This is a genomic window from Phyllobacterium sp. 0TCS1.6A (assembly GCF_026420825.1).
Taxonomy (GTDB): domain Bacteria; phylum Pseudomonadota; class Alphaproteobacteria; order Rhizobiales; family Rhizobiaceae; genus Phyllobacterium.
Genome location: NZ_JAPMAB010000005.1, coordinates 234,912 through 288,530, shown reverse-complemented (window position 1 = coordinate 288,530; position 53,619 = coordinate 234,912). Strand labels below are relative to the sequence as shown.

The 53,619-nt window shown below is 63.1% G+C and carries 51 protein-coding genes, 1 riboswitch and 1 other annotated feature; of the genes, 12 read left to right on the top strand and 39 right to left on the bottom strand.

Annotation, left to right across the window (positions count from 1 at the left end; translation table 11 throughout):
- Positions 1-92: 92 nt before the first annotated feature.
- The 10 genes from OSJ75_RS13710 to OSJ75_RS13665 all read right to left on the bottom strand — a co-directional run bounded on the left by OSJ75_RS13710 (position 93) and on the right by OSJ75_RS13665 (position 9,118).
- Positions 93-578 carry a F0F1 ATP synthase subunit B gene (locus tag OSJ75_RS13710; RefSeq protein ID WP_267228462.1) on the bottom strand — a complete coding sequence of 162 codons (486 nt, stop codon included), beginning with the start codon at positions 576-578 and terminating at the stop codon, positions 93-95.
- A gap of 10 nt (positions 579-588) precedes the next feature.
- Positions 589-1,251, bottom strand: coding sequence for a F0F1 ATP synthase subunit B (locus OSJ75_RS13705; RefSeq protein ID WP_267228461.1), 663 nt, complete (start codon positions 1,249-1,251; stop codon positions 589-591).
- A gap of 168 nt (positions 1,252-1,419) precedes the next feature.
- The gene (locus OSJ75_RS13700; RefSeq protein ID WP_008125314.1) at positions 1,420-1,647 is read right to left on the bottom strand and encodes a F0F1 ATP synthase subunit C; all 228 of its coding nucleotides are present in this window, start codon (positions 1,645-1,647) and stop codon (positions 1,420-1,422) included.
- Positions 1,648-1,762: 115 nt separating this feature from the next.
- On the bottom strand, positions 1,763-2,515 hold the full coding sequence (locus tag OSJ75_RS13695; RefSeq protein WP_250014921.1) for a F0F1 ATP synthase subunit A: 753 nt from the start codon (positions 2,513-2,515) through the stop codon (positions 1,763-1,765).
- Between the two features lie 51 nt (positions 2,516-2,566).
- Positions 2,567-2,977, bottom strand: a complete 411-nt coding sequence (locus OSJ75_RS13690; protein WP_250015443.1) for an AtpZ/AtpI family protein — start codon at positions 2,975-2,977, stop codon at positions 2,567-2,569.
- Between the two features lie 293 nt (positions 2,978-3,270).
- Complete coding sequence (locus tag OSJ75_RS13685; protein ID WP_267228460.1) at positions 3,271-4,755, bottom strand: SulP family inorganic anion transporter; 1,485 nt, start codon at positions 4,753-4,755, stop codon at positions 3,271-3,273.
- 68 nt (positions 4,756-4,823) lie between these two features.
- Positions 4,824-4,879, bottom strand: a sequence feature (sul1 is cis-regulatory element that is thought to sense ions involved in sulfur or methionine metabolism; They are found in Alphaproteobacteria).
- Positions 4,880-4,970: 91 nt separating this feature from the next.
- On the bottom strand, positions 4,971-6,137 hold the full coding sequence (locus OSJ75_RS13680; RefSeq protein WP_416362564.1) for a cell wall hydrolase: 1,167 nt from the start codon (positions 6,135-6,137) through the stop codon (positions 4,971-4,973).
- Positions 6,138-6,259: 122 nt separating this feature from the next.
- Positions 6,260-7,729 carry a ribosome biogenesis GTPase Der gene (gene der / locus OSJ75_RS13675; protein ID WP_250014924.1) on the bottom strand — a complete coding sequence of 490 codons (1,470 nt, stop codon included), beginning with the start codon at positions 7,727-7,729 and terminating at the stop codon, positions 6,260-6,262.
- Positions 7,730-7,746: 17 nt separating this feature from the next.
- Complete coding sequence (locus tag OSJ75_RS13670; protein WP_250014925.1) at positions 7,747-8,427, bottom strand: tetratricopeptide repeat protein; 681 nt, start codon at positions 8,425-8,427, stop codon at positions 7,747-7,749.
- A gap of 109 nt (positions 8,428-8,536) precedes the next feature.
- Entirely contained in the window at positions 8,537-9,118 is a 582-nt protein-coding gene (locus OSJ75_RS13665) for an NnrU family protein (protein WP_267228459.1), read from the bottom strand.
- Positions 9,119-9,319: 201 nt separating this feature from the next.
- On the opposite strand from OSJ75_RS13665, the gene OSJ75_RS13660 reads away from it, so the two are divergent.
- Positions 9,320-10,339 carry a polysaccharide deacetylase gene (locus tag OSJ75_RS13660; RefSeq protein ID WP_267228458.1) on the top strand — a complete coding sequence of 340 codons (1,020 nt, stop codon included), beginning with the start codon at positions 9,320-9,322 and terminating at the stop codon, positions 10,337-10,339.
- Positions 10,340-10,385: 46 nt separating this feature from the next.
- Here OSJ75_RS13660 and dhaL read toward each other — a convergent pair whose 3' ends face one another.
- From dhaL to OSJ75_RS13645, 3 genes are all read right to left on the bottom strand, one after another.
- A complete protein-coding gene (dhaL, locus tag OSJ75_RS13655; RefSeq protein WP_267228457.1) occupies positions 10,386-11,024 on the bottom strand; it encodes a dihydroxyacetone kinase subunit DhaL in 639 nt (212 codons plus the stop codon).
- Positions 11,025-11,033: 9 nt separating this feature from the next.
- Positions 11,034-12,041 carry a dihydroxyacetone kinase subunit DhaK gene (locus OSJ75_RS13650; RefSeq protein ID WP_323748400.1) on the bottom strand — a complete coding sequence of 336 codons (1,008 nt, stop codon included), beginning with the start codon at positions 12,039-12,041 and terminating at the stop codon, positions 11,034-11,036.
- 141 nt (positions 12,042-12,182) lie between these two features.
- Positions 12,183-12,659, bottom strand: a complete 477-nt coding sequence (locus OSJ75_RS13645; protein ID WP_267228456.1) for a 6,7-dimethyl-8-ribityllumazine synthase — start codon at positions 12,657-12,659, stop codon at positions 12,183-12,185.
- A gap of 88 nt (positions 12,660-12,747) precedes the next feature.
- Positions 12,748-12,909, bottom strand: a riboswitch (FMN riboswitch).
- A 188-nt stretch (positions 12,910-13,097) separates the two neighbouring features.
- Between OSJ75_RS13645 and OSJ75_RS13640 the strand changes: the two genes are divergently transcribed.
- Together OSJ75_RS13640 and sbmA are read left to right on the top strand one after the other, a co-directional pair.
- A complete protein-coding gene (locus OSJ75_RS13640) occupies positions 13,098-14,261 on the top strand; it encodes a YbfB/YjiJ family MFS transporter (RefSeq protein ID WP_250014932.1) in 1,164 nt (387 codons plus the stop codon).
- A gap of 103 nt (positions 14,262-14,364) precedes the next feature.
- Entirely contained in the window at positions 14,365-15,618 is a 1,254-nt protein-coding gene (sbmA, locus tag OSJ75_RS13635) for a peptide antibiotic transporter SbmA (RefSeq protein WP_250014935.1), read from the top strand.
- A gap of 797 nt (positions 15,619-16,415) precedes the next feature.
- Here the strand turns inward: sbmA and OSJ75_RS13630 are convergent.
- The 17 genes from OSJ75_RS13630 to OSJ75_RS13550 form a co-directional block, all read right to left on the bottom strand.
- Complete coding sequence (locus OSJ75_RS13630) at positions 16,416-16,853, bottom strand: RpiB/LacA/LacB family sugar-phosphate isomerase (RefSeq protein WP_267228455.1); 438 nt, start codon at positions 16,851-16,853, stop codon at positions 16,416-16,418.
- Between the two features lie 43 nt (positions 16,854-16,896).
- Complete coding sequence (locus tag OSJ75_RS13625; protein WP_267228454.1) at positions 16,897-17,658, bottom strand: triose-phosphate isomerase; 762 nt, start codon at positions 17,656-17,658, stop codon at positions 16,897-16,899.
- 23 nt (positions 17,659-17,681) lie between these two features.
- Positions 17,682-18,605 carry a sugar phosphate isomerase/epimerase family protein gene (locus OSJ75_RS13620; protein WP_267228453.1) on the bottom strand — a complete coding sequence of 308 codons (924 nt, stop codon included), beginning with the start codon at positions 18,603-18,605 and terminating at the stop codon, positions 17,682-17,684.
- A gap of 16 nt (positions 18,606-18,621) precedes the next feature.
- Positions 18,622-19,455, bottom strand: coding sequence for a TIGR01459 family HAD-type hydrolase (locus tag OSJ75_RS13615; RefSeq protein ID WP_267228452.1), 834 nt, complete (start codon positions 19,453-19,455; stop codon positions 18,622-18,624).
- On the bottom strand, positions 19,452-20,729 hold the full coding sequence (locus tag OSJ75_RS13610; RefSeq protein WP_267228451.1) for an FGGY-family carbohydrate kinase: 1,278 nt from the start codon (positions 20,727-20,729) through the stop codon (positions 19,452-19,454). Before OSJ75_RS13610 ends, OSJ75_RS13615 begins: the two co-directional genes overlap by 4 nt.
- A complete protein-coding gene (locus OSJ75_RS13605) occupies positions 20,726-21,769 on the bottom strand; it encodes a class II aldolase/adducin family protein (protein WP_267228450.1) in 1,044 nt (347 codons plus the stop codon). The genes OSJ75_RS13610 and OSJ75_RS13605 overlap by 4 nt, the downstream gene beginning before the upstream one ends.
- On the bottom strand, positions 21,766-23,307 hold the full coding sequence (locus OSJ75_RS13600) for a glycerol-3-phosphate dehydrogenase (RefSeq protein ID WP_267228449.1): 1,542 nt from the start codon (positions 23,305-23,307) through the stop codon (positions 21,766-21,768). Before OSJ75_RS13600 ends, OSJ75_RS13605 begins: the two co-directional genes overlap by 4 nt.
- Before the next feature lie 26 nt (positions 23,308-23,333).
- A complete protein-coding gene (locus tag OSJ75_RS13595; RefSeq protein ID WP_267228448.1) occupies positions 23,334-24,005 on the bottom strand; it encodes a class II aldolase/adducin family protein in 672 nt (223 codons plus the stop codon).
- A 13-nt stretch (positions 24,006-24,018) separates the two neighbouring features.
- Positions 24,019-25,059: a 2-hydroxyacid dehydrogenase gene (locus OSJ75_RS13590; RefSeq protein WP_267228447.1), complete on the bottom strand. Its 1,041-nt coding sequence runs from the start codon at positions 25,057-25,059 to the stop codon at positions 24,019-24,021.
- 8 nt (positions 25,060-25,067) lie between these two features.
- On the bottom strand, positions 25,068-26,633 hold the full coding sequence (locus OSJ75_RS13585; RefSeq protein ID WP_267228469.1) for an FGGY-family carbohydrate kinase: 1,566 nt from the start codon (positions 26,631-26,633) through the stop codon (positions 25,068-25,070).
- Positions 26,633-27,757 (bottom strand): ABC transporter ATP-binding protein, encoded by a 1,125-nt coding sequence (locus OSJ75_RS13580; protein ID WP_250014952.1) that lies wholly within the window; start codon positions 27,755-27,757, stop codon positions 26,633-26,635. Before OSJ75_RS13580 ends, OSJ75_RS13585 begins: the two co-directional genes overlap by 1 nt.
- Entirely contained in the window at positions 27,754-28,866 is a 1,113-nt protein-coding gene (locus tag OSJ75_RS13575; RefSeq protein ID WP_250014953.1) for an ABC transporter ATP-binding protein, read from the bottom strand. The genes OSJ75_RS13580 and OSJ75_RS13575 overlap by 4 nt, the downstream gene beginning before the upstream one ends.
- A gap of 3 nt (positions 28,867-28,869) precedes the next feature.
- Positions 28,870-29,727: a carbohydrate ABC transporter permease gene (locus tag OSJ75_RS13570; protein ID WP_250014954.1), complete on the bottom strand. Its 858-nt coding sequence runs from the start codon at positions 29,725-29,727 to the stop codon at positions 28,870-28,872.
- 10 nt (positions 29,728-29,737) lie between these two features.
- Positions 29,738-30,664, bottom strand: a complete 927-nt coding sequence (locus tag OSJ75_RS13565; RefSeq protein WP_267228446.1) for a carbohydrate ABC transporter permease — start codon at positions 30,662-30,664, stop codon at positions 29,738-29,740.
- A gap of 114 nt (positions 30,665-30,778) precedes the next feature.
- Complete coding sequence (locus OSJ75_RS13560) at positions 30,779-32,221, bottom strand: extracellular solute-binding protein (RefSeq protein WP_267228445.1); 1,443 nt, start codon at positions 32,219-32,221, stop codon at positions 30,779-30,781.
- Positions 32,222-32,344: 123 nt separating this feature from the next.
- Entirely contained in the window at positions 32,345-33,313 is a 969-nt protein-coding gene (locus OSJ75_RS13555; RefSeq protein WP_250014959.1) for a sugar-binding transcriptional regulator, read from the bottom strand.
- Between the two features lie 161 nt (positions 33,314-33,474).
- Positions 33,475-34,536 (bottom strand): alkene reductase, encoded by a 1,062-nt coding sequence (locus tag OSJ75_RS13550; protein WP_267228444.1) that lies wholly within the window; start codon positions 34,534-34,536, stop codon positions 33,475-33,477.
- 99 nt (positions 34,537-34,635) lie between these two features.
- On the opposite strand from OSJ75_RS13550, the gene OSJ75_RS13545 reads away from it, so the two are divergent.
- A complete protein-coding gene (locus tag OSJ75_RS13545) occupies positions 34,636-35,511 on the top strand; it encodes a LysR family transcriptional regulator (protein ID WP_267228443.1) in 876 nt (291 codons plus the stop codon).
- 158 nt (positions 35,512-35,669) lie between these two features.
- On the top strand, positions 35,670-35,975 hold the full coding sequence (locus tag OSJ75_RS13540) for an alkylphosphonate utilization protein (RefSeq protein WP_267228442.1): 306 nt from the start codon (positions 35,670-35,672) through the stop codon (positions 35,973-35,975).
- Between the two features lie 8 nt (positions 35,976-35,983).
- Here the strand turns inward: OSJ75_RS13540 and OSJ75_RS13535 are convergent, their stop codons facing one another.
- From OSJ75_RS13535 to OSJ75_RS13525, 3 genes are all read right to left on the bottom strand, one after another.
- Positions 35,984-36,544, bottom strand: coding sequence for a DUF6097 family protein (locus OSJ75_RS13535; protein ID WP_267228441.1), 561 nt, complete (start codon positions 36,542-36,544; stop codon positions 35,984-35,986).
- 16 nt (positions 36,545-36,560) lie between these two features.
- Positions 36,561-37,499, bottom strand: coding sequence for a DUF3829 domain-containing protein (locus OSJ75_RS13530; RefSeq protein WP_267228440.1), 939 nt, complete (start codon positions 37,497-37,499; stop codon positions 36,561-36,563).
- Positions 37,500-37,819: 320 nt separating this feature from the next.
- Positions 37,820-38,740 (bottom strand): LysR family transcriptional regulator, encoded by a 921-nt coding sequence (locus tag OSJ75_RS13525; protein ID WP_267228439.1) that lies wholly within the window; start codon positions 38,738-38,740, stop codon positions 37,820-37,822.
- 116 nt (positions 38,741-38,856) lie between these two features.
- Here OSJ75_RS13525 and OSJ75_RS13520 point away from each other — a divergent pair, with 116 nt between their 5' ends.
- The gene (locus OSJ75_RS13520; RefSeq protein WP_267228438.1) at positions 38,857-40,038 is read left to right on the top strand and encodes an MFS transporter; all 1,182 of its coding nucleotides are present in this window, start codon (positions 38,857-38,859) and stop codon (positions 40,036-40,038) included.
- A gap of 79 nt (positions 40,039-40,117) precedes the next feature.
- On the opposite strand, the gene OSJ75_RS13515 is transcribed toward OSJ75_RS13520, so the two are convergent.
- Together OSJ75_RS13515 and OSJ75_RS13510 are read right to left on the bottom strand one after the other, a co-directional pair.
- The gene (locus tag OSJ75_RS13515) at positions 40,118-41,038 is read right to left on the bottom strand and encodes an NADP-dependent oxidoreductase (protein WP_267228437.1); all 921 of its coding nucleotides are present in this window, start codon (positions 41,036-41,038) and stop codon (positions 40,118-40,120) included.
- A 10-nt stretch (positions 41,039-41,048) separates the two neighbouring features.
- Complete coding sequence (locus OSJ75_RS13510; RefSeq protein ID WP_267228436.1) at positions 41,049-41,492, bottom strand: ester cyclase; 444 nt, start codon at positions 41,490-41,492, stop codon at positions 41,049-41,051.
- An 87-nt stretch (positions 41,493-41,579) separates the two neighbouring features.
- Here OSJ75_RS13510 and OSJ75_RS13505 point away from each other — a divergent pair, with 87 nt between their 5' ends.
- Positions 41,580-42,518 carry a LysR family transcriptional regulator gene (locus tag OSJ75_RS13505; RefSeq protein ID WP_267228435.1) on the top strand — a complete coding sequence of 313 codons (939 nt, stop codon included), beginning with the start codon at positions 41,580-41,582 and terminating at the stop codon, positions 42,516-42,518.
- A gap of 56 nt (positions 42,519-42,574) precedes the next feature.
- Here the strand turns inward: OSJ75_RS13505 and OSJ75_RS13500 are convergent, their stop codons facing one another.
- From OSJ75_RS13500 to OSJ75_RS13485, 4 genes are all read right to left on the bottom strand, one after another.
- Complete coding sequence (locus OSJ75_RS13500; protein WP_267228434.1) at positions 42,575-45,934, bottom strand: type III effector HrpK domain-containing protein; 3,360 nt, start codon at positions 45,932-45,934, stop codon at positions 42,575-42,577.
- A 175-nt stretch (positions 45,935-46,109) separates the two neighbouring features.
- Positions 46,110-47,078 carry a Gfo/Idh/MocA family protein gene (locus OSJ75_RS13495; protein WP_267228433.1) on the bottom strand — a complete coding sequence of 323 codons (969 nt, stop codon included), beginning with the start codon at positions 47,076-47,078 and terminating at the stop codon, positions 46,110-46,112.
- 11 nt (positions 47,079-47,089) lie between these two features.
- A complete protein-coding gene (locus OSJ75_RS13490) occupies positions 47,090-48,286 on the bottom strand; it encodes a mandelate racemase/muconate lactonizing enzyme family protein (RefSeq protein ID WP_267228432.1) in 1,197 nt (398 codons plus the stop codon).
- Positions 48,287-48,310: 24 nt separating this feature from the next.
- Positions 48,311-49,093 carry an IclR family transcriptional regulator gene (locus tag OSJ75_RS13485; RefSeq protein WP_267228431.1) on the bottom strand — a complete coding sequence of 261 codons (783 nt, stop codon included), beginning with the start codon at positions 49,091-49,093 and terminating at the stop codon, positions 48,311-48,313.
- 212 nt (positions 49,094-49,305) lie between these two features.
- Between OSJ75_RS13485 and OSJ75_RS13480 the strand changes: the two genes are divergently transcribed.
- The 5 genes from OSJ75_RS13480 to OSJ75_RS13460 all read left to right on the top strand — a co-directional run bounded on the left by OSJ75_RS13480 (position 49,306) and on the right by OSJ75_RS13460 (position 53,548).
- A complete protein-coding gene (locus OSJ75_RS13480) occupies positions 49,306-49,737 on the top strand; it encodes a VOC family protein (RefSeq protein WP_267228430.1) in 432 nt (143 codons plus the stop codon).
- Positions 49,738-49,739: 2 nt separating this feature from the next.
- Positions 49,740-49,862: a hypothetical protein gene (locus OSJ75_RS13475; RefSeq protein ID WP_267228429.1), complete on the top strand. Its 123-nt coding sequence runs from the start codon at positions 49,740-49,742 to the stop codon at positions 49,860-49,862.
- Positions 49,859-51,037, top strand: a complete 1,179-nt coding sequence (locus OSJ75_RS13470) for a mandelate racemase/muconate lactonizing enzyme family protein (RefSeq protein WP_267228428.1) — start codon at positions 49,859-49,861, stop codon at positions 51,035-51,037. The genes OSJ75_RS13475 and OSJ75_RS13470 overlap by 4 nt, the downstream gene beginning before the upstream one ends.
- Positions 51,038-51,147: 110 nt before the next feature.
- Positions 51,148-52,281: a mannonate dehydratase gene (locus OSJ75_RS13465; RefSeq protein WP_267228427.1), complete on the top strand. Its 1,134-nt coding sequence runs from the start codon at positions 51,148-51,150 to the stop codon at positions 52,279-52,281.
- 55 nt (positions 52,282-52,336) lie between these two features.
- Entirely contained in the window at positions 52,337-53,548 is a 1,212-nt protein-coding gene (locus OSJ75_RS13460; RefSeq protein WP_250014984.1) for an ABC transporter substrate-binding protein, read from the top strand.
- Positions 53,549-53,619: the final 71 nt, after the last annotated feature.

Sequence of the window (53,619 nt, the reverse complement as noted above, 5' to 3'; positions counted from 1 at the left end):
CCATTGCCCCTCAGCCCCGGCCCCACCCCAAATGCAAAGAGCCGCCCTGCGGCGGCTCTCGATGAGATGCGAATGACGGTGTGGCGCGAGGCTCAGTTGAGCCGGGATTTCACTTCCGTCAGCGATGATTTGAACAGTTCGGCCGAGGTCTTGGCATCGACCTTGTCGGCTAGGACCTTGCCGGCGGCGGCGATGGCGACATCGACGGCCGTGGCGCGGACCTCGTTGACCGCCTCGAGCTCGGCCTGGGCGATCTTCTGCTCGGCAAGCTTGGTGCGGCGCGCGACATATTCCTCGGTCTTCTGCTTCGCCTCGTCGAGCAGGCCGTGAGCCTCGCGCTGGGCGATGGCGACGATCTCGCCCGCTTCCTTCTCGGCTTCCTTGCGCTTGCGCTGGTATTCGGCGAGCAGCGACTGGGCCTCCTCGCGCAGGCGGCGGGCCTCTTCAAGCTCGTCGCGGATCTTGTCGGCGCGCGCATCGAGCGACTTGCCGACAGTGCCCGGCACTTTCAGGTAGACGATGAGGGCCAGAAAGATGATCAGGCCGACCAGCGCATAGAATGTTGCATCGAAGTGCATGATGGTCTCCTCAGCCCCGTACCGATTTCACGGCGGCGGCAATGCTCGGCCTGTCGACCGTCCCGCCCAGGATCTTGCGCACGACTTCCGTCGCGGTGTCCTCGGCGATGGTGCCGACTTCCTGCATGGCCTTGTCCTTGATGGCGGCAATGCTGGCTTCGGCGTCGCTCAGCTTCTTTTCCAGCGCGGCGGAAATCTCCGCCTGCTCGGCTTCCGCCTTGGCCTTGGCCTCGTCGCGAGCCGTCTGCGCAATGGAATTCGCCTTGGCCTTGGCGTCGGCAAGTTCCTGTTCATAGGCAGCGAGCGCCTCGTCCGACTCCTGCTTCATCCGCGCGGCCTGGTCGAGATCCGTGGCGATACGATCGCGGCGGGTCTCGATCGTCCCGCCGATGCGCGGCAGGACCACGCGCGACAGGAAGAGGTAGAAGACGGCGAATGTCAGGGCCAGCCAGAGCAGCTGCGATGCGAAATGCGTTGAATCGAAGGGCGGGAACACGGCCTTCTCATGGCCGGCGCCAGTCTCGGTATGCGCCGTGGTGGCTCCATGCGCGTCAGCGCCGGGTGTACCATGCGCGTCAGCGCCGGGTGTACCATGGGCGTCAGCGCCGGGCGTTTCAGCCTGAGCGACTGTTGTTTCCGTTGTGGATGCGGCGTGAGCCGATGACACAAACATGCGTCGTCCCCTTGGGTTGATCCTCGAGCCGTTCGCCGCCCCGTGAGGGCAGGCCCGGCCTCGTCATTGTTGCGAATGTACCAGAGAACGCCGCTACGGCCCCGCTGAATTCGCCTCGATAGATGCTACTGGCTGCGCCTGGACGCAGCCAGTATGGCAGGCTGTCTGTTAAACAGCGAAGAGAAGCAGAAGAGCGATGAGCAGCGAGAAGATGCCCAGAGCTTCGGTAACGGCGAAGCCGAATACCAGGCGGCCGAACTGGCCGTCAGCTGCCGAAGGATTGCGCAGCGCACCGGAGAGATAGCTGCCGAAGATATTGCCGAGGCCGAGGGCCGTGCCAGCCATACCAAAACAAGCCAGACCTGCGCCGATGTACTTTGCTGCTACCGGATCCATATTAAACTCCTTTAGATCGAATGGTCATTGATAGATTTGCGTTTGGCGGAACCCGCCGGCGAAGTATTCCAGGACGGACCGGACCTCGAAGTCCGGGACCCGCCCCGATTTGGTGTCAGTGGCCGCCCGGATGGACCGCATCATTGAGATACATGCAGGTCAGCACCGTGAAGACATAGGCCTGCAGGAAAGCCACCAGGAATTCGAGGCCCGTCAGGGCGACCGTCATGGCCAGCGGCAGGATGGCGCCGCCGATGCCGACTGCGCCGAAAGCGCTGAGCGAGGCAACGAAGCCGGCAAAGACCTTGAGCGTGATGTGCCCTGCCAGCATGTTGGCGAAGAGACGAACCGAGAGGCTGATCGGACGCGACAGGAACGAGATGATCTCGATCGGCACGACGAGCAGCAGGAGCGGCGCCGGCACGCCCGAAGGCACGAAGACGCCGAGGAACTTGAAACCGTGCTTGGCAAAGCCGTAGACGAGCACCGTGCCGATGACCAGCACCGCCAGCGCGAAGGTGACGATGATCTGGCTGGTGACGGTGAAGAAATAGGGGAACATGCCGAGCATGTTGGCGACGAGCACGAACATGAAGAGCGAGAAGACGAAGGGGAAGAACTTCATCCCCGCGCTGCCCGCCGATTCGCGCAAGGTCGACGCCACGAATTCATAGGCCATTTCCGAGACCGACTGGAGCCGGGTCGGGATCAGGCCGCGATTGGAAGAGGTCAGATAGAGGAATGCGGAGGCGACGGCCACCGTCGCCACCATGAAGGCCGAGGAATTGGTGAAGGAAAGATCAACGCCGCCCACATGCAAGGGGATCCATTGCGAAATGTGGAACTGATGAATCGGATCGTTGGCCACTATTACCTCGTCTCTAATTTGTTCCTGCAGCCGGTTTTACTGGCTGAAGCCCTATTCCGTCTTGTCGCGGCCGGTGTCCTTGCCGGACTCCAATCCGCGATTTTCCGCCACACGGCCCGCCGCGCGCAGAACGTTCAGCGTGCCGGCACAAAAGCCAAGGAGAAGCAGAATGATCAGCCCCCATGGCGACGTGCCCAAAAACCGGTCGGCCAACCAGCCGAGGCCCGCACCCACCAGAACACCGGCGATGAACTCGCTCGACAACTTCATGGCCTGTGCGACACCGGAGGCGGTATCCGTCCCCTTGTCGTCCGAACCTTCGCCCGGCGCGACGCGTCTCGAACCGAGTTTCGATTCCAGCGCCCGGCGCCTCAGCTCCAGCTCTTCCGAAGTCGGTCCCCCACCCGCACCCTTCGCGGCTCCGACAGGACCAGACTTATCGGGATCGTTACCCGTGGCCAATGGCATGTCCTTTGCGCGCAGAATGCGGGTTTCACCCCGCTTCGAAGTCGCGCGCAACATATTGTTACGTTCCGCGCTAGTCAAGGCGCAACGGCAGGAGTCCCAAGGCTAATTTTCAGGCAGGATATCAATATGTTAGCCGAATATGACTATATGCCTCACCTCTCGCGCGCGTTTTTGCCGCCGATCGCGGCCTCTCGCGGCGGCAAATGGCATCCCGGGAAGCGCCGGGCGGCCGGGCCCGAACGCAAAGGGACGCCGAGACCGAGCTGCCGGGATCGGGCCGCCAGCCCCTAATGCCCGAATGCGCGTTCGAGCGCTGCCGGATCATTGTGCACCGCGAGCTTGTCCATGATCGTCGCGCTCGCCTCGTTCATGCCGACCACCTCGGCCTCGATGCCCTGCTTGCGGAATTTTAGCACGGCACGGTCGATCGCGCCGACGCCGGTGAGATCCCAGACATGGGCATGCGAAACATCGATGCGGACGAGACCCGGCCTTTCGTCGAAATCGACGGCATCGAGGAAATTGTCGGCGGTGGCGAAGAACAATTGCCCGTAGACGGTGTAGCTGCGGGTGCGCCCATCGGCGGAAAGCTCCGAGGCCACCCGGAATATCTGCGCCACCTTCCAGGCGAAGAAGATGCCCGACAGCAAGACGCCGACACCGACGCCGAGCGCGAGATTATGCGTGCCGACCACCGTGAACACCGTTGCCAGCATGACGATGCTGGAGCGGCGCGGATGGGTGCGCAGATCGTTCAGCGACGACCATGAGAAGGTGCCGATCGACACCATGATCATGATGGCGACGAGCGCCGGCATCGGGATGATGCGGACCCAGTCATCGAGCACGAGAAGCAGGACCAGCAGGAACGAGCCGGCGACGAAAGTCGAAAGCCGGCCGCGCCCGCCCGATTTCACATTGATGACCGACTGGCCGATCATGGCGCAGCCGGCCATGCCGCCGAGGAAGCCGGTGACGAAATTGGCGATGCCCTGGCCGACGCATTCGCGGTTCTTGTCGCTCTTGGTATCGGTCATCTGGTCGACGATGGATGCGGTGAGCAGGCTTTCCAGCAGCCCAACCGCCGCAACGCCGATGGAATAGGGCAGGATGATCCACAATGTCTCGAGATTGAACGGCACGTCGGGGATGAGGAAATGCGGCAGGCTGGAGGGAAGCTCGCCAAGATCGCCGACGGTGCGCACGTCCAATCCCAGCGCCAGCGTCGCAAGGGTCAGGACGATGATGCAGACCAGCGGCGACGGCACGGCCGTGGTGATGCGGGGGAAGAGGTAGATGATCACAAGGCCGGCCGCAATCATGCCGTAGGTGCCGACGGGCACGCCGACAAGCTCCGGCAATTGCGCCATGAAGATCAGGATCGCCAGCGCATTGACGAATCCCGTCAGCACCGAGCGCGAGACGAAGCGCATGACGCGGCCAAGCCGGGCGAAACCGGCGAGGACCTGCAGGATACCCGCAAGGATTGTGGCCGCCAGCAGGTATTGCAACCCGTAATCGCGGACGAGCGAGACCATGAGCACGGCCGTGGCGGCGGTGGCAGCCGAGATCATGCCGGGCCGCCCGCCGGTGATGGAGATGATCACGGCGATGGAAAACGAGGCATAGAGCCCGATTTTGGGATCGACGCCGGCAATGATCGAAAAGCCGATCGCCTCGGGAATGAGCGCCAGCGCCACGACGATGCCGGCGAGGACATCGCCGCGAATGTTGGAAAGCCAGTCGCGGCGCAATTGAGCGGGAAAAGACATGAATATCCCTGAATGGACAGCAAGACCTTCCGCGCGGCGTGGCGGTGTCGGAACGACGGGTCTTGCGGGATTGTCCGGCGGGTTGGCGGCCGGAAGAGCCACCCGGGGTTGCACCGGGTCCTTGTCACTACCGGTTCTATAGCGAACCGGGCCCGGCCTTGCAACAGCGGCCCGCCGCGTGGCCCGAACTTCCGTGTCTGGTGGAACTGCCGTGCCTAGATCCAGCCGCCACCATAGGTGCGGTAGAAGATGTGCGTGCCGATCTTGTCGACCCGCTTCATCGTGCGCGCCCAGTTGGGACGGACATAGGTGGCGTGGTAATGGGTGGCCGAGCCGACTTCGGGCAGGAATATGCGGCCGGAGGTTACCGCCATTGCCACTTCCTGCGCCATTTTCCAGTATTTCGGCTCAGTCACGTTGAGCTTGCGGCCTTCGCAGGCGAAGGAGAACTGGCAGCGGTTGATCCAGTCATTGTTCTGGTAGACGACATTGCAGATCGACTTCGGATAGGCGGGATTGCGGACACGGTTGAGGATGACCTGTGCCACCGCCGCCTGGCCCTTGACGCTCTCGCTGCGGGCTTCGAAATAGATGCCGGTGGCCAGGCATTTCTGCTCGGCCTTGCTGAAGACGGAAGGCGGCAATGGCGTTGCCAGCCATTCATGGTCGCCCTTGCCGAGCGGCGGAATGAACCGGCCACCCTGCTTCGGCTCCGTCAGGATGTTGTCGAAGGGCGAGGTCTTGTAATAATCCGGCGTCGACGGCGCATAGCCGAGGGCGAGCACGTCGGGCTGGTCATTGTTGACGAGCTCCGCCAGCATGGGCGAAAGATTGGAAGCGGGCTTCTCCGGCGCCCTGTCGTGGAACGCGCGCGCGATCTGGATTTCCTTGCCGGCGATCTTCGGCCTGGCAAAGGCCATCTCGACCTCGACGCCATGCGTGGGGCGGATGATCATGCTCGAACGTTGCAGGATCGAACCGGCGCTGAAGGCCTTGGGCGGCGTCTGCCGCTGGATCGAGACCACCCGGCCGCGCTTTTCCTTGCGGTTGATGCGCTCTTCGTCCGGCGTGATGTTCCCGCCCTTCAGCGCGCCCTTGATGGCGACGCGGCCGACGCCCGGCGCGTTGATGCCGCTGGCCGGCAGCGAGCCGGTGATCGCCTTGTCGTCGGTAAAAGCCATGTTGGCCTTCTGGATCGAGCCGGCGGGAGATTTCTCGAGATAGGCGGTCCAGCGCCCGCGCCCCGATTCGCTGCCCGAGATCAGGCTGGCCATGTCCTGGTAGCCGACCATGGTGGGCGAAAGGAGGTAGATGACGGCGCCGAGAACGAGTGGAGCGTAATTCCGATCTGCCTGATGCTTGCGAAGCCGGCCGCACGCCAGCAAGAACCCCGAGAAACGCACGCCGATACCCCACTCACGACCGAATAATCCTGTCGCCGAAAATGAAGCATTAACCTTGATGGAGAGTTAACGCCGGAGCTGTTGTCGCCTCCGGCGATGGCCTATCGCTTCTTGCGGGCGCGATTGGCGAAGGGATTGTCCGAGGTGCGCAGCACGACGCGGATCGGCACGCCGAGAATATCGAAGGTCTCGCGCAGGCCGTTGGTCAGGTAGCGGACATAGGAGGTCGGAAAGGCTTCCGGCCGCGAGCAGGAAATGACGAAGCCAGGCGGGCGCGTCTTCACCTGCGTGATATATTTTATCTTGAGCCGGCGTCCCGCCACGGCGGGGGGCGGATGATGGGCGATCACGCCTTCGAGCCAGCGGTTGAGCCGCCCGGTCGAGATGCGGCGGTTCCACATTTCATCGGTCGCGGCCACCGCCGCCATCAGCTTGTCGATGCCCTGGTTGCGCTCGCCGGAGATCGGCACCGCGCGGATGCCGCGCACCTGCGGCAGCAGCCTGTCGGTCTTCTCGCGCAGGTCGGCAAGGACCATCTGGCGGTTTTCCACCAGGTCCCATTTGTTGAAGGCGATGACCGGCGCGCGTCCCTCGCGGATGATGAGATCGGCGATCTGCAGATCCTGCTTCTCGAAGGGGATGGTGGCATCGAGGACGATGATGACGACTTCGGCAAAGCGGATCGCACGCAGCGCGTCGCCGACCGAAAGCTTCTCGAGCTTCTCCTGCACGCGCGCCTTGCGGCGCAGGCCGGCCGTATCGAACAGCCGGATCTTGCGGCCGTTCCATTCCCAGTCGGCCGAGATCGAATCGCGGGTGATGCCGGCTTCCGGCCCGGTCAGCAGGCGTTCCTCGCCAAGCATCGAATTGATGAGCGTCGACTTGCCCGCATTGGGGCGGCCGACAATGGCGATGCGCAGCGGCTTGGACGGATCGTAGGAGGGAATGTCCTCCGCATCCGGATCGTCGATATCGTCGCCGATCAGCTCGTCATGCGGGCGCGGCACCGCCGGTATGGTGACATTGGCGGCATCGCCCTCCTGCTGCGGCGCATGTTCGTCCGGAAACACCGTCTCCTCGCCCAGCGCCTCGACAATGGCGTCGCGCAGGTCGGGAAAGCCCTGGCCATGCTCGGCCGAAATGGGGCAAGGCTCGCCGAGGCCGAGCTGGTAGCTGTCATACATGCCGGATTCGGCGCCGCGCGCCTCCGCCTTGTTGGCGACGAGAATCACCTTCTTGCCGGAGCGGCGCACCAGATCGGCAAAGGTGACGTCGGCGGGGTTGATCCCGGCCTTGGCATCGACGACGAAGAGCACGAGATCCGCCTCGTCGATGGCGAGCTCGGTCTGCGCCCGCATCCGCCCTTCCAGCGACTGGCTCGCCACTTCCTCGAGGCCCGCCGTATCGATGACCTGGAAAGTCAGGTCGTAGAGCTTGGCGTCATGGATGCGCCGGTCGCGGGTAACGCCCGGCAGATCGTCGACGAGCGCGATCTTCTTGCCAACGAGGCGATTGAACAGCGTCGATTTTCCGACGTTCGGACGGCCGACAATGGCAAGGGTGAAGCTCATCGGCTCTCGTTCCTATCTCAGCCGGCAGCAGCGGCGGGCGAAGCGCCCGTGCTCTTGAGGAGATCGAGCATCTGGTCCGCGAACTGGCGGGCATTGCCCGGCGCGGCCTGATCGTCGGAAATCTGCTGGAACAGCTTGGTTGCGTCCTCGCCCCGGCCGGCCTTCCAGGCGGCAAGGCCGAGCGCCTCGCGCGCCGAATGCCGCATCGGGTTGTTGTCGGCGGCCAGCGCCTGCACGCGGTTGGCTACGTCGTCATAGGAGCCCGTGTCGATGAGGATGAAGGCAGCGCGCAGCTTCGCCAGGTCGCGGAGGGACTGCGGGATGGAACCGTCGGCGGCCACCTTGTCGAAGGCGGCGACGGCGCCCGCAAGGTCGCCCTTCTGCGCCAGCACGCCGGCGGAGCGCATCCGCGCCAGCACCGGATAGGCGCCATAGCCATCCTTTTCGAGTTCGGCGAGCGCCGCCACGGCCTCGTCATTCTTGCCCTCGCGCACGAGATTGAGCGCGGCCAGGAACTTGTCGCCCGATTGGGAAGCCTGCCTTTCGGTGTAATATTCGTAGAAGGCGAAGATGCCGGTGCCGATGACGACGGCGATCACGGCGCCGATCAGCACGGTGCCGTAGCGCTCCCAGAACGCCCGCATCTTGTCGGTGCGCAGTTCTTCATTCACCTCGCGGAAAAAGCCGTCGTCAGTCATGGTGCCTCTTGGCCGTATCGATTGTCATGGCGCGCGCATCAACGCGCAAAGTTCAGGGGCTTTTAGTCGTAAACGCCGCCGGATGTAAGGGCCTTGCACAAAATTGGCGTCAGATAGGCGAAATGCCGATCAAAAGCGCGTGCAGCTTCCACAGGAACAGGCCATAGAGCAGCACGCCGATGCCGATGGCCATGAGGTCGTTGGCCACCGGCCCCGGCGCGATATAGGGCGTGGTGAAGCCGGCCTCCGCCTGGCGCCTGATCGCAACGCGGTCGAAGATGGCCCAGACGAGAAACGACAGGAACAGGATCAGCGAGGCGAGGTCGCCATTGGCGAGGAGATGCGCCAGCGCCCAGATCTTGATGGCGACGAGCATCGGATGCTTGATCGCCGGCTTCAGCCGGCCCGGCCTCGCGATGAAGACGCCGAGAGAAATGAACGCCAGAAGCATCAGCAGCAGCGCGATATGCTTCATCCAGACGGGCGGCTCGTAGAGCACCGGCGCGACGAGCCTCGCCTGGCCGAAACCCCAGACGAGAAGCACGAGGCCGACGACCGAAACCAGCGAATAGAAGCCTTTCCACCGCCCCTCGCCCCATTGCTCCATCTTGGCCAGCCGCCATCGCGGCGCAACGATCCGGACCGAATGAATGCCGAGAAATATGATGATGCCAAGGATCAGTAACAACATGCAGGCGCCCTCCCCGCCACCATCTTAAAACCTTTCACCGGTGAAAGAAAAGAGCGCTGGTGGGGATGACCCTGCAATCAAACCGCCATGCTCATGGATATTCATGCAACCTCCACGATGACCCGATCATCGCCACAATTGCCAACTAGCGACAATATCCGTCCACCCCCATTTGAGCATCCGGGGAATATCTGGAGTATCATGCCGTCAGCGTCCCGCCTTGCCGCCACACTCATCATCCTTGCGTCCAGCACGGCGGCCCCGGCGGAAGAGGCGCAGCTGCGCGGCACCATCGGCACGCAGCCGCAATATGTGCTGATCTCGTTCGACAATGCCGGCAACAACGATCTGTGGGACCGCAGCCGGGCGCTCGCCCAGCGCTCCAATGCCAAATTCACCTATTTCCTGTCCTGCGTCTTCCTGATCGACCGCAAGGACCGCAAATCCTACCAGCCGCCGAGCATGGGCGCCGGCCGCTCCAATATCGGCTTTGCCGCCTCGCGCGAGGATATCGCCCTGCGGCTGGACAATATCTGGCGGGCGCGCAACGAGGGCAATGAGATCGCCAGCCATGCCTGCGGCCATTTCGACGGCAAGGACTGGTCGACGGCGCAATGGGAGACCGAGCTCGTCACCTACAAGTCGGTGCTGCGCGATGCCTGGGCCAGATATGGCCACGGCGCCGAACCTGCCGGGTGGAAAGGCTTCGTCGACGGGGAAATCCGCGGCTTCCGCGCGCCCTATCTGTCGGAGAGCCCGGCGCTGATCGCGGCGCTGAAGGCGCAGGACTATCTCTATGACGGCAGTGGCGTTTCGAGGGGGCCGGCCCTGCCGCAACGGTCGGGCGGGCTCTATCGCTTCGGGCTGCCGACCATCCCCGAAGGGCCGAAGGACCGGCCCGTCATCGCCATGGACTATAATCTCTTCGTGCGCCATTCCGGCGGCTTCGAGCGCAAGGACCATCTCGGCGAATTCGAGAACCGCGCATATGCGGCGTTCAAGGGCGCGTTCGAACGGCAATATGACGGCAAGCGCATCCCCTTCCAGATCGGGCTGCACTTCACGCTGATGAACGGCGATGCCTATTGGCGGGCGCTGGAGCGCTTCACGCAGGAAGTCTGCGTCAAACCCGATGTGCGCTGCGTCACCTACAGCGATTATATCCGGGAAACCGGCGGCATCGCCTCCGCCGCCGCTCACCACAGCCGGAGCGGCATCTAGGCTTCCGGGTGGCGGGCAAGCCAACCACCCTCACGCCGAGCTTGCCCTACCCCAGCGCCCGGGCCATCGAGCGGATCATGATTACGGCGGATGCGGCGCCGGGGTCCATGTGGCCGAGGGAGCGTTCGCCGAGCCGGGCGGAGCGGCCCTTGGTCGCCACCATCGCCCGGGTGGCCTCGGCCCCTGCAACGGCGGCCGCGACGGCGCGGTCCAGCGCATCCGGCAACGAGGCGCCGGCGGCGCGCGCCTCCTCCATGGCACGGGCGGCGGGCGCCCAGGCGTCGATCATGGTCTTCTCGCCCGGTTCCGCCTTGCCGCGGTCCTGGATGCCTTTGGCCATGGCGATGAAGCAGGCGCAGACATCGTCGTCGCCGAGCACCGGCTTGCCCTTGGCCGCCGCGCCCGCACGCATGAACGCCGTGGCATAGAGCGGCCCCGAGGATGCGCCGACGGCGTTGAGGAAGGATTTGGCGGCGGTATTGAAGATCGCCGACGGATCGCTCGCCGCCGGGTCGATGCCGTCCAGCGCCCTGGCGACGGCGGCAAAGCCGAGATCCATGGCAATACCGTGATCGGCATCGCCGATGACGCCGTCGAGTTCGCAGAGTTCGCCCTTGGCGGCGGCCATCGCAGCGGCAATGTCGCGGAACATTTGCGCAAGGATCGCAGGTGTGATCTCGCTCATTGCAGCCTCCTATCCGGCGCGGAACATGATGCAATCGCAGGGATGGTCGATCAACTCCTGCAACTCGTCATCGAGGTGCATGAGCGTGATGGAAGCGCCCGCCATTTCCAGCGAGGTGCAATAATTGCCGACGAGGCTGGTGTGCAGCGCGAGGCCGGCCGCGTCGAGCCGCTTCCGCACCTGGCGCATCAGGATGTAGAGCTCCATCAGCGGCGTCGAACCCAGCGAATTGACCAGCACGGCCACCCGGTCGCCGCTATCGGCGCCCATCTCGGCGAGTATCCGGTCCATCAGCGCATCGGCGATGGCATCGGCGGGCTGGAGCTCGCTGCGCGCTATGCCGGGCTCGCCGTGGATGCCCATGCCGACTTCCATTTCCGTTTCGCCGAGCGTGAAGTTCGGCTTCAGCGTCTGCGGCAGCGAACAGGGCGAAAGCGCGACGCCCATGGTGAAGGTGCGGTCATTGGCCTTGCGCGCGATACGCTCGCATTCGTCGATATCGAGGCCCTTGTCGGCGGCCGCACCCGCCGCCTTGAACACGAAGACATTGCCGGCGACGCCGCGGCGCTTGTCGCGCTGGTCCCGCGGCGCGGAGGCGACGTCGTCGGTGGTGAGGACCGTGCGTACCTCGATATCCTCCATCGCCGCCATCTCCGCGGCCATGTCGAAATTCATGACGTCGCCGGCGTAATTGCCATAGAGATAAAGGACGCCGGCGCCATTGCTGACCGCCCTGGTGCATTCGACGATCGGGTCCGGCGGCGGCGAGGCGAAGACATTGCCGATGGCCGCCGCGTCGGCGAGGCCCTTGCCGACAAAGCCGAGGAAGGAGGGTTCATGGCCCGAGCCGCCGCCAATGACCAGCCCGACCTTGCCGGGGCGCGGGCCATGGCGCGAAACGATGGAGCGGGGAGAGCCGTCGATGGCGAAAACCTTGTGCGAATGGGCGGCGAGCACCCCTTCGAGCATCTCGTCCACGGCATTGGCGCCGTCATTGATGATCTTCTTCGTCTTCACGGATTTTCCTCCCCGCCTGTTGCTGCCTGCCTACGCCGTGGCAAGCGCCAGCCTGGTGACCCGAATCTGAAGTTCGTCTGACGCTGCTGCAACAATGTAGTGAACTTCAGATTCGAAAGGCTCCGGCCCCTGCCGCCGTAGTCAGGCGTATTCCGATACCGCCACACTAGCGCGGGCCTGCAATATCTGCGAGCAGGCATTGGCCGCTTCCACACCCTTGACGACGAAATGTTCCTTGAAGAAGGCGATATGGGCTGGCGATTCCTGGAAATTATGCGGCGTCAGCACCGCCGAGAGCACCGGAATGTTCTGGTCGAGCTGGACGCGCATCATCGCATCGAGCACCGTGCCCGCGACGAAATCATGCCGGTAGATGCCGCCATCGACGACGAAGGCCGTTCCGAGGATCGCCGAAAAGCGGCCCGTGGCGGCAAGCGTCTGGGCATGGAGCGGGATTTCGAGTGCGCCCGGAACGTCGAAGATCTCGACGTCGGAAGCCTCGCCGCCGAGCGCGGTCCATTGCGTCACGAAGGAATTGACGCATTGATCGACGATATCGGCGTGCCAGCGGGCACGGATGAGGGCTATTCTGGTCTGGGGATGGGAAATTGCAGTCATTTATCTGGCCTTTCAAGGGTTTTGCCATTTTTCAATGATCCCTTGGGCGAACGCGCGAATCGGCGGCTCTCGTCGAAAGCTCCTATCCGCTTGTCCTCTTTCATCCGGACTATGACCGTCGGCTCCGGAATTCGACCGGATCTGCTGACCTTCCGGCACGCCGGAAGCGCTCGCGGGCTTCAGTGTCCGGGCTTGCACCCGGGCATCCGCTACCGCCGGTGGGGAATTTCGCCCCGCCCTGAGAACTACGCGGATGAATATATCCATGGCGGGAACGAGGTCAATCCCACCTTTCTCTGGATGAGCCGCCTGCATTTCTCCAACGGGCATTCCCCGACTGGCCCCAATTGGCACCAAGGCGGGATTCATAACCGGGACTGCACCAGCCATCAATTTTATTGGCTTGTCCGCCGGTTGGGCGGGGGTAATGTCCCGGCCATGAATCAAAGCTCCGCCACTCCCCTGCGCTATTCGCTCGGCGGTCTCGTCGCCATGGCGGTCGGCATGGGCATCGGCCGCTTCATCTATACGCCGATCCTGCCGGGCATGATGAGCGATCTCGGGCTCAGCCCCAGCGATGCGGGCATCATCGCCTCCGCCAATTTCCTCGGCTATCTCGTCGGCGCCGTCGTCGCCGGCTATGGCTGGGCCGCGGGCCGCGAGCGCGGCGTGATGCTGGCATCGCTCGGGCTGAGCGCCGCCCTCTGCCTGGCGATGGGCATCAGCAGCGACGTCTTGCTGCTGTCGCTGATCAGGTTCCTTGCCGGCGTCGCCAGCGCCCTCATGCTGGTTTTCGCCGCCACCATCGTCTTCAGCCATCTCGGCGCCGCCCGGCGTCTCGACCTGCAGGCGGTGCATTTCGGCGGCGTCGGCACCGGCATCGCGCTATCGGCACTGCTGGTGGCCGCCGGCACCAGCGCCGGCTATGGCTGGCGCGCCGACTGGATGGCCGCCGGGCTGGTTTCCTTCGCCGGCCTGCTGGCGGTCGCCCTGCTCATCCGCGACGGCCCCGTGCGCGACGGCTCCGGCAGCAAGGAACCGGCGATCCGCTGGACCGCAGCCTTCGTCAAGCTGAACATCGCCTATGCGCTGTTCGGCATCGGCTATGTCATCACCGCCACCTTCATCATCGCCATCGTGCGCGACAGCAATGGCGGGCCGTTCACGGAAGCGCTGGTCTGGCTGTGCACCGGCCTTGCCGGCATCGTCTCCGTCTGGGCATGGAACCCGGTCCTGCGCCGCGTCGGGCCGTTCCGCTCGCTGGCGCTCAGCCTGATCGCGCTCGCGGCGGGCGTCTCGGCCAGCGTCATCGTTCCCTCGCCCATCGGCCCGCTCATCGGCGGGCTGCTGCTCGGCTTCACCATCATGGTCATCACCGCCTTCGCGTTCCAGGCCGGGCGCGAACTCGTGCCGCTGGCGCCGCGGCGCATGATGGCCATCACCACGGCGGCTTTCGGCATCGGCCAGATCGTCGGCCCGCTCATCGGCGGCTACCTTGCGGATGTCAGCGGCAGCTTCACCTCCGCCACGCTGCTCGCCGCCGCCGGCCTCGTCATCGGCGCCTATTTTGCCTATTCGGCCGAGCCGGAAGCCCGATCCTAACATTAATTTAATACTTGCCCTTTGCACTTCGCCCAATTCTCGCTGATAAGCTGGCATCAGGTCTTGCGACTAAAGCAGCAGGAGCCAGAAAGGGCAGATCGACGTGTTCGTTTCATTTTTCCCCAAGCCGACGGCTTTCTTCATTTCCGCAGCGCTATGGTCATTGGCGGCCGTCCTGTTCTGGATGTTCGCCGGAGAACAGCTCGGCGCGGTGTTCGGCCTGCCGCCGGCAGACCCCGCCGCTCCGCCGGTCGTCGGCATCGGCATCTTCGTCACCCCGCCCTATCTCTGGCTCTATATCTATTTCGCCTTCTGCGTCGCGCTCTTCGCCGGGTTCTGGATGTGGTATGCGCCGCATAAATGGCAGGCATGGTCCGTCTGGGGATCGGCCTTCATCCTGTTCAGCACCTATTTCGACGTCCAGCTCAACATTGCCCTCAACACCTGGCGCGGCCCGTTCTTCGACCTGTTCCAGAAGGCGATTACCACGCCGAACTCCGTCCAGCCCTCCGAGCTCTATTATCTGCAATGGCTGTTTGCCGGGATCGGTTTCGTCAACATCATCCTCTTCGTCGGCACCAGCTTCTTCATCAGCCATTACGTCTTCCGCTGGCGCACGGCCATGAACGAATATTACATGGCGCACTGGCAGCAGCTGCGGCACATCGAGGGCGCCTCGCAGCGCGTGCAGGAAGATACGATGCGCTTCTCCTCGACGGTCGAGGGCCTGGGCGTCAGCCTGATCCAGGCGCTGATGACGCTGATCGCCTTCCTGCCGCTGCTGGCGCAGCTTTCGCACCACATCACCGAACTGCCGCTGATCGGGCAGATCCCCTATTCGCTGGTGGTCCTCGCCATCGTATGGTCATTGTTCGGCACCGGCATACTGGCGCTGGTCGGCATCAAGCTGCCCGGCCTGCAATTCCGCAACCAGCGCGTTGAGGCCGCCTACCGCAAGGAGCTCGTCCTCGGCGAGGACGACGCCGCGCGGGCGCAGCCGCCGACGGTCGCCGAACTCTTCGGCAATGTCCGCCGCAACTATTTCCGGCTCTATTTCCACTACACATATTTCAACGTGGTGCGCAGCCTCTACGGGCAGGCCGACGCCATCTTCCTCAACCTCATCCTGGTGCCGACCGTCGTCGCCGGCAAGATCACCATGGGCCTGTGGCAGCAGATCGCCACGGCGTTCGGGCAGGTGACGAATTCGTTCCAGTACCTGGTGACGTCGTGGACGACCATCGTCGAGCTGATGTCGATCTACAAGCGCCTCCGCGCCTTCGAGGCGGTCATCCATGACGAGCCGCTGCCGGAAATCGACCAGCACTATCTGGCAACCCAGAGCGAGGATGTGTAGGGGGCGGCCCTTCGGAGATCGGACCCGGCAACACTTATCCCCCTTTTTCGGATTAACCGGCTGTTTGGGGATGAATTTGGGGCCTCGGAAAAATATTTCTGAGGCCCGACGCCCTGCAAGCCCTTGTTTTCGCTTGCGGTCAGCGCGGAACGGTCCGCCAAAATGCGGTGGGATAAATGGAAACTTATCCCACCTCTCAGAAACCCGATTATTCTGTGCAGGTCCTTTCCAGTGGGGGAGCAGCTTCCGGAGCTGTTCGCAAGCTGGGAAAGGGTGGCGTTGCCGGATGGTCGGAAGTGACAACCCCGATCAACCAGCAAACTGCAGAAGGAAACGGAGGTAGCGCTTCGGTTTCCGGGTTGTTGCGTCTGACAAACGCAGCAACAGCAGGCAAAGACGTCGCGGGCGGTCTTCGGACCTCGACCCTGATACCTACTGACGCGCTGAAGACCGCCCGTCTCCCCCCATTTCAATGACCAGACGCGATTTTCGCGGGCGTGGTGCGGATTTTGCTTTTCAGCATCTCGAAAAGGGATTGCACCCCACCTCCCTCATGCTGAGCTTGTCGAAGCACGCACTATCTTGATGCAGCTCTAAAGAGACTGCACAAACGTTGCTGCGCCCTTCGACAAGCTCAGGATGAGGGAAATTGGATTGATTGCAAAAAGGGAGGGCGCTGAAATTTGAAACCTCGCAGAACTACCACCCGGCCAAACACCCAACCCCCTCAGAATGAGGGAGGTAGGTTCATTTGCAAGACGGTGGGGGCCAAGGTTTGAACCCCCACAGAACTCCCGCTACTTCCCGGCGTCGAGGCGGTCGATGGCATCGACATTGCCGGCGGAGGGGCCTGCGGGATCGAATTCCGATTTCAGCCAGGTATCGACGATGGCCTTTGCCAGCTCCGGGCCGATGACGCGCGCGCCCATGGTGATGATCTGCGCATTGTTGGATTTCGCCGCGCGCTCGGCCGAATAGGTGTCATGGGTCAGCGCGGCGCGGATGCCCGGCACCTTGTTGGCCGAGATGCAGACGCCGATGCCGGTGCCGCAGATGAGAATGCCGCGCTCGTTGCTGCCATCGATAATGGTTTGGGCAAGGTCGCGCGAAATATCGGCGTAGAAGCCCGGCTGGCTCATATCCGTCACCACCAGTTCGGCCTTGCCGGCCAGATGGGCGGCGATGACTTCCAGAAGCGGCTTGCCGGCGCTGTCGGCTCCAATTGCTACTTTCATGCTAGTTCCTTTCTTCAATTCAGCCTTTTCCCGGTAGCGCCGGTCAGATCGCCGCCGACACTTTCTGCAATATGCCCAGATAACCCTGCGAGGCCCAGGCGGAACGGCCGATGAAAAGCCCGTCAATATGTGGGCAGGCGATGAGCTCGGCGCAATTGTCCGGATTGACGCTGCCGCCATAAAGAACGGGCGGCGCCTTGCCAAGTATCGCGCCGGCGATATCGGCGATGCGCGCCTGCCTTTCGTCCGCATAGGCGGACGTTGCCGGAATGCCGTTGACGCCGATGGCCCAGACCGGCTCATAGGCAAAGAGGATCGGCACGTCGCGCGGCGCCTCGCCGGCAAGGGCAAGCGCGCCCTCCACCTGCCGCTTCAACACGGCGTCTGCCTCCCCCGCCTCGCGCTCGGCCAGCGTCTCGCCGATGCAGATCAGCGGAACGAGCCCGTGGCGCAGCGCCGCCGCGACCTTCAGGCCGACGGTCCGGTCGGTCTCGCCGAAATGTTCGCGGCGCTCCGAATGGCCGAGTTCCACCAGGTCGAGATTGCAATCCTTCAGCATCAGCGGCGAAATCTCGCCCGTCCAGGCGCCCGAATCGTCCCAATGCATGTTCTGCGCCCCGACCTTGACGCTGGTGTCCTTCAATATCTCCTTCACCTGCCGCACCGCCGTGAATGGCGGAATGACGAAGCGCTGCACCCGCCCGTCCCGCCCGCCATCGGCTTTGGCGAGATCGACCGCGAAGGCCGCAGCCTCCGGCAGCGTCTTGTTCATCTTGAAGCTGGTGCCTACCCAAAACATGCTCATTTCTCTTTCCCGTATCGTCAGAATCAGCGGTTGAAGCCGGTATCGATGTAAGGCTCCCAGAATTCAACCGATTCCCGGATCATGTCGACGACAAGATGATCCGTCGGCTCCCTTTCGCGGAACGACAGTTCCAGGCATATCTCGTTATCGGTGCCGCCACCCTGCCTGACGGTGGCGAGGAACTTCTCCGGCGTGATGCGGCCATCGGCATTATGGGTGGCGGTGAACGGCCAGTGGCCGCCCTTGTTCATCGACGACTGCTTGATGTGGATGATGGGCGATTCCTTCGGAAAGGCCGCCGCCCAGGCATAGGGATCGATGTCGGCGGGATTGCTGGAGGTGACGTCGCCATGGTCGATATCGACCATCATCAGCAGCGGAATGGCGAGATCGGAGGCCTGCAGCCGGTCATGCAGCTCGCGGCAGGCGGCGATCGTATGGCCGAATTCGCGGCCGACCGACATCGGCTCCCAGAACAGATAGGACAGGCCCGCCTCGCGCCCATGCTCGGCCACCTCGCGCCAGCAATCGATGGCGATCTTCATCATCGCCTCGCGCCGCGCCGGGTCGTCATAATCCCTGTGGGTGAAGATGGCGAACTGCGTGCCGATGGCCGGTGCGCCGAGCTCGGCCGAAATATCGGCGAAGGTCTTGAACCAATCGACATAGTAGCGCCGCACATCGGCGTCGGGATGGCCGAAATGGTTGAGCCTGCCATAGGGCCCGGTCATGCCCGAGGTGATCCTGACGCCGGTACGCGCCAGCGCCCGCCGGAACAGGCGCACATGGCGGGCGATGGTCGCGGCCGGCCATGACGGGTTGATGAACTCATGGGTAAGCTGCACGTTGCCGATCCTGATCCTGCCGGCAATCGTGTCGATCAGGTCGTCCGCCTCGGCGAAGCGGTTTACCAGCGGATTGGTGTTGAGCGAAAGTTTGAAACCCATGAAGTCAGATCCTGTTCTACCAGCTGAAACGTTCGGCGACGTAATCCGGCCTGGCATCATGGCGCCGGAACAACCGGTCGAGTTCGGCCTCGTCCGCATCGGCAAGGATGCCGGTCTTGACCAGCATCGAGCTCAGCCCTGCCCGCGCCGCGCCCGCTATGTCATGCTCGATGCTGTCGCCGATGCAGCAGATGCGCTGCGGATGGCCGAGAAACTCCAGCGCCCAATCATAGATATCGGGGAAGGGCTTGCCGATCCAGCGCACGGTGCCGCCGAGTTCGCCATAGAGTTCGGCGATGCGGCCGGCGCCGAACGAGGTGCCGTCGCGGGTCAGCATGATCTTGTCGGGGTTGGTGCAGAGGCAGGGCACGCCGCGCCGCGCCGCCGGGGCGAGCAGGCGCTCGTAATGGCCGAGATCATGGATGTCGCCCTCGCTCGCGGCGATGAGGATCGTATCGGCATCCTCGCCGCTTTCGGTGCGCACGATGTCCAGCCCGTCGATCGGCGAGGTGTCGCCGTCGCGGCTGATCAGCAGGCAGCGGCTGGACGCCCGCCCGGCGCTTTCGCGGGCGAGAATATGCCAGGCCACTTCGCCGGAGGTCAGGAACATGTCCCAGCTGTCGCGGTCGAAGCCGAGCGCGGCGAGCCGCTTGCCATTGCCGGCGGAACGCTTGCCCGAATTGGAAAGGATGATGATCTTCGCGCCGCTGCGCTTCAGCCGGGCCAGCGTCGCGGCGGCTTCCGGATAGGCGCCGCGCCCGTCCCGGAGCACGCCGAACTGGTCGATGAGAAAGGCGTCGAAGCCCGGCGCCAGCTCGCGCAGGCCGCGCACATGCTGCGGATCGGTCATAGCTTGCCCGCCTCGCGCGCACCGAGCAGCGCCAGCCTTGCGGTGCCGGCGGCCGCTTCCTCGGACAGGACCGGCGGCATGGGCACGCCGAGCCGCCTTGCCCTGATCGCCGCCCAGACGGTGTTCTTCGCGCCGCCGCCGACGCTGCGGACCGATTGCAGCAGCGGCGCGCCGAGTTCGGCCAACCGGCCATAGGCGAGCTGCTCGATCGAGGCGATGCCCTCGAAGATCGCCTGCAGGAACGCGGCATCGCCGGTGGCCCGCGGCGTCATGCGCGGGCGCATCAGCGGGTCGTTGAAGGGAAAGCGCTCGCCCTGCCCCGGCAGCGGATAATAGTCGAGACCGGTCTCGGCGGAGGGGTCGATTTCCGCCGACAGGCGCTCGATCGCCGCATTGTCGAAATAGCGCGCCAGTACCGCGCCGCCGCTGTTGGAAGCGCCGCCGGCGAGCCACATATCGCCGATGCGATGGCTGTAGAGCCCGAATTCCGGCGCGAACAGCGGCTGTCCGGACAGCATCTTGATGGTCAGCGTGGTGCCGAGCGCGGTAACGCCATCGCCCGGACGGTCGGCGCCGGTGGCAAGGAACGAGGCGCAGCCATCCGTGGTGCCGGCGACGATCACGACATCCGCGCCGAGGCCGAAACCGGCGGCGGCCTTGGGCGATATCGGCGCGACCGGGGCCCCGGCGGGGACGATCCGCGGCAGCAGCGCCCGGTCCATGCCCGTCCGCGCCAGCCATTCGGGCCATTGGCGGGCAACGGGATCATAGCCGGTCTTCAGCGCATTGTTCTCGTCCGATGTATCGTAGCTGCCGGTGAGGTTGCCCATCAGCCAGTCAGCCTGGTGCACGATATGCGCAAGGCCGTCTATGCCCTTGAAGCGCAGCGCCTTGGCAAGACCCGACGTCGCGCCATGGGCCGCGCTGTCGGCGGGCGCATGTTCGGCGATGCGCGCCAGTATGGCCTCGTCCGTCACCGGGTCGTTATACATCAGCGGTTCGGCCAGCGGCATGCCGCGCGCATCCACCGCAAGCACGGTGCCCGAGGTGCCGTCGATGGCGATGGCGCGGACCCGCGCGCGGTCGAGCTTGGCCAGCAGGGCCTTCAGCGCAAACTCCACGGCGGCGCGCCAGCCTTCCGGATCGCGGTGGTCCGAGGAGAAATCGGCGAGCTTTGCCGCCGCAACGGCGCTGATCTCGAAGCCGGGTGTCATGGCGACGGCCCGTGCGCCCGAGGTTCCGACGTCTATGCCGATGACCAGCGGTTCGTTCATCGCGCCGCACCCGCGGCAAGGTTCAGCGTCTGCCGGTATTTTTCCGCGTCCCAGCCGAGGAGCTCGGCATTCTCGGCATCCGTCAGATAGCGCAGCCGCGCCCCTTGCGGGATGCGGGCCGTCACGTCGGACAGGCAGCGCGCGAGGGCGAGCGCACCGGCACTGGCATCGGCGGCGACGAGGACACCCTTGCCGGGAAAGAGCAGCGCCGGCGGCAGCGCCGGGCCGTTGCGCTTCGCCTCATCCTCGAGCGAATGCACCGCCTCCCCGGCCAGCAACGATCCCTTGCCGAGAAAGATCACATGATCGGGATAGAGGCTGCCACCGGCGGCGAAGGCGCAGCTGGTCTCGTCGGTCGCGACGTGGTGGATGGCCTCATCGTCCGGCAGGCGATACCCGCTGCCCGCCGCGAGACGCTGCAGCGCGGCGAGATCGGCGGGGCGCGGCGGGCGCGCGGGCAAGGCCAGGCGCCGCGACATGTCGGCAAGCAGAGCCTCGGCCGCGCCGACCGTTTCGGCCGCCACCGCAAGGCCGTGATTGCCAAGCACGAGCACGCTCGTCCCCGGCCTGATGCGCGCCGCGATCGCCCGGGCGAGCGGCAGGCCCGGCCGCGCATAGGGCACGAAGGCATGGGGGATGCCGGCGAGCCGCGAAGCGACCAGCTCTTCGGCGTTCTCCTGCACCGCATGGGCGATGGTCGCGGTGCAATGGACATGCACGACCACTTTCTGCGGCATCAGCGCATGCACGGTGGTCTCGATGGAGGGCCGCAGGCCGGAGGGATTGCGATCGTCCAGCACATATTGCTGGGCCTTTTCGGCCGAGGGATCGTCGCCCGCCACCGCATCCAGAAGCGGTTGCAGCGCCACCGGCACCATGATGTCGCGGCTGCGCGCATCCCTCAGCCACAGCCCGGAAGCCTTGATCCAGAGCACGCCGTCCTGCTTGATCGACGTATTGCCGCCCGCGCCCTGGACAAGCGCCGGATCGGCGCCGACGCGGGCGGAAAGGTCGAGAAGCGCTTCGAATTCACTGTTCATCGCTTTGCTCCCGCCACCGGACGCTTCTCGCCTCGCGCCTGCCACCAGGCGTTGAATGCCGCCACTTCCCCGCCCGACATATGCAGGCCGTGCTTGGTGCGGCGGGTCAATATGTCGTCGGGATCGTCGGCCCATTCCGTGGCGATGAGGAACTCCACCTCGCGCTCGTAGCAGAGCCGGCCGAAAGCGCGGCCAAGATCGTCGAGCGATTGCGCCGGCCCTATCAATTCGTGCAGCCGCGTGCCGTAGAGCCGCGAATAATGCTTGGCGAGCGCGCTCGGCAGCCAGGGATAGCGCAGATGGACATCGCCGAGGAACTGCTCGAAATCCGCGCCCGGCATGTCGCCGCCCGGCAGCGTGGCCTTTGCGGTCCACGCCTCGCGCATGGCGGGGAAGAACGGCTTCAGCTTCTCCAGCGCATGTTCGGAGAGCTTGCGGAAGGTGGTGATCTTGCCGCCGAAGACGGAGAGCAGCGGCGCATTGCCGCCGGCGGCATCGACCTCGAAAATATAGTCGCGGGTAACGGCGCTCGGATTCTCGGCATTGTCGTCGTAGAGCGGCCGCACGCCGGAGAAACTGTGAACGATATCCTCGCGCAGCAATTGCTGCTTGAAGTAGCGGTTGACCGATCTGAGCAGGTAGCCGATCTCGTCTTCGTCGGCGGCGACGTCCTCGGGACGCCCTTCATAGGGAATGTCGGTGGTGCCGATCAGCGCCAGATCGTTCTCGTAGGGATTGATGAAGATGACGCGCTTGTCCGGGTTCTGGACGAGATAGGCCTGCCGTCCCTCCCAGAATTTCGGCACGATGATATGGCTGCCCTTGACCAGCCGCACGTTGCGGTTGGAATTGAGGCCGCCTACCCTTCCGATCACGTCATTGACCCATGGCCCCGCCGTATTGACGACGCAGCGCGCCCGGACGGTGCGCTTCGCGCCGGTGCGGGCATCGGTCATCTCCACGGTCCAGATGCCATCGCTGCGCCTGATCGAGGTGCAGGCCGTGCGCGTGTGGATCTCGGCGCCGAGCCGCGCCGCGTCGAGCGCGTTGAGCAGGACGAGACGCGCATCGTCGACCCAGCAATCGGAATATTCGAACGCCTTGCGATAATCGTTCTTGAGCGCGGCGCCCTCCGGCGCGGTGCGCAGGTCGAGCGCGCGGGTACCCGGCAGGCGCTTGCGGCCGCCGAGATGATCGTAGAGAAACAGGCCGAGCCGCACCAGCCATGCCGGGCGGTCGGCCGGATTGTGCGGCAGCACGAAACGCATGGGCCAGATGATATGCGGCGCCGATTCGAGCAGCACTTCGCGTTCGATCAGCGCCTCGCGCACCAGGCGGAACTCGTAATATTCGAGATAGCGCAGGCCGCCATGCACCAGCTTGCCGGAGCGCGAACTCGTGCCCTGCGCCAGATCGTCCTTCTCGCAGAGAAGCACCGAAAGACCGCGCCCGGCAGCATCGCGCGCGATGCCGGCGCCATTCACGCCGCCGCCGATGACGAACAGGTCATATGTTCCGGTTTGCGAACTCACGTTCATTTCCATACTCAGCTTTGGCTCCATCATCAGCGCCGGGCCGTAGCCGGGCGCTCGTCCTGCAGGCCATAGGAGGCGAAACCCTTCCGCACGCCGTCGATCTCTTCCGCCGGAAGCACCACCGGGCCGCCGATCAGGAGCGCGTGGTAATATTGCCGGGAGATTGTTTCAAGCTCGACGGCGGCCCACATCGCCTTTTCAAGGCTGCTGCCCGTCGCCAGCATGCCATGATTGGCCATGAGGCAGGCGGTGCGGCCTTCGAGCGCGGCGAGGACATTGTCCGAGAGTTCCTTCGTGCCATAGCGCGCATAGTCGCAGACCCGCACATCGTCGCCGCCGAAGGCCGCGATCATGTAGTGGCAGGCCGGAATGGGCTTGTGGGCGATGGAAAGGATGGTCGCATAGGTCGAATGGGTATGGACGACCGCATTCGCCTCCGGCTTGCTGCGCAGGATGTCGAGATGGAACCGCCACTCGGTGGAGGGCTTCCTCGGCCCCTCCCAGCTGCCATATTCGCCTTCGAGCGGCATGGCGGCGATCATGTCGGGGGTCATTTCATCATAGGGAACGGCCGATGGCGTGATCAGCATGCGGTCGCCATGGCGCACGCTGATATTGCCCGAGGTGCCCTGGTTGAGGCCCGAGGCATTCATCGCCCGGCACTGGTCGATGATCGACTGTCGAATTGCAGGTTCGCTCATTTCAAGGCTCTTCTCAGCAAGGATTGACGGGCGGCAGGCCGGCGAGGTAGCGGCGCACTTCCTCGGCCGCCATCTCGGCGGCATAGGTGACGGTGCGCACCGAGGCGCCGGCGATATGGGGCGTCAGCGTGACGTTGGACAATTGCAGCAGGGACCAATCGACCGGGACCGGCTCCACCGCGAATGTCTCGAGCATCGCGCTGGCGAGGGGGCCTTCGGTCAGGGCCACCTCCAGCGCCTCGTAATCGACAAGCGGGCCGCGCGCGGTGTTCACGAAGATCGCGCCGGGCTTCATTTTGGCGAAGGCGGCTGCATTCATCATGCCCTTGGTCTCCCCGGTCACGCGCGGATGCAGCGTCACCACGTCCGACCGCGACAGGAGCTCGTCGAGGCCCACATGCTCCACCCCGGCATTGCGATCGTCGGCTGAGAGCTGGACATAGGGATCGTGCACCAATATGCGCGAACCGAAGGCGCGCAGCAGCCGTACGACCCTGGTGCCGATATTGCCGTAGCCGATGACGCCGACGGTCATTTCCGAAAGCTCGCGCCCGGTCTTGTCGGCGCGGTAGAGCTCGCCCCGCCACTCGCCCTTGCGCAGCGATTCATGGCCGGAGCGGATCAGCCGCGTCTCGGCCAGGATGGCGCCGATGGTGAATTCGGCCACGGCGCTGGCATTGCGCCCCGGCGTATTGACCACGAGCACGCCGGCATTGCGCGCCGCCTGCATGTCGATATTGACCGGGCCGCCGCGCGAAACCGCAACGAATTTCAGCTTGGGCATGCGCTCCAGCATGCCGGCGGAGAGCGGCGCGAGCTGGGTGATCAGCAGTTCCGCATCGCCAACGAAGTCAACCACTTCGTCGGGATCGCCGAGATATTCCTTGAGCCCGTCCATGCCGGAAACCGCATAGCCATGCTCCATCGGCACATCCGGCCAGGGCAGTTCCAGCGTGCGGATATCATGGCCGTCGCCGCAGGCCTCCACGATCTTGTCGCGGAACACATCCGCCAGCATGAAACGATCGCCGATTATCGCAATTTTCTTCGTCATGGGTCTTCCTAGTTCTCGGTCATGCCATTCTGCCTCGCCGCAAGCGTGTGCCAGACGGGTTGCAGCGCCAGTCTCGACTGCTGGTAGGCGGGGAAAATATCTTCATATCGCTGCGCGAGCTGCGCATCGGCCGGTTCCGGCCGGCGCTGGAACGGCGATACCCACTCCTTCACGCAGGCCTCCATCGAGCCGTATATGCCAAGCGAGACCGCCGCGATCATCGCCGCGCCCGCTGCACCGGCTTCCTCGCGCTCGCTGGTCTGGATATTGGCGCCAAGCGCACCGCCGAGGATCTTGCGCAGCGAGGCACTGCGCGCCGCGCCGCCCGTCAGGCGCACCTGCCGCGGCAAGGGACCCATGGCGGCGTAGCAGTCGCGCGCGGCAAGGGCGAGCCCGTCGAAGACCGCCCGGGCGAGATCGCTGAAGCCATGCCGGGTGGAGAGGCCGACGAAGGAAGCCCGCGCCGCCGCATCGACGAAGGGGCCGCGTTCGCCGGCATCGGCGATATAGGGATGATATATCAGCGACGCGGGCTGCGATCCCGCAAGCCAGATCTCGACATAGCCGAGCAGTTCCTGCTTGGTCTTTTCGATGCCGGCGCTCCTGAACAGGCTTTCGGCCAGCGACAGCAGCCAGTCGATGTTCAGCGTCGCCGAAAGGTTCGACTGCATCTGCGCATAATAGCCGGGAACGGGCATGCACATCGTATAGCCGGTAAGATCGCGATTGAGGCGCACATCCTCCGGATTGGTGGCAAGGCGCATGTGCATGCCGGTCGATCCGACGATCGAGCAGCCGGTATCGGTGCCGGGCTCGTAGAGGCCCGCGCCAAGCGCGGTGCAGGCGACATCGACATAGCCGAGCACGATCGGCGTTCCCTCGCGCAGCCCGGTCTGGCTGGCGGCCGCCGCATCGAGCGCATGCGACGTGGTCGCGCCATCGACGATCTCGGGCAGCAGGTAGCTCAGCTTTTCGAGCCCTAGGAACTCGATGACGCTGTCCGAATAGCTGCGGCTGCGAAAATCGCCGAAGGTGAACACCGCTTCCGACGGATCGGTGGCGCGCCTGCCGGTCAGCTTGAAATAGAGCCAGTCCTTGCAATGGAAGGCGGTGGTGGCACCCGAATAGAGCGCCGGCGCATGGTCCATCATCCAGCGCAGCTGCGTGCCCTGCTGGCAGGCGGCAAGGCCGCTGCCGGTATGGGCGAAGCGGTGCAGGTCGCCGCTGTCGGCGCGCAATGCCTCGACCGTAGCGCCGGCGCGCGCATCGAGCCAGAGCCAGCCCTTGCCGACGGGCTCGCCATCGCGGTCGATCATCCATGTGCCGTCGCCCTGCCCGGTCACCGCCACCGCCACGGTGCGGTCGGCGAGATTGTCGACCTTGCCGGCCAGCATTTCGAGCGTCAGCACCGTATCGGTCCAGGTGCGCCCGAGTTCCTGCACCACGCCGCCATTGCCGGCGCTCTCATAATTGTTCGGCGTCGCGGCAAAGGCGATCTGGTTGCCCTTGAGATCGAAGGCGACCGATTTGATGATCGAGGTGCCGGCATCGATCCCGATGATGATGTCGCGCATCATGCCAGCTCCCGCCCATGGCTGACGGCAGCGCCGCTGGCCGCATCGAAGACATGGAGACTGTCGGGATCGAGCCGGATGCCGATCGTCTCGCCCAAGGCGAGATCGGCGCGGTCATGCTCGACCAGCACCATGGTGCCGCCGGCGAAATCGGCGGCGATGTGGGTCTGGTCGCCGAGCCATTGATTGACGGCGACCCGGGCCGGAACGCCATTGGCGACGCGGCGGACCGAATAGGGCCGGATGCCGACGACCACCCGCCGGCGCTGCAGAAGCGCCTTGCGCACGTCCGGCTGGAAATCGGCCGTCCGGTATTCGAGCCGCACATCGCCGTTCAGCGCGAAGACCATGCGGTCGTCGTCGCCGCTGATCTCGGCTTCGAAGACATTCATCGGCGGCTCGCCGACGAAGGTGCCGGTGAAGAGATTGGCGGGCCGCTCCTTGATCTTCTGCGGCGTATCGTACTGCTGCAGCTCCCCGCCTTCCATGACCGCGATACGGTCGGCCAGCGCATTGGCCTCCGTCTGGTCATGGGTGACGAGGATCGCGGTCAACCCGCGCTCCTTGATGTAGTGCTTGATGCGGCCGCGCAGCACGGCGCGCAATTGCGGCTCGAGCTGGCCCATGGGCTCGTCGAGCAGATGCAGGTCCGCATCGCGGATCAGGGCGCGGCCGAGCGATGCGCGCTGCTGCTGGCCGCCGGAGATCGACGACGGGTAGCGGTGGAGGATGTCCTCGATCTCGAGCAGCCGGGCGATATAGGCCACCTTCTCCTCGACGACCGATTGCGACAGGCGGGAGGATTTGAGCGCAAAGGCGATGTTCTCCTTCACCGTCAGCGGCGGGTAGAGCGAATAGCCCTCGAAGGCCATCGCCACGTTGCGGCGCACGGGCGGCAGGGTGTGGACCTCGCGCCCCTTGAGGGAAATCGTGCCGCGCGAGACGGCCTCGAAGCCTGCCACCATGCGCAGCGTGGAGGTCTTGCCGCAGCCCGAGGAGCCGAGAAGGGCGATGATCTCTCCCTTCCTTATATCCATCGAAATATTGCGGACCGCATGGACGCCATGGTCGATTGGCCCATAGAACTTGTCGACATTCTTGATCAAAAGGGCGGTATCGCTCATGCCGCTTCCCCATTCCTGCCATGTGCCGTTGCCGTCTTGCGGACCAGCGCTCCCGTAGCCTTGTCGAAGAGGAACGCCGTGCTGCCATCGATGGCGATGGCGGCCGCGCCCTGTGCGGGCCCGGGCGTTCCGGCGGGACGCGATACCAATATCTCGCGCTTGCGCGCCGTAAGCACCAGCGTCACGGTCTTTTCATTGAGCGGCGTCTCCGCCTCCACATCCACCGGCACCGCGCCGGCGGCGGTGGTGAAGCTGATGGATTCCGGCCTTATGCCGATGACGCAATCCCTGCCGACCACCTCCTCCGGCGCGCCCGGCAATGGCACCTCGACATTCGAAAGCTCGACATGGATGCCGTGCGGGCCCTTCTTCGGCGTCACGTCGAGAAGGTTGATCGTCGGATCGCCGAACAGCCGCGCGATCTCGATATCGGCCGGGGCATTGTAGATTTCCTCCGGCGTGCCGATCTGCCTGATGCTGCCATTGGCCATCACGGCGATGCGATCGCCAAGCGCCATGGCTTCCTTGTAGTCCTGGGTGACATAGACCACCGTCGCGCCCTGCGCCGCGAGCAGGCGCGGCAGTTCGAGACGCATCTCGAAGCGCAGCTTGGCATCGACATTGCGCAGCGGATCGTCCAGCAGCAGCAGCGGCGGCGATCCGACCAGCGCCCGCGCCAGCGCCGTCCGCTGCTTCTGCCCGTTCGACAGCGCCTTCGGATGGTGCGACAGCACGTGATCGATCTTCAGGAGCTTCGCCACCTTTCCAACGGAGGCCTTGATCGCATCGGCCGACGAACGCGTTGCGGTCAGCGGGCTCGCAATATTGTCCTCGGCGCTCATATGGGGAAAAAGCGCGAAGTTCTGGAAGGCCATGCCGATGCCGCGATGCTCGGCCTCGACATCGGTCATGTCCTCGCCGCCGATGAGGACGCGGCCCTCATCCGGGTCGATGACGCCGGCGACGAGGCGCAGCAGCACCGTCTTGCCCGCACCGGAGGGGCCGAACAGGACGAGGGTTTCGCCATCGGCGACGTCGAGCGACAGATTGTCGAGCACCGTATTGGTCTTGTAGCGCTTGACGATGTTCTGCAGTTGCAATGTGGTCATGGATTATCCCTTCACCGCGCCGAGCGACAGGCCTTCGACAAGGTAGCGCTGCGCGTAGAGAGCCAGTGCCAGTGTGGGCGTCACGGAAAGGACGATGGCGGCGGCGATCTGCCCGTACTGGATGCCGGACGAGGTGACGAAGGCCAGCGCGCCGACGGTGACGGGCTGCTTGTCGGCCGATGCCAGCACGAGCGCGAAGACGAAATTGTTCCAGGCGAAGATGAATGCCAGCAGGCCAGCCGCCGCGATGCCTGGCCCGGCCAGCGGCAGCGCGATCTTGCGGAACGTCGCGAACCAGGAATGTCCGGCGATGCGATAGGCATATTCGACATCGGCCGAGATATCCTCGAAATAGCCGCGCACGATCCACAGGATGAGCGGCAGGCAGATCAGCTGGTAGACCCAGATCAGCCCGACATAGGTATCGGACAGGCCGAGCCACTGGAAATACTGCGTCAGCGGCAGGAGGACCAGCAGCGGCGGCGCGAAACGAAACGACAGCAGCGTGAAGGCGATATCCTCCGAACCGCGGAACTTGTGCCGGGCAAAGGCGTAGGCGGCCGGCACGCCGAGCACGAGCGACAGCGCCACCGACGTGACCGAGAGGAACACCGAATTCATCAGATTGCGCATGAAGGCGATGTCGAGCGTTCCGGCCGATGTCGTCAGCTTGCCGGTGATCAGCGCCGCATAATTGGACAGCGTCGGGCTGAAGACGATCGTCGGCGGGATGGTCAGGATTGTCTCGTTGGTCTGGAACGACATGAGGAAGATCCAGACGATCGGGAACATGAAGAACAGGACGACGAGCGAAAGCGCGACGAAGCGGAAAATTCTTTCGAGCGGAGACGTGGTTTCCATGGCTTTCTCCTCATGCCTCGCCGCGGGCGCGTTCGCGCAGCCGCAGCCAGTTCTTGATGAACGTGTTGGAGAGCAGGTACGTGATGGCCCACAGGATCACCATCAGCGCCGCCGAGCGGCCTATGTTGGTGGACTGGAAGAAGTTGAGATAGGCCTCGACCTGGAACACGGTCAGCGCATTGCCGGGCCCGCCCTGGGTCATGGCGTAGATGATGTCGAATTGCTGGATCGAATCCAGCAGCCGGAACAGCGTCGCCGTCAATATGTAGGGCGTCAGCATCGGCAGGGTGATCCGGAAGAAGACGAATGTGCGCGGCACGCCGTCGAGCGCCGCAGCCTCGAATGGCTGCGTCGGCAGCGAGCGCAGGCCGGCGAGCAGCAGGATCATGATGAAGGGCGTATAGACCCAGATATCGACGAGCACGACGGTCAGCAGCGCGGTATCGGGCGAAGAGGCCCAGCGGAAATTCTCGAGGCCGACGAGACCGGCGAGATAGCTCAGAATGCCGAAGCCGGGATTGGTCATCAGCTTCCACATCAGCGCCGCGAGGGCTGGCGCGATCATCAGCGGCAGCAGCAGCATGATGGAGATGAAATTGTTGATGCGCGAGCGCCGCTGCAGCAGCAGCGCTATGCCGAGGCCGAGCAGCAGTTCCAGCGTCACGGTGATGCCGGCATAGAGCAGCGAGATCTTCAGCGTGTTCCAGAAGCCGGGATCGTTGAACAGGAAGTTCCAGTAGTTCTCGCCCCAGTTGAACTTGCGCCCCCATGGCTGGCTGAGCCGGTAGCGCTGGAGCGAATAGACGACTGCCGTGACGAACGGGATGAGAATGCCGATGCAGACGAGCAGCGCAGGCAGGCTCAGGACGTAAGGCAGGACCTTGCGGCTGATCCTGAACCGGGAGGCCGGCTTGCGCGATAGGGTCGTTGAAGCCACGTGGAAGCTCCGTTTCTCGTTTGTAGGGCGCCGGACCGGCGGGGCCGGTCCAGGCTGCCGGAATGCCGTGGAAGGTTGCCCGGCAACCGGCGGAACCGGTTGCCGGCAGCGATATCAGCCGAGGCCGGCTTCCTGCAGCTGGCGATCGATGCTCTGCGCCAGCTGATCGAGCCCTTCGTCGATCGGAACCTCCTTGGCCACCATCTTCTGCAGCGTCGCCGCCCATTCGGTGGTGACGTCGAAGAACAGCGGCTGCGGCGTGAACTTGATGCTCGCGCCGGCGGCCGATGCGTCGAACATTTCCACATAGCCCGGATATTTGCTGTTCAGCTTCTCGCGGAACACCTCGTCCTTCCAGATCGCCTGGCGGACCGGATCGACGAAATCCATCTTGGTCGCGCCGAACAGGGCGTGCTCGGGACCCGAGGCCCACTGCATGAAATACCAGGCCGCATCCTTGTCCTTGGCGTAGTTCGACATGGCGAGCGACCAGATCCAGATATTGGGCGTCGAGGCCTTGGCTTCCGGATTGGCGGTGAAGGCGGCATAGGAAAGCTTGCCGGCCATCTTGTTGTCGCCGCCATTCATGAAGTAGCCGAGGCAGTCGGCATCGAAGATCATCGCCGAAGCGCCGGCACCGAGATCGGCGCCCACCTGGTACCAGGTATAGGTGGACCAGTCCTTCGGGCCGCTCTCCTGGATCATCTGCACCCATTTCGAGTGATAGGCCTTGGATTCCGGCGTGTTCATCGCGGCCGAAAGCTTGCCGTCGGCCGAGACGTTCAGGTCCTTCTGGTTGAAGTTGGCATAGCCCGACAGGAAGCCCGGATGGATCGTCGCCCAGGAGCGCGAGCCGCGGACGCCGATGCCGTAGATGCCGCCGACATCCTTCTGCAGCTTGGCCGAAACGGCGATCATGTCGTCGATGTTCTTCGGAACGCCGACGCCGGCCTTTTCGAACATTTCGCGGTTATAGGTGATGTTGTTCTGCTCGAACGCCCAGGGAATGCACCATTGCTTGGCATCTTCCGAGCCGAGCGACCCGCCCGGCGTGCCGTTCCAGGCGCAGGAATTCTTCACGCCCGGCAGGAAATCGTCCCAGGCATAGTTCGGATTGGTCTTCTCCGGATCGTTGATCCATTCCTTCAGATCGGTGATCCAGCCCGCCGGACCATAGGTCCATGTCATGTAGGCGCCGGTCATGAACACGTCATATTCGCTGGAACCAGAAGACAGCGCCGCCGTGACCTTGTCGAAATAAACGTCCTCGGGGAAGACGTCATAGGTGACTTCGATGCCGGTCAGGTCCTTGAAGTTCTGCAGGTTGGCGATCATGGCGTCGGCATAGGGATGCTTGTTCAGGAGCAGCTTGAGCGACTTGCCGGAATGTGCCTTCCAGTCGAAATCGGCTGCCAGCGCATTGGTCGACATCATGTTGAACAGCGTGCCGGCGGTCGCGGCGGTCATGCCGGCGGCGCCAAGCCCCTTCAGCAGGCCGCGCCTGTCGACCGATCCGCGCAAGAAGGCGCTGATGAGGTCTTTTTCTCTATCGTGCATTGGTTTTTCTCCTCCTTTTATGGGTATTGCCAACAGTTGAACTGAACCGGATACCCGCCGGCATCATCTTGCCGGTCGCCGCGGCGACTCCCTGCCCGCAGCGCCCGGTCAATTCTCATCGGATCATGGGCCGTCCCTCACCAGCAGCCGCGCCGTCCGTTCATCGGTGATGAGGCCGCTCAGGTAGCGGCTCTCCAGAATGGCGTGGGTGGCATGCACCTTCACCTTGCCGCCGACCACGGCGACGATGCGCCGGTTCTTCAGGGTCTCGCGGCCAAGCGTGAACGTGCGCTCGGAAAGCGTCGTCTCTATAGGCTCGCCCGCAGCGTTGAAGAAATGGCCGAGCAATTCGGCGACGCCGCCCGCGGCCTTGATGTCCTCGATCTCGCCCTTCTCGATCATGCCGGTCGATACCAGCGACGCTTCGAGTTCCACCGTGCCGATGCCGACGAAAAGCAGATTGGCGCTGCCGGCAAGGTCGAATATCTCGCGCACGCCGCGCTGGCTGAAAAGCACGTCGCGGTCCTCGACCGTATTGGCGAAGAAGGGAACCGGCATGACATAGGCATCGGCGCCGACCCGCTCCGCCAGGCGGTGGATGACGTCATGGGGACTTGCCGCGAATTTGCGCGTCAGCCCGCCGAGCAGCGAGACGAAACGCGCCCTGCCATTGGCGATGCGCGGCAGGTAATCGACGCAGGCTGCAAGCGTGCGCCCGTGGCCGACGCCGATCAGCACCTCGCCCTCGCGCTCGATCTCGCGCTTCAGGAACTGCGCGCCGGCGATGCCCAGCGCCTTCAATGGCAGGTCGTCCGGATCGAAATCCGGCACCACCTCGCAATATTCGAGCCCGTAGCGCTGCGACAGGATCTGCTCGAGTTCGAGACATTCGGAAACTTCGCCGTCGATATAGACCTTGACCAGGCCTTCCTGGTTGGCCTTCGTGATCAGCCGATGCGCCTTGAGCGAGGTAAGGCCGAGCCGCTTGGCGACTTCGGATTGGGTCAGGCCTCCGGCGTAATGCAGCCAGGCAGCGCGCGCCGCCATGCTCGACTCTTCTTCCCGCAGAGAGCCTCCATTCGCCAAAGCCATAAATCCTACCCTGAGAGCACTGATATTTTTATCGGTTGTTGAAAATAATTTCACCTACTGAAAAATTTGTCAAGCACGCTCTCTTCGGGCCAGAAACGCACGAGCGGAAATGTCCGGCGGAGACTATTCCCCGCCGGGCATGGATGCCTCGTTGCTGCCTGTCAGGCGCTCAACGCGGGATAATCGGTGTAGCCCTGCGCACTGCCGCCGAAATAGGTGTTCTGGTCGGCCGTATTGAGCGCTGCATTGGCCCTGATGCGGGTGACGAAATCCGGATTGGCCAGCACCATCTGGCCATAGGCCTCGAGATCGGCCAATCCCGCGGCGATATCCGCGCCGATCTCGTCGCGCGGGCGGCCCGGACGGTTGAGGATCAGCGACTGGTGCCAGAGATTGCGGATGTCGGCGAGCAGCGCTTCATCGCCCTGGTGCATGATGTGCACATAGGCGAGGCCGAGCTTGTCGAGTTCGGCGATCAGATGGCGGTAGAGGTCCGGCCCCTCCGGACCCTCGTCGATCCCCCACATGTTCAGGCCGGGGGAAAGGCGGATCGCGGTGCGGTCGGCGCCGATCTCCCCGGCAATGGCCGCCGCGACCTCGATGGCAAAGCGGGCACGGTTCTCGATCGAGCCACCATATTCGTCCGTGCGCCTATTGGCGCTCGGCGCGATGAACTGGTGGACGAGATAGGTATTCGCGCCATGAATCTCGACGCCGTCGGCGCCGGCCTCGACCGCCGAGCGGGCGGCATGGCGGAAATCCTCGACGGTCCGGCGCACTTCCTCCGTGCCGAGCGCCCGCGGCACCGGTATGTCCTGCATCCCCGTCGGCGTGAACATGCCGGAGCCCGGCGCGATCGCCGAGGGTGCGACCGCCTGGCGATGATGCGGCGTGTTGTCGGGATGCGACATGCGCCCCGCGTGCATCAGCTGGATGAAGATATGGCCACCCTTGCCGTGCACGGCCGAGATTATCCTGCGCCAGCCGGCGACATGGGCGGGCGTATGGATGCCCGGCGTCGTCATGTACCCCTGGCCGTCATCGGAGGGTTGCGTGCCTTCGGTGACGATCAGGCCGAGCGCGGCGCGCTGGGCGTAATATTCGGCGGCGAGTTCGCCGGGCGTACCGTCGAAGCCGGCGCGGCTGCGCGTCATGGGCGCCATGACGAGGCGGTTGGGAAGCGTGTAGCGGCCGACTTTGGCCGGCGTGAACAATTGGCCCATCCTGGTTCTCCATCTGTTGGGAACGCCTTTGTCCACTATTCCTCATGTGGGATAAATCCGGTACAATCGAAATCAGTTTTCCATATATGGAGCAATCGCGTGAGCCATCTGAACGACATGGCGCTATTCGTCAAGGTGGCGAGGGTAAGGAGCTTCCGCAAGGCGGCGGAGGCGCTCGGCATGCCCAATTCCACCCTGTCGCGCCGCATCAGCGAATTGGAGAAGGCCATCGGCCTGAGGCTGCTGCACCGGACGACCCGCAAGATCGAGCTGACCGAGGCCGGCCAGATCTATTACGAGCGGAGCAAGCGTATCGTCGACGAGGCGCGGCTGGCGCATGAGCAGCTCGGCGCCATGCTCGAACAGCCGAGCGGCGTGATCCGCGTGTCGCTGCCGGTCGATCTCGCCACGCTCTACCTGACGCCGATCATTGCCGATTTCGCCCGGCTCTATCCGGGCATCACCTTCGAATTCGACCTGACGCCGCGCCGCGTCGATCTGGTGACGGAGCCGTTCGACGTGGCGATCCGCATCGGCAAGCTGGAGGATTCCGGCCTGATCGCCCGGCTGATCGGACGGCATTCGCTCTACCTCTACGCCTCCCCCGGCTATATCGAGGCATCGGGCGCGCCGACGGAACCGGCAGATCTCCGCGAGCGCGAATGTATCTGCATGCGGCGCAACCTGCGCTGGACCCTGCACCGGGGTACAGAGACCGTCGAAATCGACGTGAGCGGCCGCTTCACCCTCAACAGCGTCGGGATGATCGGCGCGCTTGCGGTCAACCATCAGGGGATCGCCCTGCTGCCCGAGAAGATCGTCGCCCAGGACCTCGCAGCCGGGCGGCTCCGGCGCATCCTGCCCGATTGGCAGGGACCGGCGGTCAGCATCTATGCCGTCACCGAAACGCGGCTCATCCCGGCGAAGACCCAACGCTTCATCGAATTCCTGTCGACGAAGCTGATGGAAGCCTGAGCGGGCGCTTTCGGCTCGAAATGGTCTCCACGCACCGCCCGGCGACAGGAATTGCCCGAACTTATGGCCCGCCGGATTTGCTCCCGGAGCCTTTCCACGATAGACGCGCATCTGACATCACGACCGATGAACGAATATTTGCGAAAAGGAACAGCAGGATGAGCACCCCGAGCGACGACGATTATGTCTATGACGAAGTAACCGGTGAATGGCGCCCGGCGTCGGAAATCGCCGCCGAGCAAGCCAAGGCCGCCGAGGTGCGCGATGCTTCCGGCAATGTTCTGGCGGATGGCGATTCCGTCGTCCTGATCAAGGACCTGAAAGTCAAGGGCGCAGGCCAGACCCTCAAGCAGGGCACGGTCATCCGCTCGATCCGCCTCACCGGCAACCCCGAAGAGGTCGACTGCCGGCACGATGCCATCAAGGGCCTGGTGCTGCGCACCGAATTCCTCCGCAAGCGTTGAGCGGGACGCTACTGGTCTCGCCGCTGGTCGACGATCAGCCGGGCGATTTCATCCGGGTCGGCATGCGCCTGAACTGCTCGCTGCTGCAGTTCGGGTGCATAGCGCTCGATGAGCGACAGCCATAACCGGCCGAGTTCCGGCCCAAGCAGGCGGATCAGCTGGGAGCGCGTATAAAAGTGCGCTCCTATCAACAACAGAAGCAGGACGCCGCTCCCACCGCCTGCAACATAGATGAACCGCATGAAATCCGACATCAGCCAGGACATCAATTCGGTGATCCGTGCTTCGAACGAAGGTATTTTCGACAATACAAAAAGCGCGAGCGCCGGAACGATGACGACGGTCGCGAGCCCGACCATGCTCTTCCTGACAAGGGAATAGGCTTTGAAACGACGCTCAAAACCGCCCGTGCCCGCGACCCGCTCAAGAGCGATCGTCTGTTTGTAAAAGTCGTCCGACTTTTCGACCGGTATCCGTTTCCAGTCGATCAATCCATGCAGACCCTCAAGCTGACGGCCGGCAAACTGCGACAACAGCATTGCCGCGCCGAAATTCGAAAGAAAGTTCACTTCAGCGCTCCATGGCTCAGCATCGATTACGATTGAAATCGTTGATCATGTTGTTGAATTCCTGGTCAAAGCTGCGTGCGTCCGTCGCGACCGGATCGGTGACGCTGAATTCCTGTGGCTTGTACTGGCCCTTTGCCGCGTGCTGGATGGCATTCCGGCCCCGGGCAAGGACGCTGTTCACTGAAAGCATCATGCTCGTACAGCCTTCAGGCCGGCTTTCGCGGACTTTCTTGTTCCATCCTTCGGCCATTTCGTTGACCTTGTTAAGACTGTCGGCAAAGGCCTGTGCCGCCTGCTTTTCGCCGGCCTTCTGGAAGAAATCATCGGCGAGGCCCGCGGCCTGCTTTGCATAGAGGATCATGCCGGCGCGAAAATATTCGGCGCTATCCTTGGGTGCCTGTTCGAACGCGGTCCGCGTATTGACCTCGTCGCGCTGGCGGATGCCGTTGTAGAACTCCACTTCCAGTTCTGCGACTTTCTTCATCGCAGCAACATATTGCGGGTCCTTTTCCCTGGCTTTCTTGCCCTCGTCGGCAAGATGGCCATTTGACTGTGCGTAATTGCTAAGCTCCGTATTCAGGGGCTCGACCTCTTTGAGTGCCGCCGTGAGAGCTTTTGCAGCCTTGTCGATTTCCGGAAGTTCCGTTGGCATCGCCAATGCCGTATCGAGCGTTTCGCGCATGCGCTTTATGTTATAGGGGTTCTCGACGGAATAATGCTTCAGTTCCTGCCCCTTCTGCAGTGCCTCCTGATAATATTTCAGATGATCGGCGAGGCCGGCTCCAAAAGAAGAGCTGCCGTTTGCAGCGTCAATATAGGTGTTGTACTTTGCGATCTGCTGCTGTTCGGCTGAAAGCTGTTCAGCCGGCGCGGCCGATTCGGCCTTCTTCTGGTCGTTGCAGCCTGCCAGACAGATTCCGCCGACAAGCAGCAGTCCGGCCAAAAGCGACTTCATATTGAGCATCATGATAATTCAGCGCCCACGGCAAAGCGTGCGCGTGTCCTTTTCGTTTGTTTTCAGGGTGGAATTAGCTCGACTGGTTCAGCCGGGCGGTGTCATCAGCATGGGCCGGAGCGGCCGTCATGAATATGAGACTGCTGATGCAAATTGAATTGAGGAAGGTATGGCGCAGTTCGGGATGGCAGGTCATGTCTCGTCTCGGTCCATCAATCCCTACCTCCCTCAGGATTGATTTGATATATGGCGCGTTAAAACACGATCGGACATTAATTTCTACGAAAGATTGCACTAGAAACTGATTTTCAACCTATTGCTCAGCCGATCTGCAGCTCGGCAGCAAGCAATTCCAGCATGGCGTCCACCTTGGGCAGCAATTGTCGCCCTATCGGCCAAACCAGGTTTAGCGGCAGGCCTTCGGTCGCAAGTTCCGGCAAGACCTGTACCAGCTCGCCGCGTGCGATTTCGTCGCAGACCAACCATGTCGCCAGTTGCGCGATGCCGTATCCGGCCTTGACCGCCGCGACCTGAGCTTCACCATTGCCGACGGTGATGCGGCCTTCCATTGTGCGCCGCTCGATCATGCCGGGTCCATGGGTGATCAACCAGGGGCTGGTCGTGCCATCGGCCCTGCCATAGAGCACGGCATCGTACTGGGCCAGTTCGTCCGGCGATGCCGGTACCCCCCGCTTGGCCCCCCGCCTAGCCAGGTAATCCGGGGAGGCACAGAAGATCAGGCGTTCGCTGCCGAGATAGCGATGGCCCACGGAGCCGGTCCAATGCTCCGGTCCGCCGATGCGAACCGCGATGTCGATACCCTCGTCGAGCAGGTCGACGAAGCGATCCGTGAAGGAAACATGTGGCCGCAAGTGCGGATGCTGCTGCCCGAATCGCAACATCAACGGCCAGACGCGCATTCGGCCGAACGTCGCCGGCGCATCCATCCGCAGGCGGCCTATCGGCTCGCTGCGCTGCGCCGCGAGCACCGCTTCGGCCTCTTCCAGTTCCGCCAGCACACGCACGCAAATGCGATAGAACGCCACTCCCGCATCCGTCAGGGCAAGGCGCCGCGTCGTGCGCTCGAAGAGCCGGGTGCGGAGCCGGTCCTCGAGGCGCGCCACACTCTTGCCGACCGCGGAACTGGTCAGGTTCAGCCGCTCCGCCGCCGCGGTGAAGCTGCCCGCATCAGCCGTCGCCACGAAATTTTCGATACCCTTCAGTCGTTCCGATGGAAACATGCTTCCTCACCTATTGCGGATTTCAATTCTGTAATTGAACGAAAACATATCCGAGATAAGAATCTACTTCTTGAATAGACTGATGGCAATCGTGAAATCCCACAGGAGCCTCATCAATGTCTTCCATTGCAGCGCCGGGCGCGGCCACTTCGGCCCGCCATGACGGCCTTTCAATCGCCATTCTCGCGGTGGCGGCCTTCGTTATCGTCACCACGGAATACCTCATGGTCGGACTGCTGCCGGCTCTGGCGCGCGACCTCGAAATTTCGATCTCGGCTGCGGGCCAGCTCGTCACCCTGTTTGCCTTCACAGTCATGTTGTTCGGCCCGGCGCTGACCGCACTGCTGTCGCATCTCGAACGCAAACGCCTGTTCATCGCCATACTTCTCGTCTTTGCCGCCTCGAACGTCCTCGCCGCCATCGCCCCCAACATCTGGGTGCTCGCCGTCGCCCGGTTCATTCCGGCGCTGGCGCTGCCGGTGTTCTGGGGCACGGCCAGCGAGACGGCCGGTCAGATCGTCGGGGAGCAGCGGGCCGGTCGCGCTGTTTCCCAGGTATATCTCGGCATCTCCGCCGCCCTGCTGTTCGGCATCCCGCTCGGCACGCTGGCATCGGACGCCATCGGCTGGCGTGGCACCTTCTGGGTGCTGGCCGCCCTGTCGCTTGCGATGGCGCTGGCCCTGACGATCTTCATGCCGACCGTGGCCATGCCGCGGCGACTGCGCCTGGCAGAACAGGCCAGCATCCTCAGAAACCCTTACTTCGTCGGCAATGTCGCATTGTCGGTGGTGGTGTTTACCGCGATGTTTACCGCCTACACCTATTTGGCTGACATGCTGGAGCGGATCGCCGGGGTGGCTCCGGCATATGTCGGCTGGTGGCTGATGGGGTTTGGTGCCATCGGCCTCGTCGGCAACTGGCTGGGCGGGCATCTGGTGGATCGCAGCCCGCTAGGCTCCACCGCGGTATTTTCCGTGTTGCTGGGTGTCGGCATGGCCGCCAGCGTTCCGCTGTCCGGTTCGCTCCCCATGCTGGGCGCGGCGCTTGCGTTCTGGGGCATTGCCTATACGGCCCTGTTCCCGATCTGCCAGGTACGGGTGATGAAGTCCGCTTCCCATGCACAGGCTTTGGCAGGCACGCTGAACGTGTCGGCGGCCAATGCCGGTACGGGACTGGGCGCGATCATCGGTGGCCTGGTGATTCCCTATTGGGGGCTTGCGAGCATCGGCTACGTCGCCACCGGGATCGCAATCCTGGCCGCCCTGTCGGCAGTGCTGATCTCGTGCATGCGCCGATGAAGGAGCGGCAACTTCAGCCGCTCCCTTCGAGGACCATGTCGAGCGGACCGCAATTGTCCGCTCGCATCGCGGCGAGAGGCTAGACGCTCAGGATGATCTTGCCGCGCGCCCTGCCGGAGGCCTGGCGTTCGAAAGCCTCGGCAAACGATGTCATGGGCAAGACGCGGTCGATCAGGACCGAGTGTCCCTGCCCGCTCATCGCCTTGACTACATCCGACAGTCGTCGGGCGCTCGACGCGTGGAAGACGAACGCGCCATCCACCTTATGGGCTGCCGCCAGTGCCTGGTCGGGCGGAGAGACGGTCGAAAGCAGCTTGCCGCCGCCGCGCAACACGCCGAAGGAGCGTTGCTGTACCTCCCCGCCGATCGTGTCCAGCACGACATCGATGTCCGAAACCATGCGGGCGAAATCCTCGGATCGATAGTCGATCACCTGATCGGCACCCAATTCCCGGGCAATCTCCACACCATCCCCTGATGCAGTGGCGATGACGCGCGCGCCAAGCCCCCTCGCGAACTGGATGGCGAAGCTGCCGACGCCTCCGGCACCGGCATGGACCAGCACGGTTTGGCCGGGCTGGAGGTCTGCGGTTTCCACGAGTGCCTGCCAGGCTGTCGCCGCGGCGGTTGGCAATCCGGCAGCGCTGTTGAAGTCCAGGCCGTCCGGAACGAGCACCAGCTGATCTTCCGAAACGATGGCGTATTCCGCAAAAGCGCCACCCCCGGTCGGATCGAGCCGTGCCATGACCCGATCTCCCACGCGCCAGCGCATGGTCGGCGAGCCGACCTTCTCGACGGTGCCGGCGACGTCCGTGCCCATGGGCGAGGGAAATTCAAGCGGGAAGTAGGCGTGGACCTGACCGCGTTGCAGCTTTACGTCGAGCGGATTGAGCGCAGCGGCCGCAATGCGGACGAGCACCTCGCTGCCGGTCGGCTCCGGTATCGCGACGTCGTGCAGGACGGGGTTTTGCTCGTAGCCTGAGAGAATGATCTGTCGCATCTCACTGCCCTCAGTTCGTGACCGGCCAGGCGCCCATCTGGGCGAACCAGCCCATCCAGTCCTCCATGTGCCAGGTGCGGGTGATCCGGCCGTTCTCGAAGGCATGGAACTCATGGATGGGAAGGGAAAATGTGCGGCCGCTTGCGGCGACCCCGAACCAGTCTCCGACGTGACGGCCGGTAATCACAGCGCGGACCGCAGCCTTGTCGGTCCCGCCGATCACATCAACGATCTCGATCCTGATGTCCGCGAAAGCCTTCGAGAAGGCGGCGATCATGGGTTTGAATCCATCGCGTCCCGCCGCCTGCCCCGGCGCGAGCGGGATGTCCTGCCAATCCGGAACGACGCTTTCGTCGAGAAGATCGGGGGTTCCTTCGAACGCCTTGTAGAAAGTACGAAGCGTCTGAAGATCGGTATCGCTTATTCCACCGTAGGATGGATGTTCGTTGCTCATGGCACACTCCTCGTTGACGAGGAGCAGCAGTACGCCTCCTGATTTCATCGTTGAAATCGATATTGGATATGCAATAACATCCACCAAATGGATTTACATGGGATCGATCTGAACCTGCTTGTGGCCTTCGACGCACTGATGGCCGAGCGGAGCGTGACGCGTGCAGGCGTCAGGATAGGCCGCACACAGCCGGCGATGAGCGCAGCGCTGTCTCGCCTCCGTTCTGTCTTGCAGGACGAATTATTCATTCGCGGCCCGAACGGGTTGCAGCCGACCCCTCGCGCACTCGATCTTGCCGAGCCGCTCGGTCGCGCACTTGCCGAGATCCAGCGAACCCTGGAATTCACGCAGGTCTTCGACCCCTCGAAGTCGAGCGTCTCACTCTCACTCGGATTGTCGGAGCACGCGGCGTTTGTCGTCCTGCCAAAACTGCTTGCCGTCCTGGGAATCGAGGCACCGGGGATAGTCCTGCGGGTCCGCAACTTCGACCACCGCGACGAGGTCATCTCCCTGCTCGACTCTGGCGAGGCGGATCTGACGGTTGGCGTTCCACACACGCCGGCCGGGCGCATCCTGAGCGAGCGCCTGTTCGAGGAGCGTTTCGTCTGCGTCCTTCGCAAGGACCATCCGCAAGCCGATGCAGAGCTGACGCTGGAGTCCTTCCTGCAAATGTCGCACTTGCTAGTTTCCCCGGAGAACGAGCGGTTCGGGATGGTCGACGCCGCGCTCGCCAAGTTGGGCTTGCGCCGACGGCTTGCGCTCACCCTGCCGCAAATGTATGCCGCGCCTCCGCTCGTCGCATCGTCTGACCTGGCCGCAACCCTGATGCAGGGTGTCGTTGACGCCTCCGGGTATCGTGAAAGGCTTCAGGTCCTGAAGCCACCGATGGAACTCGGCACGGCGAAATTCGACATGGCCTGGCACAGGCGCAACGATGTTCACCCCGCGCAGCGCTGGTTGCGCGAGGTGATCAGATCGCTCTTCGACAAGGCTGGATCCGAGGCAGCCGCCACCCATCGGCGTTGAGATGGCAGGTGATACTGCCCCCGCAACCCTCGGTCTGGCGGCTACCGACTTGCCGGTCAGGAGCCGATCGTCGGGCCATCCTCATAGCCGGGCCAATCCTCGTCGGGGATGTCGGAGATGTCGCCATACGGTACACCGTCGATCTCGTATTGCGTCAGGTAGTCGCTGAGCAACGATCCGAACTTGTCCTGCCGCGCCTGGTGCTTGCCCTCTTCGATCAGGCCGGGCAGCAGCATGGCGATGACACCCACGCCCGCGGCCGCCAGTCCAAGAACCCCTGCCGCACCGGCGATCGGAATTGTTCGGAGGACGCTCGGAGCGAACACTCCCAGGCCACCCTCCACGGCAGAAGCCAGGCCGGCAAGCGCGCCGAGGGAGCCGGCCGTGATGCTGATGCCGCCGCCAACCTTGTCGCCCTTGCGGATCGATTGAACGCCGTCGAATATGCCATAGGCCCCGGCAACAACGCCGGCGAGACCGCCAATGCCCTTGGCGGCATTTTCCGCCCGGTTCCAATTATCCGTCAGGCTCTTGAAATTCTCGTCGGACATCTTGCCGATTTTTTTGCCGATGGCAGTATCCGGATGCTTGTCGGCCACATCCTTCAGATATTGCTTCCAGGCCTTGATGCCACCCTCGGTCAGCAGCGTCGCGGTCTGGATCGACCCGGTGGTAATGTCGACCTTCTGCCTCTCGGTCGGGTTTCCGCCGCTCTGAACCCCCTTGGAGATCGTGACGCCGGCCATGAACAGGCCGCTGACGCCGTGCAGGACACCCTTGTCGGCAGCCGCCTTGGCCGATGGGTTCAGCCATTCCGAATTAAGTTCGGCAAGCGACTTGGTTCCCTGACGCAGCACGTCCCAGCTGCCGCGGAAACCGGCCAGTATCTGGTCCGACTTGGCGACGGTTCCATCCTGATTGACCAGCAGTTCGGGATTGTCCTTGGCAATCTGGTCGATGTAGGACTTTACCTTCTCCTCGTCCAGCTTGTCGCCGCCATCGACGCCGAACGCCGTCTTCAGATCGTCGAAAGTGGCATCCTTGAAGGCATTCTTTTCCACGATGTTGGAGAAGTTCTCGTTCAGCTTGCTGTCGAACTTCCCGGTGAAGTCGGGATCGAGCGCGGCATTGTAGAGCGCAACCTCGGTACTGAACGCGCTGGCTGCTTCCTCGAAAGTATTGTCCTTCAGAAGTTCGTTGAACCGGTCACCGGATACCAATGACTTCTCGTAGAAATCCTGGAAATCGCCCTTGTGCTTGGAACTGTTGACGGCATCCTGGATCTCGCCCGGCTTGTCGATACCGAGCGCCTGCTGGTACATCTTCGCCGATCCGTAGAACTCGGCAAGGGCTGCCTGCTGGTCGGTCTTGCCATCCTTGGTCTTCGCGTCCCACAGGCTGTCGAGAGCCTTGCCGGACTTGATGTCGTCGTAGCTCGCCTCGACAGCCGTCTTGAGACCTTCATTGCTTTTGAACAGCGCGTCGAACTGCTTGCTGCTGTTCTCGTTCAGGAAGTCGACGACCGCCTTATCGCCTTCGAGGATTGCTATGTGGTCGTTGACGTCCTCGAGCAGTTTCTGCGGATCCGGATGGCTGCGTACATCGTTGGCGATGGAAACCTTGCCGTAATCATCCCGCCACATGCCGGCGGAAGCCCCCTGGGTGATCAGGCTCTGCGCCGTCAAAAGATCCTGGAGGACGGCGGCCTTCTCCTTGGCGGAATATTTGCCGGGATTCTCGAAGACGTCCGCGCCGAGCTTGCTCGTGTCCACGTCCGCGGTGATGTTCGCATTGGCGACACTGGAGATGAAGGCGATTGCCGATCCGGAGTCCTTCGGCGCCTGCGTATCCATCCAGCTCTTCAGATCATCCTTGCTGGCACCGCCGTCAGGTCCGCCCTCGAGGGGCTTATGCGCCGTTTCGAGCTTTTCGAATGCGCCGGGCTGCGCCCAGAAATTGAGCGCTTCCTTGAAATCGTCGCTGATCTGCGGATTCTCGTCGCGATATTTTTTCAGGGCGTCGGCTGTCAGATCGCCGTCCACACCGGTCTTGCCTTTGATCGCATCGTAGTTCTCACCGATGATCGCGGCATATTTGGCAAGCGTCTTCGAAGTATCGTCGGCGTCCGGATTGGCCTTCAGGAAGTCCTTGTAGCTGCTGATATCCTCAGGTTTCTTCACGTCTTTCAAGACTTCAAAACCATACTTGCCAAAATCCTGAAGGCGGCCCGCCTCGGTCCCGTTGTAGGCTTCGCCGCTCTTGGTGAAACCATCGATGCTGGTGTTGGAAACGTCGCTGCCGGACAGGGAATTTCCCTTCTCGTCATACATCGTGATGCGATCGAGGACCTGGCTCGCCCTGTATGCGGCATCGGCATCCTTTTCGAAATCGCCCACCCGCTCCTTCAGCATGTCCTTGACGCCGCTCTGGTTGCCCAGATTTTTCAGCAAGGGTGAATCGTCGATGATGTCCTGCGCCGAACGTTTGTCATCATCCGGCAACTCCCATTTGATGCCGACCTTCTCGGCCTGTTCGCGGGCTTCCTTGTCGTCACCGGCGGTCGACACGTCGGTAAGCTTGCCCTTGAGATTGGAGAAGCCATATTTGCCGAAGTCCTGCAGGCGCCCGGCTTCGGTGCCGTGCCTTGCTTCGCCACTGTTCGTGAAGCCGTCTATGCTGCCATTATCGACATCATTGCCTGCAATCCGCTTGCCGCTTTCGTCGAGCCGTTCGACATGCTCGAGCAATTGCGCCGCCCGGTATGCGGCATCGGCGTCCTTTTCGAAATCACCGACGCGATCCTTCAGCATGTCCTTGACGCCGCTCTGGTTGCCCAGGTTTTTCAGCAAGTCGGAATCGTCGATAATGTCCTGTGCCGAGCGTTTGTCATCATCCGGCAACACCCATTTTATGCCGAGTTTCGCGGCCTGCTCGCGGGCTTCCTTGTCGTCACCGGCGGTCGACACCTCGTTGAGTTTCCCCTTGAGATTGGAGAAACCGTATTTGCCGAAGTCCTGCAGACGCCCGGCTTCGGTGCCGTGCCTTGCCTCACCGCTGTTCGTGAAGCCGTCGATGCGGCCATTATCGACGTCCTTGCCGGCAACTTTCTTGCCGCTTTCGTCGAACCGCTCGACATGTTCGAGAATCTGCGCCGCCCGGAAGGCGGCATTGGCATCCTTCTCAAAATCACCGACGCGATCCTTCAGCATGTCCTTGACACCGCTCTGGTTGCCGAGATCACGCAGGAGCTGCGTATCATTGATGATGTCCTCGGCGGATCGGTTGTCGTTCTTCGGCCGCTCCCAGATTATGCCTGCATCCTTGGCGGCTTTCTGGGCCTCATCCCATGCCTTGGCCGTGTCGGGATCGACGGTGGCCAGGTTCGAACGGTTGGTGGGGGCGATTACTTTCGACATGCGGCAAGCCTTCCTGAATTTGTGATGGTTCAGTCCTGAAGGATAAGGATTGCCCTGAGTTTAGACGCCGGTGTGTGAAGCGCATGTGACAAGAACTGCGCTTCGCCACCCTGCCGGGCGCCGGAGCCGCCCCGGTCTCGTCAAGGCCGGGTCCGCAAGTCAGCGTCTGCCGAGGTTATTGCCGCACGCCCGATCTCTCGTATATTTCGTCCAGCGCCTTCATGTTGCCGATGGCATCCTGGCCGCCCGTCGGCAATGACGTTCCGTTCTCGACCGCGTCCACAAATGCGGCCAGCTGGTAGTCGTAGGTGGTGCCCGCAGCCAGCGTGAATTCGCGGTAGCTGTCGCCGAACCATTCCCGGATGGAGTGTCCCTTGTGCGGAAGGCAGGGGTTGTCGAGCTCGACCACGCCCTTTTCGCCCTCGACCCTGAGCAACCCCCGAAACGGCGGGCTGGCGATGTCTGCAATCAGTTGCGCCTCTACCCCGCCCGCAAAGCGCATCGCCACCTCCATCCGCTGATCGACATTCAGCGGCGTAAGCTCGGCATGTGCGGAGAGTATCTCGGGCTCCTCGCCCATGAAGCTGCGCAGCCAGTGCAGCGGATAGCAACCGAGGTCCATCATGGCTCCGCCGCCCTGCGCCGGATCGTGCCGGATATTGTGTGGATCAAACGGGATATCGACATGGAATTCCGCCCGCAACGCGCGGATTTCGCCGAACGACCCCGATGTCTTGCGCGCCAGAAGATGCAGAAAGACGGGATGATAACGGTCGTGGAACGCTTCGGCCAGCACCTTGCCGGCAGTCTCGGCGGCCTTGACCATGGCCTGCGCCTCGTCGGCGGTCATCGCCAGGGGCTTTTCGCAGAGCACATGCTTGCCGGCCCTCAGCGCCTTGATCGACCATTCGGCGTGCGCCGCCGGCGGCAAGGCATTGTAGACGATGGTGATGTCCGGATCGGACAGGAGTTCGTCATAGCTTGAACAGACCTTCGCGATCCCGTGCAGCCGCGCATAATCCTCGGCCGCCGCGCGACGCCGCGATGCGACGGCATGGACGGTACAGTCATCGCGACGACGCGCGGGCTGAATGATGGATCGCGGCGCGATGCCCGCCGCGCCCAGAATGCCGATATTGTGCATCTGCCTGCTCCTCAATCGAAAAAGTCGTGGTCTTCCGGCGAAAGATAGCGCTTTGCGCGGTCGGCGATGATCTCCACGCCCATGCCCGGCCGGTCCGGAACCTCGATCATGCCGTCGGTGACGATCGGCGCGGGGAACCCCTCGACCAGATCCGTCCACCATTCGGGATCGGCCGTCGTGTATTCGAAGGCAATGAAGTTGGCGGGCAGGGTTGCGGAAACCTGGATCAGGGCTGCCAGCCCGAGCAGCCCGTTGGCGGTGCCGTGGGGAGCCACGGTGATACCATGCAGATCCGCATATTCCGCGATCCACTTCAGTTCGGCGATCCCTCCAACGTCGGCAGGATCGGGTCCGATCACATGAACGGCGTGGGATTCGATCAGGTCCTTGAAGTTCTGGCGCAGATAGATCTGCTCGCCCGTGTGGATAGGCGTCGTCGAGCATCGGGTAAGTTCCCGGTAGACGCCGGCATTGACCCAGGGCGTGTAGTCCCCCGACAGAAGATCCTCGAGCCACAGGAGATTGAAGGGTTCGAGCATCCGCGCCAGACGGATCGCGTCGGCCAGCATCCACCCCGGTCCGCAGTCCAGCGCCAGTCCCACCTTGTCGCCAGCCACCTCCTTCATGGCAGCGACGCAGTCGACGAAATGCCTTAGGCCCCGTTCGGTGACAGGACCCCGATCGAGGGCGCCATGAAACGGGCTGGCGCTCGGCTCGCCATAGTAGAAGTTCGGCACTTCGCGCTTCATCGGCGAATGGAAGCCGATCGGCTGCTTGATGATGGTGAAGCCCTCCGAAAGCGCCATCATCTTCGCGATGTCCTCGGCATAATCCTGCGGCTCATGACCGGTGAAGGGAAATCGCATCGAGCCGTTGTAGACGCGCACCCTGTCACGCACCTTGCCGCCAAGCAGCTTGTGGACGGGCAGGCCCGCCGCCTTTCCGGCAAGGTCCCAGAGCGCCATTTCGATGACGCTGACGGCACTCCCCCATGGTTTGAAGCCGCCTCTCTGGCGTATCTTCAGCATCACCCTTTCCACCAGGGTCGGATCTTCGCCGATCAGCGCATCGCGAAAGGCCAGGATATGGGGCTTCAGGTAGGGCTTCCAGGTTTCCGCCTGGGCAAAGCCCGATATGCCTTCGTCAGAAATGATGCGGACGATCGGGCTCTTGCCGATGACGGCGCATTTGATGTCGACGATTTTCATGCGGGAGCCCCCCAAAGATGCGATTCAGACTGGAATGACGGCGCTGATGGCCCTGGCGGTCTCGATCGCAGCCATGCGGATCTCCTCCATGCGGCTCGGCTGGGTGCCGGCCAGGAACGGCACGCTGACCGCCGCCAGCATCCTGCCGCTGCGCGTGAACACCGGTGTCGCGAAGGCCTGGATGCTGGGCGCGTTCTCCCCCTTGTCCTGCGCCCATCCGAGACGCCTGATGCGGGCGAATTCGCTACGCAGACGTTTGGGATCCGTGATGGTCTTCGCGGTGAAGGCGACGAGCGGACGCGCGAGCCAGTAGTCGAGATCATCGGGCGGCAGATAGGCAAGCAGCAGCTTGCTTGCCGCGCCGGCATGGATGGGCATGCGCTGCCCCGGCGCCACCGTCAGGGCATACTCCCGCTTGCCCTGCGCGACCGCCAGAACCAGAATGCCCTCCTGATCGAGGATGCTCAGCTTGACCCCTTCACCCAGTTCCGCAGCCAGTTTATCGAGAAACGGCTGGCAGACGGCGGCAAGATCGAACTCCGTCGCCCGCACCCCGACATGCGCTGCAAGCGACAGCAGACGGCGCCCGAGGTGATAGCTGCCCGTATCGTCACGGTAGACGATCTCATGCTGCTGAAGCGAGTTGAGTATCCGGTAGATGGTCGTTCGGGGAAGCCTGAGTGCCTCCGTCAACTCGCTGATCGAAAGCCCCCTGCCCTTGCGTTCGATTTCGCACAGCACATCCATCATCCGGTCTATGACCGGGATCGTGTGCTTGCTTGCCCCATCTTCTGCGGCTTCGCTCATCGGCACCTGCCCTGTTGACAAAACTCAGCCCGTCATTAGCATACATATATGAACTGTCAAAGTTCATATTTGGATAGCCGGAGGAGGCGGCGGTCCAAATTCGGTTTCACGCTGACATACGACGCAAGCCCGCCCGCACGGCGGCGATACACCCGGCAGCGAAATCGAAACTACCAGCACCTCCTTCATTTGGCCAAACACAGGGGCTCAGAATGCTGACTGTTTCCGCGATAACCCATGTCGCCATCAGGGTGAAGGATATCGACCGCGCCCTCGATTTCTACATCAACAAGCTGGGCTTTTCGGAGCTTCTGCGCCTCGACCGCGACGGGCGTCTCTGGCTGGTCTATCTGCGCATCACCGACGACCAGTATCTTGAGGTCTTTCCGGAGGGCGAGGGCGAGGACGCGCCGGGGGCTGACGCCGTGGGGTACAATCACATGTGCCTGGCCGTTCCCAGCATAGACCAGACCGTGCGTGAGCTCGAAGCCGCGGGGATCCCGCTCTACCGCCCCAAGGTCCAGGGCGCCGACGGCAACTGGCAGACCTGGATTGTCGATCCGGACGGCCATCGCATCGAGCTGATGGAAATGGCGGCCGATGGGATGCAGGCGAAGGCAATCGCCCGCCTGCGGGGAAACTGATCATGCCCGGCATTAGCTACCTGACGGCGATTGGCGACGCGACCAATGCCCTGCCTCCGTCGGCGGAGGATCATCGCGCCATATTGCAGGAAGCCCTGGCCCAATCCGGCGGGAGCCGCCCATGAAGATCACGGCCCAGAAAGTATTTGTCGCGAATGCCCAGAGGACGAATTTCGTCTTCGTCAAGCTCTACACCGACGACGGAATCGAAGGTGTTGGCGAGGCAACGCTGGAATGGAAGACGAAAACTGTCGTCGCGGCTCTGGAAGAGCTGGAGCGGGTTCTCGTCGGTCGCGATCCCTTCGCCGTCGATGCGATCATCGAACAGCTCCACAGGGACAGCTACTGGCGAACGGGCGCCGTCTTCCGCACGGCGCTCGGCGGCATCGAGGCGGCGCTTCTCGACATCAAGGGCAAGGCGCTCGGTGTTCCTGTTTTCGAACTGCTCGGCGGCAAGTTCCGCGATCGTGTCGAATGCTACGCAAATCACTGGTTCTTCGGTGCGACGACGCCCGAGGAATATGCAGCCAACGCACGCAAGGCCGTTGCAATGGGCTATCGCGCCCTGAAATGGGACCCCTTCGATACGGCCGATCTTGAAATGGACCGCCGGCAGCGACGCCAGACGATCGAAATCGTCGAGGCCGTTCGTGACGCGGTCGGGCCTGATGTCAACCTGATGCTCGACGTCCATGGCCGCCTCAATGTCCCGACGGCGATTGCCATGTGCCGGGCGCTGGCGCCCTTCGACCTCACATGGATCGAGGAGCCGACGCCGCCGGAGAACATCGATGCGCTGGCAGAAGTGCGCGCCGCCAGCCCGGTTCCGATCGCTGCCGGCGAACGCTGGTACGAACCGGGCAAATTTCTCGAAGCCCTGTCCAAGAAGGCTGTCGACGTCCTGCAGCCCGACGTCTCGCACGCCGGCGGAATGGGAGAAACAAAACGCGTCGCGCATCTGGCGCACACGCATCTCATTCCTGTCGCACCCCACAACCCGGTCGGACCGGTAATGAACGCCATGACGCTGCACGCCTCGGTCGCCATGCCGAACTTCTCGGTCTTCGAGACCGTCTCGATGGATGTTCCCTGGCGCAAGGAACTCGTTCGGGAAACGCTGCAGTTCGACAACGGGGCGATTCTTGCGCCGACGGCGCCGGGCCTCGGTGTGGAACTGATCGAGGAAGCCTGCGAGCGCTTCCCCTATCAGCCCACCAATGTTCCGCTTTTCGACGGATCGATGAACACCACCGGCGTGGCGACAGGCGCCCGCACATTTGCGGCGGACGAAAGCAGATAGAAGTCACGGCAAAGGGAGTTGACACCAGCTCCCCTTCGCCACATAGTTATATTTAGAATAGGTGCAGTTCATATATGAACTCACTTAAGCAGCAACGGGAGGAGAGCTGCTTGAAGGTCGGAATCTCATTGTATGGGCCGCTTCTGAGCGAGGCGGGCGCCCGCTTCGCGAGCCAGCTCGGGGTGGAGGACGTCGTGGTCCACCTCACGGATTATGGGCGCAATGCGGACGCGAACGCCTATGCCGCGGGTGACGTCGTCGGCCCGATCAATGGCGATTGCATCGATGCGCCGCTGTGGTCCCATGATCGCCTGGCGGATCTCATTGCCATGCTGTCGCGATATAATCTGAGGGTTGCCGCCCTGGAGAACATATCGCCCAATTTCTGGTCGGACATTCTGCTCGACGGTCCGAAGAAGGATGCGCAGATGCAGGACCTTCAGTATCTCGTCAGGAACATGGGGCGTCTTGGCATACCGGTTCTCGGATATAATTTCTCCATCGCCGGCGTGTGGGGATGGCGCCGCAAGCCGGTGGCGCGCGGCAATGCGGTGACCGCCGTCTTCGCCATCGACGAATTCGACGCGGAAAGCCCTGTCCCCGACGGCATGGTCGGCAACATGCGCTACCGCCTGGCCGTCCCCGGGGCAAAGCCCCAGACGGTCGACGAGGCCACGTTGTGGTCGCGGCTTCAATGGTTTCTGGAGAAGCTCGTACCGGTAGCGGAAGAGGCTGGCGTCCGGTTGGCCGCCCATCCGGACGATCCGCCGGTCGAACGCCTGCGCGGCACCGCGCGGCTGGTCAACAGCCACGCCAAGTACGACCGGCTTCTTTCGCTCGTGCAGAGCCGGGCCAACGCACTGGAATTCTGCATCGGCTCATTGGCGGAAATGCCCGGTGGCGACATCTATGAAACGACGCGCCGCTTCGCCCGCCGAAACGCCATTGCCTATGTCCACTTCCGCAATGTCCGCGGCAAGGTGCCGAGCTACGTGGAGACCTTCGTGGACGATGGCGATGTCGACATGGCGCGGATCGTCCGGGTGCTGCACGAAGAAGGCTATGACGGCATCCTGGTTCCAGACCACGTTCCGGAACTCGATTGCCCTGCCCCATGGCACGCCGGGCATGCCTATACGATTGGCTACATGAAGGCGCTTGTCGCCCACGCGGATGCCTTGACCAGAAGCTCTTCCGTATCCGCCGACCATCGGGCAGAGGAACCCGCGGCGGCAGCGGAATAGATCATGTCAGCCACATGGCTGAAAAACAAACAACAGGTTCAGTCGGGAGGTGAACATGAAAACGTTGATTATGAAACTGGCGATGGGCGCAACGGCGTCCTTTCTGGCAATGTCTGCCGGTGCCTGGGCTGGCGAAGTGGTCTGGTGGACGCCGAACTTCAACGAGGCCCGTGCCCGGGATCTCGTGGAGAAATTTCAGGCTGCCAACCCGGACGTGTCGGTGAAGCTTGAAATCACCACCACGGACGGTCTGCCGCAGCGCATCCTGACGGCCCTGCAATCGGGAGCCGCGCCGGACGTCATCGACGTGCAACATGGCTGGGTGAATGGCTATGCCCAGAACAACCTCGTCCTGCCGGTCGACGAGGTATTGACCGATCGCGAGGACTACATTCCCGCCTCGCTGGAATACGACACCTGGGACGGCAAGCTCTGGGGCATTCCCTACCGCATCGAAACCCATGCCGTGATCATCAACAAGGGTGACTACAAGGCGGCCGGACTCGACCCGGCAAACCCGCCGACCACATGGGCCGCCTTCAAGGACGCCGCCAAGAAGCTGACCACCAACGGGAAGTCCGGCTTTGCGATCACGGGCGGCGGAGAAGTCGGCAACACCATCTTCCGGTCCTTGCCCTTCATGTGGATGGTGGGTGGCGGCATCATCTCGGATGATGGCAAGAAGGTTCTGGTCAATAGTCCGGAAACCATCGAAGCCGTGACCTTTTACACCGACTTCCTGAAGGAAGGCATGTCGCCGGCATCGACACTGGAGAATGACGGCACCGCCAATCGCCGGCTCTTCATCGCCGAGACGGTGTCGATGTATCAGTCCGGCCAGTTCGATATCCAATCCATCCGCAAGGAAAACCCCAATATCGACATCGGCGTGATTCCGGTCCCCCATCCCGATGGCGGCAAGACGGCAGCGATCCTCGGAGGATGGAGTTTCGTCATTCCGAGCAAGGCGAAAAATCCCGACGACGCCAAGAAGCTCCTGGGCTTCCTTGCCGAGGCGGAGAACCAGGCCGCCCTGACCGACACCTTCCCCGCCCGCGTCTCTGCCATGGAGGCCGAACGCTTCAAGGATCCGATCCTGCAGGTGTTCAAGGAAATGCTCCCGTTCGGGCGGCCAGTGCCGGCCCATCCGAACTGGGTCCAGATATCCCAGGCCTATTTCGACGGGATCCAGCGGATCCTTCTCGGTGACGAGGACGTCAAGACCGCCATGGACGGCGTCGCCGAAGAAATCGAAGGGCTTCTCTAGGTCCCTCCCGTCCGGAAGGCGCTCGACATCCCGTCGACGTCTTCCGGTACTCCTGTAACCAGGAATGAAAT

What these genes read in the sequence shown, in the direction of transcription:
- OSJ75_RS13500 (WP_267228434.1), bottom strand. Translation starts at nt 45,934, where the DNA reads ATGTCGAAAGTAATCGCCCCCACCAACCGTTCGAACCTGGCCACCGTC.
- OSJ75_RS13525 (WP_267228439.1), bottom strand. Translation starts at nt 38,740, where the DNA reads ATGTTTCCATCGGAACGACTGAAGGGTATCGAAAATTTCGTGGCGACG.
- OSJ75_RS13575 (WP_250014953.1), bottom strand. Translation starts at nt 28,866, where the DNA reads ATGACCACATTGCAACTGCAGAACATCGTCAAGCGCTACAAGACCAAT.
- OSJ75_RS13480 (WP_267228430.1), top strand. Translation starts at nt 49,306, where the DNA reads ATGCTGACTGTTTCCGCGATAACCCATGTCGCCATCAGGGTGAAGGAT.
- OSJ75_RS13605 (WP_267228450.1), bottom strand. Translation starts at nt 21,769, where the DNA reads ATGAACAGTGAATTCGAAGCGCTTCTCGACCTTTCCGCCCGCGTCGGC.
- OSJ75_RS13665 (WP_267228459.1), bottom strand. Translation starts at nt 9,118, where the DNA reads ATGTTGTTACTGATCCTTGGCATCATCATATTTCTCGGCATTCATTCG.
- OSJ75_RS13530 (WP_267228440.1), bottom strand. Translation starts at nt 37,499, where the DNA reads ATGAAGTCGCTTTTGGCCGGACTGCTGCTTGTCGGCGGAATCTGTCTG.
- OSJ75_RS13515 (WP_267228437.1), bottom strand. Translation starts at nt 41,038, where the DNA reads ATGCGACAGATCATTCTCTCAGGCTACGAGCAAAACCCCGTCCTGCAC.
- OSJ75_RS13550 (WP_267228444.1), bottom strand. Translation starts at nt 34,536, where the DNA reads ATGGGCCAATTGTTCACGCCGGCCAAAGTCGGCCGCTACACGCTTCCC.
- OSJ75_RS13460 (WP_250014984.1), top strand. Translation starts at nt 52,337, where the DNA reads ATGAAAACGTTGATTATGAAACTGGCGATGGGCGCAACGGCGTCCTTT.
- OSJ75_RS13540 (WP_267228442.1), top strand. Translation starts at nt 35,670, where the DNA reads ATGAGCACCCCGAGCGACGACGATTATGTCTATGACGAAGTAACCGGT.
- OSJ75_RS13610 (WP_267228451.1), bottom strand. Translation starts at nt 20,729, where the DNA reads ATGAACGAACCGCTGGTCATCGGCATAGACGTCGGAACCTCGGGCGCA.
- OSJ75_RS13625 (WP_267228454.1), bottom strand. Translation starts at nt 17,658, where the DNA reads ATGAGCATGTTTTGGGTAGGCACCAGCTTCAAGATGAACAAGACGCTG.
- OSJ75_RS13705 (WP_267228461.1), bottom strand. Translation starts at nt 1,251, where the DNA reads ATGTTTGTGTCATCGGCTCACGCCGCATCCACAACGGAAACAACAGTC.
- OSJ75_RS13685 (WP_267228460.1), bottom strand. Translation starts at nt 4,755, where the DNA reads ATGTCTTTTCCCGCTCAATTGCGCCGCGACTGGCTTTCCAACATTCGC.
- OSJ75_RS13495 (WP_267228433.1), bottom strand. Translation starts at nt 47,078, where the DNA reads ATGCACAATATCGGCATTCTGGGCGCGGCGGGCATCGCGCCGCGATCC.
- OSJ75_RS13510 (WP_267228436.1), bottom strand. Translation starts at nt 41,492, where the DNA reads ATGAGCAACGAACATCCATCCTACGGTGGAATAAGCGATACCGATCTT.
- OSJ75_RS13555 (WP_250014959.1), bottom strand. Translation starts at nt 33,313, where the DNA reads ATGGCTTTGGCGAATGGAGGCTCTCTGCGGGAAGAAGAGTCGAGCATG.
- OSJ75_RS13590 (WP_267228447.1), bottom strand. Translation starts at nt 25,059, where the DNA reads ATGACGAAGAAAATTGCGATAATCGGCGATCGTTTCATGCTGGCGGAT.
- der (WP_250014924.1), bottom strand. Translation starts at nt 7,729, where the DNA reads ATGAGCTTCACCCTTGCCATTGTCGGCCGTCCGAACGTCGGAAAATCG.
- OSJ75_RS13700 (WP_008125314.1), bottom strand. Translation starts at nt 1,647, where the DNA reads ATGGATCCGGTAGCAGCAAAGTACATCGGCGCAGGTCTGGCTTGTTTT.
- OSJ75_RS13520 (WP_267228438.1), top strand. Translation starts at nt 38,857, where the DNA reads ATGTCTTCCATTGCAGCGCCGGGCGCGGCCACTTCGGCCCGCCATGAC.
- OSJ75_RS13660 (WP_267228458.1), top strand. Translation starts at nt 9,320, where the DNA reads ATGCCGTCAGCGTCCCGCCTTGCCGCCACACTCATCATCCTTGCGTCC.
- OSJ75_RS13615 (WP_267228452.1), bottom strand. Translation starts at nt 19,455, where the DNA reads ATGACCGATCCGCAGCATGTGCGCGGCCTGCGCGAGCTGGCGCCGGGC.
- OSJ75_RS13485 (WP_267228431.1), bottom strand. Translation starts at nt 49,093, where the DNA reads ATGAGCGAAGCCGCAGAAGATGGGGCAAGCAAGCACACGATCCCGGTC.
- OSJ75_RS13585 (WP_267228469.1), bottom strand. Translation starts at nt 26,633, where the DNA reads ATGCGCGACATCATCATCGGGATCGATGCCGGCACCTCGATCATCAAA.
- OSJ75_RS13470 (WP_267228428.1), top strand. Translation starts at nt 49,859, where the DNA reads ATGAAGATCACGGCCCAGAAAGTATTTGTCGCGAATGCCCAGAGGACG.
- OSJ75_RS13570 (WP_250014954.1), bottom strand. Translation starts at nt 29,727, where the DNA reads ATGGAAACCACGTCTCCGCTCGAAAGAATTTTCCGCTTCGTCGCGCTT.
- OSJ75_RS13600 (WP_267228449.1), bottom strand. Translation starts at nt 23,307, where the DNA reads ATGAACGTGAGTTCGCAAACCGGAACATATGACCTGTTCGTCATCGGC.
- OSJ75_RS13475 (WP_267228429.1), top strand. Translation starts at nt 49,740, where the DNA reads ATGCCCGGCATTAGCTACCTGACGGCGATTGGCGACGCGACCAATGCC.
- OSJ75_RS13490 (WP_267228432.1), bottom strand. Translation starts at nt 48,286, where the DNA reads ATGAAAATCGTCGACATCAAATGCGCCGTCATCGGCAAGAGCCCGATC.
- OSJ75_RS13630 (WP_267228455.1), bottom strand. Translation starts at nt 16,853, where the DNA reads ATGAAAGTAGCAATTGGAGCCGACAGCGCCGGCAAGCCGCTTCTGGAA.
- OSJ75_RS13640 (WP_250014932.1), top strand. Translation starts at nt 13,098, where the DNA reads ATGAATCAAAGCTCCGCCACTCCCCTGCGCTATTCGCTCGGCGGTCTC.
- OSJ75_RS13645 (WP_267228456.1), bottom strand. Translation starts at nt 12,659, where the DNA reads ATGACTGCAATTTCCCATCCCCAGACCAGAATAGCCCTCATCCGTGCC.
- OSJ75_RS13580 (WP_250014952.1), bottom strand. Translation starts at nt 27,757, where the DNA reads ATGAGCGATACCGCCCTTTTGATCAAGAATGTCGACAAGTTCTATGGG.
- OSJ75_RS13560 (WP_267228445.1), bottom strand. Translation starts at nt 32,221, where the DNA reads ATGCACGATAGAGAAAAAGACCTCATCAGCGCCTTCTTGCGCGGATCG.
- dhaL (WP_267228457.1), bottom strand. Translation starts at nt 11,024, where the DNA reads ATGAGCGAGATCACACCTGCGATCCTTGCGCAAATGTTCCGCGACATT.
- OSJ75_RS13710 (WP_267228462.1), bottom strand. Translation starts at nt 578, where the DNA reads ATGCACTTCGATGCAACATTCTATGCGCTGGTCGGCCTGATCATCTTT.
- OSJ75_RS13620 (WP_267228453.1), bottom strand. Translation starts at nt 18,605, where the DNA reads ATGGGTTTCAAACTTTCGCTCAACACCAATCCGCTGGTAAACCGCTTC.
- OSJ75_RS13670 (WP_250014925.1), bottom strand. Translation starts at nt 8,427, where the DNA reads ATGACTGACGACGGCTTTTTCCGCGAGGTGAATGAAGAACTGCGCACC.
- OSJ75_RS13595 (WP_267228448.1), bottom strand. Translation starts at nt 24,005, where the DNA reads ATGAGCGAACCTGCAATTCGACAGTCGATCATCGACCAGTGCCGGGCG.
- OSJ75_RS13505 (WP_267228435.1), top strand. Translation starts at nt 41,580, where the DNA reads ATGGATTTACATGGGATCGATCTGAACCTGCTTGTGGCCTTCGACGCA.